Genomic DNA, 57,671 nt, shown 5'->3' on the forward strand with positions numbered 1-57,671 from the left:
AAATCCGACAGGTGCTGATTGAATTGTCGACTGAAGTTGACGGCGTTTTGCGAAGAACGTCGATAAGCTGAGTCCGTGCTGTTCACAGAAAGCACGTTGAGTGATGTTGCTGTGCTCATAGCTTTCTAGAAGAGTTTCCCATTCTTGGTTTGTGCGTCGAATTGCCATTGCAAGTCTCCTTGTGGTTGAAGACCTGATCTTATTACTCGTGCAAAACGATTAGAATGCGGGGTTTATGACGCGCTTACAATACAAGGCTCGGTAGATAAAATACAAAAAGCCCCTGTAAGAGTGCTTACAGGGGCTTTAATTTAAACGTTTATCTCAGAACTTAAGTCGAAACTTAAGAAACTTCGATTGGACCGCCGAATGAAGTTACTGGAGGCAGTTTGCCTTGGAACTTCTCGAAGTCTACCAAACATGTGTTTGCTGACGTCGCTTGAGCTAGCTCAGAAGTACCGATGTCTTGAGTTAGTGTATTTGGATCGCCGTATGTATCTAGCGCGCCCACTTTCTCGTTGATCGGACCGTACCAAGCACCTTCTTCGATACGTACAACACCAGGAGCGTAGCTATCCATTAGAACAGCACCTGCTAGTAGTTGACCACGGTCGTTGAACACACGTACTACGTCACCGTCTTTGATGCCTTTCTTCTTAGCATCTGTTGGGTTGATGTAGATTGGCTCACGGCCTTGTACCGCGTAAGTCGCACGCCACTCTTCAGATTCACACATCTGAGAATGAAGACGCTTGTCTGGGTGACAAGATTGTAGCCAGTACGGGTGTTTATCAGAGCCTGGACCACCGTGTGAACGTTCAGATTTCTCGAACCACATTGGGTGTTCCTGACAGTGCTCGTAACCCATGTTGCCAACAGTACGGCTTGTGATTTCGATGAAACCAGAAGGTGTACCTAGAGCATTGATCTCTGGATCTTCACGGAATGAAGCGTGACGAGTCCATGGCTTACCTTTACCGAAGTCTAGGAAACCTTTTTCCCAGAACTCAGCGAACTCAGGCATTTCGAAGCTGCCTTCGTTTGCTGCGCGACACTCGTCATACAGAGATTTAACCCACTGCATTTCGTCCATACCACGCGTGTAATCGTCGTAACGACCCCAACGCTTAGTCAGGCTAGACATGATCTCGAAGTCAGTCTTAGACTGGAACAGAGGATCCACTAGTTTGTGCATCGCGATCAAACCACGGCCAGAGTATGCGCCGTAACCATCGATATCGTTACGTTCCCACTGAGTACATGCTGGAAGCACGATGTCAGAGTGACGACAAGTTGCAGTCCAAGCGAAATCAACAGCAACCACAGTTTGTAGGCTCTTGAATGCTTTACGCATCTTGTTGCGATCTTGGTGGTGGTGCCACGGGTTGTTGCCACTGAATACCATCATCTTGATATCAGGCAGTGTTACCGTTGCGCCATTCGCTTTGATCTTCTTACCAGGCTCTAGCAAGCTATCAACCCAACGAGCAACTGGGATTACGCGGCTGTAACCGTTGTAATCTGTGTTTGTGTACTTAGGCTTCTGACCTTGGTCGATGTTCAGCGGGAAAGAACCCGGAGCAGCGAAACCAGTTGAAGATACCCCGATACCAGAGTAGTGGTGACCGTAAGAGATACCACCGCCTGGAAGACCAATTTGGCCAACCATTGCTGCGATAACTGCACACATCCAGTAAGGCTGTTCACCGTGCTCTTGACGCTGGATACTCCAACCAACAAGAATCTGTGTACGACCGTTAACCAACATCTTAGCGAATTCACGGATTGAGTCAGCGCTTGCACCACAGATTTCTGCAGCCCATTCTGGTGTCTTCTCAACTTTATCTTTCGTTTCACCTTGAACGTACTTGATGAAGTCTTCAAAACCTAGACAGTAAGTTTCAATGAACTTCTTGTCGTATAGGTCTTCGTTGTAAAGAACGTGAGCAACACCCAACATGAACGCCACATCAGTTTGTGGGTTAATGTACATTTGCTCGTTTTCTAGGTAACGACCTGTTTTGTTCTTAACAGGGTCAACAGAAACAACGTTGATCTCTTTCTTAGCAACTTTGTCTTTCAGCTGTTCTAGGTATGCGAACGACTCGTGAGTCTCACATGTCCAACCTACTTGAAGGTTTTTCACTGGATCGTTACCCCAAAGAACAATGTTGTCACTGTTTTCTAGGATAAGTTCCCAAGATGTACCTTGTGCGTAAACTTCAGTAGAACCTAGCACGTAAGGCATGATCGTTTGACCAGCACCTGTTGAGTAGTCACCGATTTTCTTCACAGAGTAACCATGAAGTGCCATTGCACGTTGCATGTGGTTAGTACAGCTGTGGAACTGACCTGTTTGTCTCCAACCAGTTTGACCTGTGTGAAGCGCCCATGGACCGTAATCTTTCTGTACGCGCTCTAGTTCTCGGTAAACAAGGTCTAGTGCCTCATCCCAAGTCACACGAATGAAGCGGTTGTTACCACGCGTGTCTGCGCTGTATTTGTGTTTCTTCAACCAATCTAGGCGAACCATTGGGTAACGCACACGTGATGGGCTGTAGATAATACCTTTGATACCTTTCAGCATTTCTGTTGGGTGCTGATCGATTTCTAAAGGTTTAATTTCTTGTACTTTACCCGCGTAAACACGAGCTCGGAAGGCACCCCAGTGAGAACCTGATACTTTCCAAGTTCCCTCTGTTTCTGCTGCTGAAGCCGACGCTGACGCCAATAAGCTTGGGCCAATAACAGATGCCGCACTTGTGGTAGCGACACCTTTCAGAAAACTTCTTCTTGTAATTGCCATTGTGTTACTCCAATTGACGTCTTATTAGTGATGGCCTTCAGAAAAATCTGATGAGTGCTTCTGTAGATACTTAAGAACAAGTGCTTCTGTATCTGTGTCGAAGTTAACGAATGCGATCATACCATCTAGCATGCCTACCCAACCGTTCGCGCTGAAGTGAGCTTCATCTGGCTGTGAGTGACACGTTGAACAGTTAGATTGGTAAGCTTGACCAGCTGCATCCCAAATCGGTGCGTAGTCACCAACCATAGACTCTTTCTTCATCCAAAGAGTTAGGTCAACTTCTTCCCAAGGAAGGCCAGTTAACTCATCTTCTTTCTTCTCACCAATAGTAATGCCGTTGCTTTGAGACACTTCTTTAGTCAGGATTGCAGTAGAGATGTTCATACCGAAGCCTTCTTGGATTACACGTCCGAAGCCTTTCGCTTTACGCCAACCGTCGATCTTAACTTCGATCATGTCGCCTTTCTCGCCAACGATAGCCACTTTACTTGCAGGGCTTAGTAGGCCAGCTTCAACTTCTGCAGTTTCGTCTGTGTATAGAGGAAGGTGACGAATAGAAATCACATCACTACCTTCAGAGTAAGACGTGCTACTCGCAACGTTTTCTAGCTCACCAACGATACCACTTGCCGAGTCCATATCTAATGGAAGGTTATGTGCGATACCTTTGTGACAGTCAACACAGCTTTGGTCACGCTCTGCCGCGTTCTTCATTTGGATACGCGCTGTTGGGCGCATGTTTTCGAAATCCATTGAATCGTAGTTGTGGCAGTTTTTACATTCTAGAGATTTGTTCGAAGAGAAACGATCCCATTCATGCTTAGCCAATTCGATACGACGTGCTTCGAATTTCTCAGGTGTATCTAGGTCACCAAATACCTGAGCGAATACTTCTTTAGATGCTTGCATCTTACGAGCAATTTTTGCTGTCCATTCATGTGGAACGTGACAGTCAGGACAAGTCGCGCGTACACCAGATGTGTTTTTCCAGTGAACCGTTTCTTGAAGTTCTACGTATACATTGTCACGCATGGTGTGACAGCTTACACAGAACTCTTCTGTATTTGTGTGCTCTAGAGCGGTGTTGAAACCACCCCAGAAAATAACACCGGCGATAAAGCCACCCATAGTTAGTACACCAAGACTAATGTGTACCGCAGGGCGAGTCATTGTGCGCCATAATTTAACTAAAAATGATTTCATGTTTAGCTCTCTTAAATATTGATTTAAAAAATGTTGTTACTAGAGGGCATTACATGCCGCCGTGAGCACCAGGAGGTCCGAATACGAATACTTGTAGTGCCCAAACTATGAAGCCGTAACCGCCTACAAAAGCCACACTTAATATTGGAAAGAGAACCACCGCAATGAAGAGGAATGACTTCCACTCCAACGAGCGTTTTTCGCCAGTTTCAATTTTTTTAACATCACTCATACATTTTGCCTATTTTGTATTTAGTAATTTCGAGTAACCCATTCTATGGGGCTAAAGTTCTTGAGTATCTAACAACAAATTTTAGACCATACTCAAAGTAGGGTTCAATCAAATCTCCCCTTATAACCCTTGCTAATCAATACTTTTTTGAGCTCATCCAAACTTGTTTTTAGTTAAACAAAGTTATTAAAAAGTATTAACAAATATGAAGAATTAAGTATATTTCACAAATGTTAAAAACCAACAATTGTGCAATTTTATTGTAACTAATATTAACGTTTTACCTACTAAGTAGTAGCCAAGAAAGCCTCAAACAACCAATATTTTGTACTTTGGTTGTTAAATAATTGGGCACTTTTTGAATCAACGGGTTTGAAGCTGAAATGCATCATTTGGCACTTTCAGATATGATGGAGGCCTACTTAAAAGGAAGCACTATGCAAGACGTTATTGATATATCTTGGTGGCAGTTGTTGTTCTTCAGTTCACTTCTCTTGCTGCCCATTGCCATCAACCACAAGCTGAAACTCGGCCTTGGAAAAGAAGCCTCTATCAGCATCATTCGCATGGTTATTCAGCTGTTTCTTGTGGGTCTTTACCTAGAGTATTTGTTTACTTTGAATAGTTTGTGGGTCAATTTGTTGTGGCTGTTTGCCATGATAATTGTCGGTGCGAGCTCGATTGTTGAGAAGTCTAGGCTACCAAGACAGCTATTATTAGCGCCTGTTGCCGTTAGCCTTGCCGTAACCTGTGTACCTATCGTCTTGTTTATCTGCTTTTTCATCATTAAACCGACACCGGTTTTCAACGCGCAGTACCTTATCCCCATTGCAGGTATGTTATTGGGTAATAGCTTAAGCAGTAATATAGTGGCATTGCAGAACTTGTTTGGTGCTTTTGAAACGCAGAAATCAGAATATGAAGCGGCAATCGCGCTAGGTGCTTCTCCAACCTACGCTGCTACACCTTTTGTGCGTAACGCGATACAGAAAGCGATGTCTCCAATTATGGCCTCTATGGCGACCACAGGCTTAGTGACACTACCAGGAATGATGACTGGTCAGATTTTAGGAGGCGCTTCACCGATGATCGCCATTAAATATCAACTGATGATCATGTTGGCTATTTTCGTAATGATGAGCTGCTCTTTGGCGCTGGCTCTTCACCTCTCATTGAAGACTTCTCTGACAAAAGAAGGTCGAGTTCTCGCTCAAATAAAACCGGCAAAATAACCCCTCCACTCCCCTTAGATCTGGTTACTCACTGAATTTGAGACAGGTTATCCACAGAAACTGTGGATAACCAAATCAATATAGATCCTTTTTTGTCCATTTCGACTATTAGAAAGATCATTACTATTGATCCTTGGTTAATTTCAAAGACATATGCACACATGTTGATCAACGCTGCTGTGTCTTCAGATGACAAAAGGAGCAACAAAAGAAATGGTTTTCCACAAATAAAAAACGGCCTGCAATGCAGACCGTCTTGTATGTGTCATATATCAGTTCGATTGTTTCGCTGAGCTTCAACTACTCTCGTCGACTGAACTTGTCACCAATCTTTGTTGATCGCGTACTCTTTATTAGTCACGTAGGTAGATTAACCAGTACCACATACCAACAAAGATACCGCCACCAATGATGTTACCTATAGTAACGGGCAACAAGTTGTTCATCAGAAAGTCCATCATGTTCAGGTCAACGTAATCCGCAGGATTAGCGCCCGTCATTGTCCAGAACTCAGCAGGAGCAAATGTTTTAATGCCGATTGCTAATGGTACTTGGAACATATTCGCAATACAGTGCTCAAAACCTGCTGATACAAACATCGCAACAGGCAGAATCATTACCGCGATTTTATCAGTCAATGTGCGTCCACTGAATGTCATCCATACTGCGATACAAACCAATACATTACACATGATACCTAGTGCGATAGCTTGGATGAAATCATGGTGCATCTTATGTTGGGAAATCGCCATCGCGTTTAAGCCCACTTGGCCATGGTCAAACATGTATTGTTTGGTCAGAAGCATACAGGCCACCAGCAACAAAGCGCCGATCAAGTTGCCCACATAAACTGTCGCCCAGTTCTTAACGAGTGTACGCCAAGTGATCTTGCCACTTGCTCGTGCTACCAAAGTTAACACCGAACTTGTAAACAGCTCACCGCCAGTCACAACAACGAGGATCAAGCCTAAGCTAAATGCCAAGCCACCTAATAAACGTGTAATGCCCCATGGCAAATCACCAGCACCGGTGGTAACGATGGTGTAGAACACAAACGCAATACCGATATGGATACCAGCTGAAATCGCTAGGAGAAAAGATTTGATTGGATCTTTGGTTGCTTTACCTACGCCAATATCTGCAGCGCGCTCAGCCATTTGTGGCGGTAATAATGAGTCAAATTGGTTTAGATTCATGATGATTTACATTTTGAAACATGTCGTCGGGAGCGCGATAATCCTCTCTTTCATTTCTTAATTCAAGAGCTATTTTATGCTCGAATTTCCTTCAACAACCAAGAAAACGCCAAACCTCCAATGATATTTAAATTTCTTACGACTTTAGTAGTAAAAAGAAAAGTTTGATGAATGAAAACTTACCAACGATAAAAACAACACATCTATAAATATCAACAAGTTACGTTAAAACCATAAGAATGATGTACACTATATGCGTATTTTTAGGGCTTTTATTTTCAGATTTTGACATAGATCAACAGAACATAAAAAAGCGCCCTGAGGCGCTTTTAAGTCAGTCACAAATAAAGACATTGGTTATGCTAAACCGAAGGTTCAATCACTTCTTCTGATGGTTGATCTAAAGCCGCATCTTCGAGGTTAGATTCAACGTTAGTTGGCGTAAGGTCTGAATCACTTTCATTCGCTACCTTACCACCTAAGCTTTTCAAGCTATCCACCAACTCTTCCAAGCTTTTTATATGAGCATCACTCTTAGTCACCTGCTCATCCAATAGCTGATTATGTTTGGTCGCTTCAGACAATTGCTGTGCTTGTTGCTGGTTTTCGCTTTCAAGTTTAGCTAATTGCTCTGTCAACGTTTCAATCTCTGACTTTAATAGCGAGGTCATGTCTGAGCTTTTTAACGCTTTGACACTCTCTACAATCTTTTGAGACTGAAGACGCAGTACAACGTCACGATAGTCTTGATCATTCACCACTTGGGAAATGCTCAGCAACTGGTTCTCAGCGTTCAATACCGACTGCTCAAACTTGTCCCCTTTCACGCTCGCCAACACTTTCACTTCATGAGCGACACTGCGCACGTGGTTCAATTCAAACTCAGCCGCTTGAACCGCATCTTGAATGATCGACTTTTCACGTGGGCTCGCTTTCACTTGGTTTTCTGCCAACGTGATTTGAGCAGTGGCCTTAGCAAACGTCAAAGGAACAACGTCATCAAAGTCTTCATCTTCTAAAAACTCTAATTCATCCTTCAAAGGCTCGATGTATTTCTTGTGAGCCACTTTCACTTCTAGCAAGCGAGCATTATTGAGGAATTCAACTTGAGCTTCTTGAGCATCTTCAAGCTCGTCGACTAGAACGTACTCGAACAGCTCGCTGTATTCTGAATACAACCTTTTATAGCTCGACGTAAACATAGTGTCTGCGCCAAGAAACTTAAGGTAATCCATTTGTACAATCGAATCGGCTAATACTCGGTCTGCCTTTTTCTTGAGCGCTAAGATCGAATCATAGTTTGATTTGATCAACGCGATTTTTTCATCAAAAGCTTCAGCGTAGGTTAGGCTGGAAAAAATCGAGTAGCTCTTCGTCAGGCGAGATTCGTCTTTCAGTAAGTCCGCATAAATACTTTCAGCATCGTCCCATGCGTCTAGCAGTTCATTGTAATTCTCTGGTGCATAGAGAGACAATTGAGCATGGTCTTCAAGCTTTACTTCCCATTCCGAGTAAACGCTTTGGACAGACTGGAAAGAACGGACCTCTACGGTTGATTCATTGTTGTTCGTGTTTTGGTTCGCGTCTGTCTGCTCTGAGGGTGTGCTTTGACAACCTGAGATAGCAAATAGCATACTAATAACTAATGCTACTTTGTTCGCTCTCACTGATGCATTTCCTTTTTTATTCAATATTAGCTGAATGCAATATATTTCTAGTCCCACAATATATTACAACCACTTAGCAATAAACATCATTCGCAATTTAAGTGGGCACAAATCACCCAATCTAACCAAAATAAACCCATCATACGTCGATTAATCATTCAATTTGGTATCACTTATCAATTCTATTTATTTGCTATTGCCTGAGTTGTGAATGCGCACTAAGGTGAAGGAAGAGAACGTTATGAATATATAGGTTAATTATGAAGTACAACGCTGAACATATTGCTGATTTAAACCTCCTTCTTCAATTTGATGTAAGTAGCGCTGCTACGGGCATTAAAGTTCATCAAGAGGCTGCTCAAGAAACTCAAGACGCTGTTAAGCGCCTATTCGAAAAGAACCTTTGTACTCAGCCAGACGGCGGTTACCTAACAGATGAAGGTATCGAGATGGCAGAACGCGCAGACAAACTACTTCGCGTACTTAAATAAAGCTGCATTGTTCTAGTAAAAACTCCACTCGCTTCGGCCGTGGAGTTTTTTCATTTTTGGCCAAAGGTTTGTTAGGCTTATTGTAAATCCATCATTTTCAGTTGCGAGGGACAGATGGCTTCAATATTTATTGTCGGTGCAGGATGGGTAGGTGCCCCTTTATCTGAGCATCTTGAGAGACATGGTAACCGAGTGGTCGTCACCAAGACGACTCAAGCGGGTGCAAACACCATCGGTAATGAGCGTATTCCCTGTGAGGTTTTCAGCTTTAACGCATCACAGGCTGACCAAACTATCGGACAACTCTATTCGCTGTTGCTCGAAAACAATGCCGAGATTGTGATAGGCAGTTTCCCTCCTGGTTTTAGAAAAGGTGCAGGTCAAGAGTATGCCGATTACTGGCAGCAGCTAACCAGTGCTTGTCAGAAGGCGAACGTTAAGAAGCTCATTATGGTTAGCTCAACCACAGTTTACCCGACTAAACCCGGTGTATTAAATGAGCAAGATGCCTCACTTTTCCTCTCCACCTCAGATAAAGAGTACGCATCTTCCTTTTCCGATAACGCGCGTGTCATGCTGCAAGCTGAACAGTTGGTGATAGATTCAGGTATCGATTACACCATTCTTCGCTTTAGTGGCTTAATTGGTCCAAGTCGTCACCCATCAAGATTTGTAAGTAAACTGAAGCAAGTGAGCACTCAAGCTCCGGCCAACATGCTTCATCTTGATGATGCCATTGGCGCCGTCGACTTCGCTATCAACCAGCTTCACAATGAAGTCGTTAATGTGACCACACCAAATACCGTGTGTAAGGCGGAATTTTATGCCGCGGCACTGAAAAGCGCGAATAGCAGCGAGCCTCTGCCACCAGTTGTTGGTACACCAGACAAGCTGATCTCTTCGAAAAAGATACTCGACTTAGGTTATTCGTTTAAATTCGAATCCACATTGGACGCACTGCATGACTGAACAATTTGTAGCTAAGAAAGAGCCCAATATTAAGCTGCACCGCGCGATCGACATCCTTTGGAACTTCATGTCTATGGGTCACAAGGTTGCGCCGTCAGACTGTATTTTTGTGTTGTGCAGCAACGATACTCGTGTTGCTGAATACGCAGCAGATCTCTACCATCAAAAGATTGCGCCATACATCGTTTTTTCTGGTGGTGTCGGACGCTTTACCGAAGGCAGCTTTGAACGCTCAGAAGCAGAAACCTTCGCTGCTATTGCCCGCGACTGTGGCGTGCCAGATTCAGACATTATCATAGAGAAACACGCGACTAATACTGGGGAGAATGTCCGCTTCACTCATGAGTTACTTACTGAGCGGGGGTTATCTCCGAAAAGACTGACCTTGGTACAGAAGCCTTTTATGGAGAAACGTACTTACGCGACCTTTAATAAGCAGTGGCCTGAAGCAGCAACAGAAATCACCGTGACATCAAAGTGGCAAGATTGGGTCGATTACTTTAATGAAGAGTTGCCATTGGATATGGTTTTAGGTGCGTTAGTGGCCGATTTTGAACGCATTAAGTCCTACCCTGCTCAAGGCTTCCAGATCGAAATGCCGATTCCCGAAGAAGTTGATCACGCCTATTTAACGGTTAAGAAACTCGGCTTTGAATAAATAGCGATGACCAATCAGAAAACAAAAACGGTGGCACTTGGCCACCGTTTCTTACTTCTATTGCTTCGCTTTGTCATCCATTGCCAAGGCAAATAAGAAACGTCTATTTACCTAACGCTTCTTTATAGTGTGAGCGACAAACAGACACATATTTGTCGTTACCCCCAATGGCAACTTGGTCACCTTCAGCAATCGCAACACCGTGCTCGTCGGTACGGATCACCATGTTCGCTTTGCGGCCACAGTGGCAGATGGTTTTCAGTTCCACCAGCTTATCAGCCCAAGACAACAAATAACGGCTGCCTTCAAACAGTTCACCCAAGAAGTCAGTACGTAAACCGTAACACAGTACAGGGATATGCAGTTTATCCACCACTTCTGTTAGTTGGTATACCTGCTCTTTCGACAAGAACTGACACTCATCGATCAAAATACAATGACGTTTCTCTTCATCGTTTAGCTTTTTGATCGCATCAAACATGTTGGTGTCGTTTTTGAAAAGTTGCGCTTCAGATTGCAGACCAATTCGAGAACTAACTTTACCGCTACCATAGCGATCATCCAATGCTGCCGTGAAGATCACTGGCGTCATGCCGCGCTCTTGGTAGTTGAATGAAGATTGAAGAAGCGTTGTTGATTTACCCGCATTCATTGCCGAGTAGTAAAAATACATCTGAGCCACAGAAATATTCCTGTTAAATAAAATTGAATATGAAAAGGTGAAGTTAGAGAATTTTTGCTAGAAAAAAGGGCTGAAAATCAGCCCTTTTTATAAGATTTACTTACGACGCCAAGTCGTGCCTTCAGGGCCATCTTCTAAAACGATACCCAACTCATTGAGCTTGTCACGTGCAAGGTCGGCATTTGCCCAATCCTTTGAAGCACGAGAGTCGTTACGCAATTTGATCAACGCTTCGATTTCAGCCACTTCGTCATCGTTACCAGCCGCATCACCTTGTAGGAAGGCTTCTGGTTCTTGGTGAAGAATACCGATGATGTCTGCTAACTCACGCATCAATGCACCAAGTCCGCTTGCTTTCTCGATGCTTTCAGGCTTGATACGGTTGATTTCACGCGCCATTTCAAACAGTACAGAGTAAGCTTCAGGCGTATTGAAGTCATCGTTCATCGCAGTAGAGAAGCGAGTTACGTACTCTTCGCCACCAGCAGGAGCTGCGGTAAGGTCTAGGCCACGAAGTGACGTGTATAGACGCTCTAGCGATGCGCGAGCTTGGTTTAGGTTGTCTTCGCTGTAGTTCAGTTGGCTACGGTAATGACCAGACATTAGGAAGTAACGCACTGTTTCAGCATCGTAGTGTGCGAGCACATCACGGATAGTGAAGAAGTTACCTAGTGACTTAGACATTTTTTCTCTGTCTACCATCACCATGCCACTGTGCATCCATGTGTTTACATAGTCAGTACCATGTGCACAGCAAGATTGCGCGATTTCGTTCTCGTGGTGTGGGAATTGTAGATCTGAGCCGCCACCGTGGATATCGAAGTGGTTACCTAGAATAGATGAGTTCATTGCTGAACATTCAATGTGCCAGCCTGGACGACCTGGGCCCCATGGTGATTCCCATGTTGGTTCACCTGGCTTAGACATCTTCCAAACAACGAAATCTAGTGGGCTACGTTTTGCAGAGTCTACGTCAACACGAGCGCCAGCTTGAAGCTGATCAAGGTCTTGCTTAGAAAGCTTACCGTACTCTTCGAACTTCTTAACTTCGAACATTACGTCGCCGTTACTTGCAACATATGCGTAGCCGCGTTCAATCAGCTTTTCAACAAGTTCGATGATTTCAGTGATGAACTCTGTTGCACGAGGTTCAACGTCTGGACGCTTCATGTTCAATGCATCGAAATCAGCGTGCATTTCACCAATTAGACGCTCAGTCAGAGAGTCACAAGACTCGCCGTTTTCGTTAGCGCGCTTGATGATTTTGTCATCGATATCTGTAATGTTACGAACGAAGTTCAAATCGTAACCAAGGTAACGAAGGTAGCGAGTTACTACGTCGAAAGAAACGAACGTACGACCATGACCAATATGACAGAGATCGTATATGGTTACCCCACAGACATACATGCCGACTTTGCCAGCTGTAATTGGTTTGAATTCCTCTTTCTGTCTTGTGAGCGTGTTATATATCTTCAGCATGATCTCTATCTATTTTATGGATTAATCAAAAATAAGATCGCAGTATAACAAGTCATACCTTAATAGGTAATCCCCAAAAGCAGTAATTACCTCAACAACCGAGTTAAGTGAATAATTTGATGATTTGAAAGTCCGCCAACATGCGCTAGAATTCGAACTTCATATTAAAAAGACAGTAAGGTAACAATCATGATCATCCTTCACACAAATTTTGGTGACATCAAAGTTCAACTAAACGAAGAAAAAGCACCAGAAACAAGCGCAAACTTCCTACAGTATTGCCGTGATGGTTTCTACGACAACACACTATTCCACCGTGTTATCGATGGTTTCATGATTCAAGGCGGCGGCATGACTTCTGGCCTTAAAGAAAAGGCAACTCGTGCAACTATCAAGAACGAAGCAAACAACGGTCTAGCGAACAAAGTTGGTACGCTAGCAATGGCTCGTACTATGGAACCGCATTCAGCGAGCTCTCAGTTCTTCATCAACGTTAACGACAACTCTTTCCTAAACTTCCGTAGCGAAAGCCTAGACGGTTGGGGCTACTGTGTATTCGCAGAAGTTGTTGAAGGCATGGACGTCGTAAACAAGATCAAAGGTGTTAGCACTGGTTCTATGGGTATGCACCAAGATGTACCTCTAGAAGAAGTGATCATCACTGGTACAACAATCGAAGCTTAATTACTTGCTTTCGATTAGTATTAATAATTGATGAGCCGATAAAATCAGGATACAGGGAGCGAATTGCTCCCTTTTTTAGACCTATGAAAACATATTTTATATCAGATCTTCACCTTGCTCCGGCACGACAAGACATCACTGACTGCTTCCTAACCTTTATGAAGAATGAAGCGGTAGAGGCGGATGCACTTTATGTGTTAGGCGACCTTTTCGAATTCTGGATTGGTGACGACGATAAGAGTGAGTTCGCAACTTCTATCCGTCAAGCGTTTATCGATTTGGTAAAAACTGGCGTACCTTGCTACTTCACTCAAGGTAACCGTGATTTCCTTGTCGGCAAAAAATTTGCCAAGCAAACTGGCGTGAAACTGCTAGACGAAGTATCGACAATCGATATCTACGGCCAAAAAGCGGTTGTGTTGCATGGTGATACCCTATGTACCGAAGATGTAAAGTATCTCGCCTTCAGAGAAAAAGTACATCAACCATGGCTTCAATGGGTCTTCAATAGAATTCCATTTTTCATCAAGAAGAAGATCGTCTCGAAGGTTCAATCTGATATCAAAGATGACAAGCAGACTAAGTCTCTCGACATCATGGATGTGACACAGCAAGAGGTCGAGAACGTGATGGCGAAAAACAGTGTCGACCTTATGATCCACGGTCATACGCATCGGCCGAACGTCCATACGTTTGATGCTAATAATTGCACTAAAACGCGTATCGTACTTGGTGATTGGTATACGCAAGGCTCAGTGTTGGTGTTCACTCCGCAAAGTTTTGAACTACAGAATCGAGCGTTTAGCAATAGCTTTCAACATCAATCTTAAACTTTCACTTTGATTATGATTGTCGGTCAGACTTTCTTAGATTGTGTATGGTAATTTTCACTGAATTAGCTATGATCTTTGTATCAAAAGTAAACCGAACACAATACCAGATTGAAATATTCATACGTAGCGCGTCAACCAATACTCGATACAGATAAGAAAACCATAGGTTACGAGTTGCTATTCAGGGATGGTCCTAAGAACACTTTCCCTGAAGTAGAGCCGGATCTCGCTACTAGCCGCTTGCTTTCCGACCACTTCTTATCGACCCACTATAATACGTTGGGTGATAAACTCGGGTTCGTGAACTTTCCTTATGTAAGCCTGATTAACTTGGTCCCTACCCTCTTTCCAAAAGAAAGCCTCGTTGTTGAGGTTCTTGAAGACTGCGAACCAACAGACGAACTACTGGAAGCCATTAAATCCATCTACGATGCGGGCTATACCATCGCATTGGATGACTTTGTGCCTAGTAAAGCGTGGAAGCGTTTCTTACCTTACGTCTCGATCATCAAATTTGATATTCGTTTAATCCCAATTGCAAAAGCTTCGATGTTCATGAACTCTCTCAAAGGGTTAAATATCAAGTTCCTTGCAGAAAAGGTTGAGACTTACGATGAGTACCAAGAAGCAAGCCAAGCTGGATTCTCCTATTTCCAAGGCTATTTCTTCAGTAAGCCGGAAATGATTCAAACTCGCGCGCTCAACCCTGCATTTTTGACCATTGTCCAGCTGTTGAAAGAGATCGCTAACGATCCTATCGACTTTAGTGAAGTAGAGCGCCTGATCACTCTGGATGTAACGTTGTCTTATAAGTTACTTGCTTACGTGAACTCTGCAGGCGGTTCAGCAACGACCATTCGTTCATTCCGCCAAGCACTTATTTTTCTAGGCGAGCAAAAGCTACGTAAGTTCGTTTCACTTGTAGCGATAGCTTCGGCAAAAGAAGATAAGCCAGATTCACTCTACGGTTTAGCGGTATTACGCGCACGTCAATGTGAGCTCTTAGTTGAGAAGATGAATGTGAAGGTTGAGCCCGGACAAGCCTTTTTGACCGGTATGTTCTCGCTACTGGATTCACTGTTTGATCAACCGTTGAAGCAAGTGCTGGACTCAGTGCCGATTGATGACGCGATTAAACAGGCTCTTATCCAACGCAAGGGCGTGTTAGGTGCCATTTTGGCTATGATTATTGCTTATGAACAAGCTCGATGGGATGAAGCAACCCGCATTCGTAAACTTCTCAAGCTCAGCGAGGCTCAATTAGGTCAAGCTTACGATGAAGCAACGACTTGGGCTCAAGAGCTGCTGTCACCCGCATTGAGGTAATTCACTTCACATAATCGCTTCAATAGAAACTAAGCTTTGGTGAGCGCTCGTTTCTTGGTAAACTCCAACGCATTCATTTATGGCCTCTTAATAGAGGCCATTTATACAGGATTTGACTATGTCTTTATGCCCATGCGGTAGCAAAAATACTTACCAACAATGCTGCGAATCAGCGCACCTTAATCACAGTTCAGTGGAAACACCTGAGCAATTGATGCGCTCACGTTATTCAGCGCACGTGTTGGGGTTAGTTGATTATGTTATTGCGACTTACCACCCTAGCTGTAATGCAGAGGCTCAAAGAGAAGGTATTGCAAAATCTATCGATAGTGATTGGGCAGGCTTAGAAGTCATTGATACCGCTGCTGGCTCACACGAGAACGAAGGTTTTGTCGAGTTTAAAGCCTACTTCAATGAAGACGGCGCGCAATACTGCATGCAAGAGCGCTCGCGTTTCGTTCGTGAAGATGGCCTTTGGTTCTATATCGATGGTGAGTTCCCAGAGCAAGAAAATGAACATGAAGAGCTAACAGATCCAGAGATTGACCCTCGGTTAAATCAAACCGTTGAGAGCTTTAAGATCGGTCGTAACGACCCATGTATTTGTGGCAGTGGTAAGAAATATAAAAAGTGCTGCGGGTAACTCGTACATCTAGGAAGTCAGATTAAGAGAAGAGACTCCTGATGTCGCTTGGGCTCCTCGCAATGACGAGGCCTAAAGATGAAGCAATACGCGCAAGAACGCTAAAAAAGCCCCGTAAACATGGTTGTTTACGGGGCTTTTATCTATCTTTTGCGTGATTCGATAAATCTAAAGAGGCTTACTTATGGCGCTCTTTAAGTTTATTCACTACGTCGTTCATCGATAGGCCTTGGTCTTGAAGAAGAACCATTAGGTGGTAAATCAAATCGGCTGATTCACACACTAATTCCGCCTTATCGCCCGACGTCGCCGCAAGCGCGACTTCAACGCCTTCTTCGCCCACTTTTTGCGAAATACGCTTGGTGCCACGGGCATATAGACTGGCAGTATAAGAAGACTCAGGATCTGCGTCCTTGCGGGCAGCCAGTAGCTGCTCAAGTTGATGAAGCCACATCATCTGGGTCTCTTCTTGCGGATCAACATCCCAACATGTGGTGTTACCCAAGTGGCACGTTGGACCAATTGGATTCACTTTTACCAACAAGGTGTCATTGTCGCAATCAAGTGACATGTTCACCAGTTGCAGAACATTACCCGAGGTCTCACCTTTCGTCCACAAACGCTCTTTAGTGCGTGAGAAAAAGGTTACTTGACCCGTTTCACCCGTTTTCTCAAGTGCTGCTGGGTTCATGTATCCCATCATCAACACTTGGCTCGATTGGTAATCTTGAACAATAGCTGGCACTAAGCCATCTACTTTTTCCCAGTTAATACGCTCTGATAATGCGCCTACTGCTGCTTTTGATAAGCTTGCGGTTTCAAAACTCATAGTCGCACCTCTACATCTTGTTGTTTTAAGTACTGTTTAAGTTCACCAATATTGATGACTTGCTTGTGGAATACCGAAGCCGCTAATGCTCCGTCCACGTTGGTCTTTTTGTAGGCTTCAGCAAAGTGCTCCATCGCACCTGCGCCACCAGAGGCAATCAAAGGCACGTTACACACTTCGCGAACCATGTTGAGTTGCTCGATGTCGTAACCGTTACGAACGCCATCTTGGTTCATCATGTTTAATACAATCTCACCGGCGCCACGCTTCTGTACTTCCTGCACCCAATCTTTGGTTTCCCATTTGGTCGCTTTAGTACGCGCTTCATCACCAGTAAATTGGTAAACCTGATACTTGCCTGTTTCTTTGTCGAAGTATGAGTCGATACCAACAACGATACACTGAACGCCGAATTTATCAGCAAGGTCAGTGATCAGTTGAGGGTTAGCCAATGCAGGCGAGTTGATCGATACTTTATCCGCACCAAACTCAAGAATGCGCGCTGCATCTTCTGCTGATTTAATGCCACCAGCGACACAGAAAGGAATATCAATCACTTCTGCGACACGCTTGACCCAGCTCTTGTCGACGACACGGCCATCGCTCGATGCCGTGATATCGTAAAATACCAATTCATCAGCGCCCTCTTCCGCGTAGCGCTGTGCTAACGGAACGATGTCGCCAATGATTTCGTGGTTACGGAACTGAACGCCCTTGACCACTTGTCCGTCACGGACATCCAAACAAGGGATTATTCGCTTTGCCAACATGCAAATGCCTCCTCTGCGGTAAACTTGCCATCAAGTAACGCTCGACCCACAATCACACCAGCAACACCGCTGCCTTTTAGAGCTTCGATGTCTGCTAGGCTGCCGATACCACCCGATGATTGGAATTGAACCTGTGGGTACTGTTTACAAAGGTCAACGTAAAGCTCTACGTTTGATCCTTCTAGCGTGCCATCACGTGAAATGTCGGTACACAGAACGTGTTTAAGACCCACAGTTAGGTAGTCTTCAATCAGCGCTTCAATCGTCACGCCTGAATCTTCTTGCCAACCTGAAATCGCCACTTTACGTGTGCCGCTTTCGTCGATATTGATATCCAGTGCCAGTACAATTTTCTCAGCGCCGTATTTTTCCATCCAACCTTTCACAAGCTCAGGCTGCTTAACTGCCGTTGAGCCTACAACTACGCGCTGCGCGCCAGCTTCAAGTAGGTCGACCACATCTTGCTCATTACGAACACCACCACCAATTTGGATATTGGCAGGCGTACTAGCAAGTAGCTTTGCGATTAGGTCAAGTTGACGAGCGGTTGTGTCTTTTGCACCCGTTAAGTCAACGAGGTGAAGCCAACCTGCGCCAGCTTGGTGATACAGGTTAAACTGCTCTGCAGGGTCTACTTTGTATTCTGTTACTTGCCCGTAATCACCTTGGAATAAGCGAACTACTTGGCCTTCAATTAAATCTAATGCGGGAATAATCATTTACATTCCTTATATGGCAACGTTGGCCGCTGCCTAATCCTTATTACAATTCCAAGAAGTTCTGAATCAGCTTAGAGCCGGCTTTTGAAGAACGCTCTGGGTGGAACTGAACACCATAATAGTTGCCACTTTGCACCGCCGCTGTGAACGGGTTACCGTAATCACATTGTGCGATTGTGTAGTCACCCACTGGCATTGCGAAGCTGTGAACGAAGTAGAAGTACTCGCCTTCTTCAATGTCTTTAAACAAAGGGTGGTTAGGTGTCGAAGTTACTGTGTTCCAACCCATGTGTGGTAGTGGTAAATCACCTGTTTCAAGTAAACGCACTTCACCATCACACAAGCCTAAACATTCAACTAACTCGTCAGCCTTTTGGCCTTTCTCTTGAGACAGTTTGCCTAACAGCTGCATACCTAAACAGATTCCCAGTAGAGGCTTCTCTACTTGCTTCACAAGGCTAACAAGGTCACGCTCTTGCAGGTTCTTCATAGCCTCACTTGCTGTACCTACACCGGGTAGGAATAGCTTGTCGGCAGCAAGAACAACTTCTGGTTCTTTTGAAATTTCAACTGCGTAGCCCAGACGTTCAATCGCAAACTTCACCGATGAAACATTGGCACAACCAGTATCAATAATAACTACTTTCTGCTTTTTCATACCGATCCCTTACAGAACGCCTTTGCTGCTTGGTAACTCATTACCTTCAACTTTGATTGCTTGGCGAAGAGTACGGCCAAACGCTTTAAACAGGCTCTCAATGATGTGGTGATCATTATTGCCATCAGAAGAAAGGTGTAGCGTACAAGCCAGTGTGTCGGTTAGAGAGCGGAAGAAGTGAACCACCATCTCAGTTGAAAGATCACCCACTTGTTCACGGCTGAATTTCGCATCGAACTTCAGGTATGGGCGACCAGAAAGGTCTAACGCACACTGAGCCAAACACTCATCCATTGGCAGGCTAAAACCAAAACGGCCAATACCACGTTTGTCGCCTAGCGCATCTTTCAGAGCTTGGCCTAACGCAAGTGCTGTGTCTTCAACTGTGTGGTGGTCATCAATGTGTAAGTCGCCTTTCACAGTTAGGTTCATTTGGAAACCACCGTGTGTCGCGATTTGATCAAGCATGTGGTCGAAGAAACCCATACCTGTATCAATCTTATTACCACCGGTTTCATCAAGGTTTACGGCTACCTTAATATCGGTTTCTTTTGTCGTACGAACCACTTCAGCAACGCGAGCGTTAACCGTCAGATCTTTAACGATCTGTGGCCAGTTAAGCGTGCCTTCCGTTTCTGCGTCCGGGCCATATTGAATACCGCGGATTGCCATGTTCTCAGCAAGTTGCAGGTCAGTTAATCGATCGCCAATCACAACAGAGTGTTGGAAGTCGACTTTACCGCCCTGTAGGTATTCTTTAACCATACCCAACTTAGGCTTACGGCAAGAGCAATTGTCTTCGTCAAAGTGAGGACAAATAAGCACGTCATCAAACTTAACGCCTTGAGATTCGAAGAATTCCATCATCATGTTGTGTGGCGCGTCGAAATCTTCTTGAGGATAGCTATCGGTACCTAGGCCGTCTTGGTTAGTTACCATTACTAGACGGTAGCCAGCATCTTGCAGTGCAAGCAAGCTAGGAATAACTAGCGGTTCAAATTTTAGCTTGTCTAAACGGTCTACTTGAAAGTCGACTGGCGGCTCAACAATTAAGGTGCCATCGCGGTCTATAAAAAGTATTTTCTGTTGTTTACTCACTTGAACTTCCTTTTAATTTTAAATCTGGTGGCCTAGCTAAAATCAAACGCTAACCCAAAATATTGGTTTCATTTGTCAGTCGACGTTTAATCAACTCAAGACTGACAAATGTTATTACTGGTAAGCCTTTCGTTACTGAAAAAAGTTACGAATGAATCCAAGTGTCTTTTCGCACTCTTCGCGGTTACCAATACTAATGCGAACACAGTCTTCGATTGGCGAGTTACGTAAAATAATGCCACTGTCCCATGCTGCTTTAAATAGTTCGTCACCGTTAGGGAATTTAACCAATAGGTAGTTACCCCAACCATCAAAAACCGTCACTTGAGGCAAGCCCAATAAACCGGCTTGTAGATAAGCGCGGTTCGCACTTAAATCCAGAACTTGAAACTTCGCTCTCGCAAGGCCTTGTTCTGAAAGCGCTTGAACGGCGATATCAGCCACAGGGATTGGCACTGGGTATGGCGCAATCACTTTCAACAATACATCGATAAGCTCTTGGTTCGCCAACGTAAAGCCACAGCGTAGTCCAGCCAATGCAAAAGCTTTAGACAAGGTACGCAGAATCGCTAGGTTCGGGTATTGTGCAAGCAGATCAACAGTTGATGCTTCAGGACAGAAATCAATATACGCTTCGTCCATCACTACAATCGCTTTGTCTTGAGTCATTTCAAGTAGCTTGATGATGTCTTTACGATTAACCAAATTACCAGTTGGGTTATTTGGGCTACAAACAAACACCACTTTCACATTGTCTAGTTGCGCTTCAATCGCAGGAAGGTCGAGTTGCCATTCCGCAGTTAGAGGCACGACTTTACGCTCAACACCGATCGTCTCTGCACTGATTGCGTACATACCATAAGTGGGTGGGCAGTAAAGAATAGCGTCTTCGTTCGGCTCACAGAAAGCACGAATCAATAACTCAATACCTTCATCAGCACCGCGAGTCGTCAGTGTTTGCTCTGGTTTCACACCTGCATATTGTGCGTAAGCGTCAATCAACTCTTTAGGCTGACATTCGCTGTAGCGATTAAGACGAGACAGGTTTAGGTTGTACTCGTTATCAAACGGAGATTCGTTGGCGTTTAGCCATACATCACCCGTGCCGCCAATGCGTCTTGCAGACAAGTAAGGTGTTAGAGCCTGAACTTGTTTTCTTGCTAACTTTTCCATGCCCTACCCTTATTTCGCTTTATTTAACTTTTCAACTCGGATAGTCACAGCGCGTTTGTGTGCATCCAAGCCTTCGGCTTCCGCCATTGTTACTACAGTTGGCGCTAGGCCTTTCAAACCATCGGCTGTTAGCTCTTGTACCGTCATGCGCTTAGAGAAGTCAGCCAAACCTAGGCTTGAATACGTCTTAGTGTAACCGTAAGTCGGTAATACGTGGTTTGTACCAGACGCATAGTCGCCTGCAGATTCTGGAGACCAGTCACCAAGGAAGATTGAGCCTGCATTGTCTAACAATGGCAGCAGTTCACGTGGGTTCTTGGTTTGAACAATCAAGTGCTCAGGACCGTAGAAGTTCGAAATCGCAATCGCTTGAGTGATCGATTCAGCAATGATAATTAAGCTTGAAGCCAATGCTTGCTGAGCGATGTTCGCACGAGACAACTCTTTCAGTTGTTTCTGAACCGCCTCTGTTACTTGGTCAGCAATCACTGGAGATGGCGTTACTAAGACCACTTGAGAGTCAGGGCCGTGTTCAGCTTGGCTCAACAAGTCCGCTGCAATGAAGTCGGCATCAGCCGTTTCATCAGCAATCACTAACACTTCAGATGGGCCGGCTGGCATATCAATCGCCGCACCGCGGAAGTCATTACTCACTTGGCGCTTCGCTTCCGTTACGTAGGCATTACCTGGGCCGAAGATCTTATCGACTTTAGCAACGCTTTCCGTACCGTAAGCCATCGCAGCAACCGCTTGACCACCACCAACGTTGTAAACTTCATCGATCTTACAAAGCTTCGCGACATACAAGATTTCGTCAGCGATTGGTGGAGGCGAACAAAGCACAACCTTACGACAACCTGCGATTTGAGCGGGAACACCTAACATAAGAACCGTTGACGGAAGCGGCGCACTGCCACCCGGGATGTACAGACCAACCGTGTTAATTGCACGTGTCACTTGCTCACACACAACACCTGGTTGCGTCTCAACCTTAATTGGCTGGGGTTTCTGAGCTTCATGGAACTTAGCAATATTGCTGTAAGCTTGTTCTAATGCCTGTTTCATTTCTGGAGTTAAACGAGCGCTCGCTTCTTCAATCTCATCCGAGCTCACTCGAATTGATTTTGGAGTCACGCGGTCAAACTTCTCAGTCAGTTCTTTAAGCGCGGCATCGCCCTCATTTCGTACTTTTGCAATAACATCAGAAACTGTCGCTGTGATGTTTGCACCTTCAGTAATAGCGGGACGCTCTAATACCGAGTCTTGCTGTGATTCACTTAAAGATTGCCAAACAACGGTTCTCATCGTCATTACCCCATCATTTTTTCGATTGGTAGTACTAGAATCGAGCTTGCGCCTAACTCTTTCAGCTGTTCCATCGTTTCCCAGAACAAATTCTCTGTACTTACTAGGTGAACAGCAACTTTATCTTTGTCCGTCGATAGTGGAAGAACCGTTGGATCTTCAGCACCAGGCAGTAGTGCTTTGATTTGCTCCAGCTGAGAAGTTGGCGCGTGTAGCATGATGTACTTCGACTCTTTCGCTTGTTGAACACCCTGCATACGAGTCAGTAGCTTTTCAATCAATGCTGTTTTGTCTGCGTCGAATTCACCAGTACGTTGAATCAAGGTCGCTTTAGATTGGAAAATCACTTCCGCTTCTTTTAGGCCGTTTGCCTCTAGTGTCGCACCAGTAGAAACCAAGTCCGCGATTGCATCTGCAAGGCCAGCGCGAGGAGCTACTTCAACCGAGCCTGTTAGCATACAAGTGCTGAAATCAACACCCTGCTCGTCCATGTAGGCTTTAAGTAGTTGTGGGTAGGTTGTCGCAATACGTTTGCCCGCTAAGTCTTGTGGGCCGTTGTATTCTTCGTCTTTATTAATAGCGATTGAAAGGCGGCAACCACCGAAGTCTAAACGACGTAGTGTGCGGAACTCTGAAGGCTCTTTAAGAGCAACACGATCTAGACGAACTTCTTCTAGTTCATTTTCACCGATGAAACCAAGGTCAACTACCCCATCCATGATAAGACCTGGGATGTCGTCATCACGAACGAGTAACAAGTCGATTGGCATATTTAGTGAGTGAACCACTAGGCGCTCACCCATGATGTTAAATTTAACACCACATTTTTTAAGTAGGTCTTGGCACTCTTTACTTAAGCGACCTTTCTTTTGAATTGCGATTCTTAGGCGTTGTGTCTGCATTGCTGTATCCCTGTGCAAATATTTGAATTTATTGATTATTTAAAAGCGCTAAAACTAAAAAACCCTCGGGGACTTTGTCATCCCGAGGGTTTAAATCTAAATTCTTTTGACTTAACCTCCGGGAGTAATCTTGCTCCCGGGTATACGCAAATCTCCCCGAAAGACTAGATAGGGTGATGATGGTGATGAATGTTCATTACTAATTTACGCATACTTATCAGCTCTTAGGTTGTTTGCTGTCTTGTCTCCACACTAACTAAGCTGACATCCTTTTTCAACCATTTATTCGAACTTTTTTCACGAAACTTAAAATTAAATTAACAGGCACAAAAAAGGGAGGCAAACGCCTCCCTGATAGTTTACTGATTAACTTTCAGTTTTAGCTGTTGCACGTCGCCATTTTGCAGCGAGAGAAGTAAGCCAATGCAAAACATACAGCAACAAACGTTAGAGACGCTGCGCCAAATGCGATGCCAATTGAAGATGTCATACCTAGAGTGATGAAACCAATGCACGATACAAACGCTACAGACAACGCGTATGGAAGCTGAGTCGATACGTGGTCGATGTGGTTACAACGAGCACCAGTAGAAGACAGAATCGTCGTATCTGAGATTGGAGAACAGTGGTCGCCAAATACTGCACCCGCTAGAACCGCACTTAGCATAGGAAGAATCAGTGCGATATCCGATGCTGCTGCCATGTCACCCGCGATTGGTAGCATGATGCCGAATGTACCCCAAGATGTACCTGTAGAGAACGCCATAACGCCCGCTAGAAGGAACAACATAACCGGTAGCCAGTGGTAATCAATGCTGCCTGTTACTAGAGACGATAGGTAAGAACCCGTTTTCATATCGCCGATTACAGAACCGATAGTCCATGCGAACACAAGAATCAGAATCGCGCCAAACATAGAGCTAGCACCGATCCACATTGTTCTTGCGATATCAGCCATAGACAGCTTTTGCTTGAATACTGTCGCTAGTGCTACTAGTAAACCGATAACACCACCGTAAACAAGAGACTTACCTACATCAGTATTTTCGAATGCACCTAGAAGGTTGAATGCTTGACCATCAGCAGCCAGCGCTTGGCCGCCAGTGTAAAGCATCGCTGCAACCGTCGCGACGATCAATGAAACGATCGGCATGATTAGGTCAGAAACAGAACCGTTCTCGCTCTCTTCGATATCTAGCTCTTCATTTAGATCGTGAGCTTGTTGGCTGTCATTGTCACCTTCAAAGCCACGACCTTGAGATGCTTCGATTTCATGCTCACGCATCTTACCAACATCTAGACCGAACCACGCCACTGCGAACACCATAAGAAGTGCAAATACCGCATAGAAGTTCATTGGAATTAGACGAACGTAAGCGCCGAGAGCTGAATACTCAGTCACACCGTGTGTTACTAGGATGCCACCGATAATAGTAATGATGTAAGCACCCCAACTAGAAGCAGGCATGATCACACACATTGGCGCTGCAGTAGAATCAAGAATATAAGCTAGCTTAGCGCGAGATACGTAGAAACGGTCTGTAACAGGACGAGAGATTGCACCTACCGCCAAGCTGTTGAAGTAATCATCCACAAAGATGAATACGCCTAAGAAAGCTGCAAGCAGTTTAGAACCACGTTTGCTTTTAACGCGAGACTGAGCCCATTCAGCGAATGCGCGAGTACCACCAGATAGTGTTAATAGCGCCGTTGTCATTCCCAAGATAATTAGGAAAGCAATGATACTCATGTTCCAAGTGTTGATACCGCCATCTTCAATGAAAACACCAGATGCTTTAGTAAATACGTAGCTAGCGGCATTACTCACTGAGTAATCAGCAAGTAAGATGGCACCCATAACAATACCGACACCCAGAGAAACCAATACACGGCGGGTAACGATAGCAAGGCTCAAAGCCACAAGTGGCGGAAGCAAAGATAAAGGAGATGTTGCAAAATCTATTAAATTCATGATCTTCAAAAACCAGTTTTTTATTTGGCTAGAGATCTACTGCAGACAAACTTGATACAGATGACCAAGTTCATGTTGAACTAAGCGAAAGGGAAGTGAACACTTCACCCAACCCTACAGTAGCGCTCCATAGTTTAAAATTAAGACTATGGCAGTGTTGTACCTATTGAGCACAACCCCAGCAAATTGCTTAGATATACAATTTACTTCGGCAATTACACCTTTCATCTTCGTTCATTGGCATCACCCCAACGAAAACTACTTTTTATAATTGCACCTCTACGTGCGACAACATTATTAACCACTTAAACAATAGTTTAACAAATGATTAACTAAAACATCGCATCAGGTAGCCGCAATTGTACCCATCAAGAGCAACAATGCAACATATCATTCCAAGAAAAGTAGCTTTTTATTTATGAACTAATCAACAAAAGAATAGTCAACATAGTGGAATTACTCCACCAGTCACATATCAGATTTTAAGATAGTCTTAATATCTATTATAAATGCAATAGAAAGGAGCATGGGAATTTTCAACTATTCATCTCACTTTTATATTTAAATATGTAATAAAAGAAATACTGTTTGTTTTATTCCCAAGCTCTGTTTATTATTAGGTGGATTATTTAGTTTACCTTGATGGAAAATATCATGTCTGAATTAACAAAAACTCTATTAAATATCCGTAGCCTTCGCGCATTCTCACGTGAATTAACTCTTGAGCAACTAGAAGAAGCGCTAGACAAGCTAACTATTGTTGTACAAGAGCGTCAAGAGTCTGAAGCTGAAGAACGTGCTGCTAAAGCAGAACAAGAAGCTAAGCTTTCTGCTATCGCTGAACAAATTGCAAAAGACGGAATTGATGTTGCAGATCTTATTGCAGCTCTTTCTGGCGAAGCAAAATCTAAAACAACTAAAGCTAAACGCGCTCCTCGCCCAGCGAAATACAAATACGTAGACGCAAACGGCAACGAGAAAACTTGGACAGGTCAAGGCCGTACGCCTTCAGCTATCCAAGAACAGCTAGATGCTGGTAAATCTCTAGAAGAGTTTGCTATCTAAGTTAAGCGTTCAGTTTGCTGAGTGGGTAATCAATTACACTCTTAGCAATAGAATTAATATTTAAGTCGACCAAAGTATTATTTACGGCTTCAATATATTCAGAAACAAAAAGGCTCCTTTCGGAGCCTTTTTTATATTTTGTTACCCTTTAATGTTCTTTATAAACACAGATGCGCATTTGATAAACACATACGCATTGGATAAACAAAGTCTCTTATCTTTCCCAGTACGCTTCTTCTAGGCTATCTTCTCTTTCAGGAAGACCACGAGATAAACGTGGAGAGTGTTGAACCAACACTTCATAGCTAGCACGGTTTGAATATTTACAAACTTGTGAGAAAGAAGAATAGGTCAAAAATGAATGTTGGTGCTTACTTGAGTTTGGCACGTTTTCTTTGTGGTACTTATTCGCAGCCATATCATGTAATAAAGCTGATAAAGCTGCATCACCTGCACCATTCGTATTTTTGATTTTTTCCGGACCACCCATGTATGGCGCAATATGCGAATACACTTTAGTTGGGTTTTCACATAACTCTTTATGTGCAGGACGGCTAAATTCAAAACGGTTAAATTCAGCAATTGAACCTGGAAGTAGAGGCAGCGATGTTTCACGCTTCGCTGCGTCTTCCGTGTAACCCGCCATGAATAGGCCAACAGGGCCAGCAGTACATAGAACTAAGTCCACCCACTCTAGCGCTTTATCTGATGCAGCCAGCGGATCGCTTTCACCGGTTAGGGCTTCTGCTTCGTCTTCGTTCATTGCAACAACCGTTACGTGCTGCTCTAAGAAGTCTTTCCAGAATTCAGGGTCGTCTTGAATAACGAACTTAGTACCTAGTGTTAAAACAACAGGCACATCATATTTCTTCGCGTATTCGATCGCTTTCATTGTTGCTTCAGGCATAGGATCGCCAGGCTTACAACGAACTAAATAAGCGGTTAATACTAAAGCAGAAGCACTTTTGAAGATCTTTTCAGGAATGCTTTCTGGTTTTAGTTGGTTCATTTGTCCTTCGCTAATTGCGAAAGTACGTTCACCATCTTCTGTAATTAATGCAAAGCAGCGACCAATTGCGCCATCTACCCCTTGTAAATGGTTCAGATCCATTCTGCTTGATGTATTACATAAATAACGGTAACCATAGCTACCAATCTTAATATCTTGGCTCATTACACCTAATAGTGTTGAACGGTCGTCCGCCAATACTGAATAGTTGTGTAGTGTATTACCAATTGTGCCACCAGCGTATTCATTGGTAATCAGGCACTGTTCTTTTAATTCTTGATATAAAGATTCAGCGGCTTCGTCACCAATAACTAGTGAATGTCCCTTACTTAAACCGTACTTCTCAATAAGTTCAGAACTCACTTTTGCTTCAATATCCACCAAAGTTTGGTCAATACCGATAATATGAGTGCGTGACATTCTTTTACTGCTTTGAGCTTGGCTCACTAGAGGATCACGAGCGTGAACCGGAAAGTAGTGCTTTGATTTACGTTGTCCAGGGAATTTCATAGGGCTAGTCTAAGTCAAGGGGAAATAGGTGGCGGATTCTACCGCGCTATATTTAACGCGGCAATCTTTCAAACTATAGCAAACGTTTGCTAGAGTATTTTTTTATTCGCCTTCCATAAAGCTTAAATCAGGCAGCATGCCCAAATGCTCGGCGTAACGCTTTTGATTAAACTCAGCGCCGTTTTTCATAACATCAAATACTTCGATAGCCAATGCACATGCCATTGCAGCAATCGCCTCTTCACGAGGAGTGCCTGTCATCATTAAGCGCATTAGCGTCTCTTTTACTTTTACAGGTTCGCCATCTTCAAGCTGATTTTCAATAATCTCGATCAGCTCTTCTTCTTGCATAAATTCATTTTGTTCAGACATTTTTTTATCTCAGGTCTTGGATTTCGAGCGACTATGCCACATATACTTCTGACATCCTAGCGACTCACCTCGCTCTCATGCGATTCTCTAACAAAGTCAGCGCACTATTTGTGCAAATGAAACTGTGATTCCGGTCTCGGATCTGTCACGGCGTTTCTCTTTCTGTTAGAATCTGCGACCAAGTAATAGTAACGGTGTTTAGACATGTCAGATATCAGCTCTGGAAACAGCGAAAAGAAAGTAATTGTCGGTATGTCCGGCGGTGTAGATTCGTCAGTATCGGCGTATCTTCTTCAGCAACAAGGCTATCAGGTAGAAGGCCTTTTCATGAAAAACTGGGAAGAAGACGATAACGAAGAATACTGCACGGCAGCTGAAGATCTTGCTGATGCTCAAGCGGTATGTGACAAACTAGGTATCCACCTTCACACCATTAACTTTGCTGCAGAATACTGGGACAACGTCTTTGAATACTTCCTTGAAGAATACAAAGCAGGTCGTACGCCTAACCCAGATATCCTTTGTAACAAAGAAATCAAATTCAAAGCATTCTTAGAGTTTGCTGATGAAGTACTAGACGCAGACTACATCGCGATGGGTCACTACGTTCGTCGTACTTTCCCAACTCAAGAAGAACTTGATGCTGGCGTAAAACCAGAAATGCTACGTGGCCTAGACAGCAACAAAGACCAGAGCTATTTCCTATACACGCTAAGCTCAGATCAAGTAGCACGCAGCCTATTCCCTGTCGGTGAACTAGAGAAGCCTGAAGTTCGACGCATTGCTGAAGAGCAAGACTTGATCACCGCGAAGAAAAAAGACTCTACAGGTATCTGCTTTATTGGTGAGCGTAAATTCACTGAATTCCTAGGCAAATACCTACCAGCACAACCGGGTAACATCGAAACGCCAGAAGGCCAAGTGATTGGTCAACACCAAGGCTTGATGTACCACACACTAGGTCAACGTAAAGGCCTACATATCGGCGGCACAAAAGGCGGCGGCGGTAATGAAGAACCATGGTTTGTTGGTGAAAAAGACCTTAAGCGTAATGTACTTATCGCAGTACAAGGTAAAGACCACCCTCTTCTGAAATCAGAAGGTTTGATCGCATCTCAACTTCATTGGGTAAATCGCACACCAATTACTGAAGTTATGACATGCACGGTAAAAACACGTTACCGTCAAACAGATATTCCTTGTACAATCATCCCAATTGATGATGAGAACATTAAGGTTATTTTTGATGACCCACAAATCGCTGTGACCCCAGGTCAATCTGCAGTGTTCTACCAAGGCGAAGTATGTCTTGGTGGTGGTATCATCGAAAAGCGCATCTAATCAATCAAACGACAAACGATAGAAGACAACTAGGAGTTACTACGTGGCTAATACACTTTATGACCGTACTATTGCTTTCGCCGGAATTTGCCAAGCTGTGGCTTTGGTTCAACAAGTAGCGAAAGACGGCCATTGTGATAAAGATGCCTTCGAAGCTTCACTCAGTGCCATTTTAAATACCAACCCAGCGAATACCGTGGGCGTATTTGGACGTGAAGCGAACCTAAAGCTTGGCCTTGAGTGCTTAGTAAAAGGTATCGATAGTACTCCAGCAGGTAGCGATATCACGCGTTACATAATCAGCTTGATGGCGCTTGAGCGTAAGCTGTCTTCTCGCAACGACTCTATGTCTCAGCTTAGCGACCGCATTCAAACTGCAGAACGCCAAACTGAACACTTTGATCTGTTTGACGAGCAAATGATCAGCAACCTTGCAAGTATCTACCTTGATGTTGTCAGCCCTATCGGCCCACGCATTCAGGTTTCTGGTACACCGTCTGTACTTCAACAGACATCGAGCCAACATAAGGTTCGCGCACTGCTTCTATCAGGGATTCGAAGCGCTGTGTTATGGCGTCAAGTTGGCGGCAAACGTCGCCACCTTATCTTCGGTCGCAAGAAGATGATCGAGCAGGCTCAAATCCTACTAGCTCGAATGTGATTTATTAGCTCGCGCCTCGTCGCGAGCTTGTTTTTTGTATCAACACAACTCTCACGCAAACGATTGCGCAATGTGCGTGACAATTGAGATTGTTACTGGTATAAACCTCTCAAAATTTAGAAAACTCAATTCAGGAGAACACCATGGAACTGTCAGCATTGACTGCTGTTTCACCAGTAGACGGCCGTTACGGAAGTAAGACTATTGCATTACGCAGCATCTTTAGTGAGTTTGGACTACTAAAGTACCGCTCTATCGTTGAAATTCGTTGGTTACAAAAGCTTGCAGCTACTGATGCAATCAAAGAAGTACCAGCGTTCAGTGCAGAAGCTAACCAGTTTCTTGATGAACTAGCCGCTAACTTCAGCGAAGAAGACGCTCTACGTATCAAAGAGATCGAGCGCACAACAAACCACGACGTAAAAGCGGTTGAGTACTTCTTGAAAGAGAAAGTTGCGGGCGTTCCTGAGCTTCACGCAGTTAACGAATTCATTCACTTTGCATGTACTTCTGAAGACATCAACAACACATCTCACGCGCTTATGCTTAAAGAAGCTCGTGACACAGTGATTCTTCCAGAAATTCGTAACGTAATCGATGCTATCAAAGCACTTGCGAACGAGTACCGTGATATTCCTCTACTGTCTCGTACACACGGCCAGCCAGCTTCTCCTTCTACTATGGGTAAAGAGATGGCTAACGTTGCGTACCGTATGGAACGTCAATACAAGCAAATCGAAAGCGTTGAGATCCTAGCGAAAATCAACGGCGCGGTAGGCAACTACAACGCACACCTTTCTGCATACCCAGAAGTTGAATGGCACCAGTTCTCTGAAGAGTTCATCACTGAATCTCTTGGCGTAACTTGGAACCCTTACACAACTCAAATCGAACCTCACGATTACATCGCAGAGCTATTCGACGCAGTTGCTCGTTTCAACACGATTCTTCTAGACTTCGACCGTGACGTTTGGGGCTACATCGCTCTTGGTCACTTCAAGCAGAAGACTATCGCTGGCGAAATCGGTTCTTCTACAATGCCGCATAAAGTTAACCCAATTGACTTCGAAAACTCTGAAGGCAACCTTGGTCTAGCTAACGCTGTATTTGGTCACCTAGCACAGAAACTTCCAGTTTCTCGCTGGCAACGTGACCTAACTGACTCTACGGTTCTTCGTAACCTAGGTGTTGGTGTTGGCTACGCAATCATTGCATACACTTCAACGCTGAAAGGTATTAGCAAGCTAGAAGTTAACCGTGAAGCACTACTTGCTGAACTGGACAAGAACTGGGAAGTTCTTGCTGAACCAGTACAGACAGTAATGCGTCGTTACGGCATCGAGAAGCCATACGAGAAGCTTAAAGAGCTAACTCGTGGTAAGCGTGTAGACGGCGAAGGCATGCGTGCATTCATCGATGGTCTAGAAATCCCTGCAGACGAGAAAGTTCGTCTGAAAGAGATGACTCCAGCGAACTACATCGGTCAAGCAATCGAGCTAACTGACAAGCTGTAAGATTCGATTTTCGAATTGCAGAATAGACTAAGGCTTCCCATGTGGAAGCCTTTTTATTGCGCGAAACTAAATCTATCGACACAAGAGTCGTAAGCATAAAAACACCAAGTCTTCTCCAACTGACCTACTCGCCCCCTACTGATTCAATGTAATCACCTAGCGACAGCTGCACCTCATATCTCATCTCTCATCTCTCATCTCTCATATCTCATGTATCAACACTTGTTATCTTAAACGCCAAGATCAAAAAAGGCCTCCCGATGGAAGCCTTTAGATTATTCTTATCGACTAGCGATGACTAATCGTATTAGACATTACATGTTACGTAGAGACGCAATACGCTTATCTAGTGGTGGGTGGCTCATTAGTAGTTCAGTAAGAGATTTCTTACCGTTGATGCCAAACGCCATCATAGAACCTTCTAGCTGTGGCTCGTGGCTCACTTTTAGACGCTCTAGCGCTGCAATCATCTTCTCTTTGCCTACCAAGTGCGCAGCACCTGCATCGGCATGGAATTCACGATGACGGCTGTACCACATCGTAATGAAGCTTGCCAAGAAACCAAATACCAATTCCAGCACCATAGATACACCGAAGTACACCATCATGTTGCTGCCACCCTCTTCTTCGTTGTCATTCGACGCAACAATGTTCGCGATGAAACGAGAAAGGAAGATAACGAACGTGTTCACAACGCCTTGCATTAGCGTCATTGTCACCATGTCGCCGTTTGCGATGTGGCTAACTTCATGCGCTAATACCGCTTCAGCTTCGTCACGTGTCATGTTGTGTAGCAGGCCTGTTGATACCGCTACCAATGAATCATCACGCTTAGCGCCGGTTGCGAATGCGTTGATGTCTGGTGAATCGTAGATCGCCACTGTTGGCATACCAATACCAACTTGTTGAGCTTGACGGCTTACCGTCTCCATCAACCAATGTTCTGTTTCATTACGTGGGCTTTCAATGACTATGCCGCCAACTGAGCGCAGCGCCATTTTCTTTGACATCATTAATGAAATGAATGAGCCGCCAAAACCAAATACCGCAGCCATTAACAGCAAGCCTGAGAGGCTTCCTGGTTGCATACCTGTCACTGCGTATACAATATTAAGAACAACACTTAGAACCAATACAACCGCAAGGTTGGTTGCAAGGAACAACATTACTCGCTTCATTACTTATCTCCGCATGAAAGCTGTTTTTATCAAACTTATTGTTATAGGCAAGGCAGACAGCAATTTATTCCAACCTTGAGACTTATACTTACTTATACATATAGTCTTAGATTAAGAAAACAAGGTTAAGCATTAAATTGCAACATTTGATTACGGGAGTGGTTCATTTCTCAATCGTCCATTAGACCTAAGTAGTATGGTTAACCACCAGCGATCCGTTTAGAGTGTCAGTCAATTACTGTATTGGCTAGTTCATGGAACAAAAGGAAAGGATCATGGTTGAAGGTACTAACACTCAAATGGCTATCGATTTACTGTGCTGTCACCTAGGGATTACTGAAGAAGAAGCAAAGAAACAGATCGGTATTCTTACGCCACAAGCAGCGCAAACCAATATAACAGAGACACAACAAGCACTAATGGGACTTACAAAAGAACATTGATCCCAAGCTTAACTCTACACAGGCTTAAAATAGCAAAAGGGCTGCAATCGCAGCCCTTTTCTTATTTCTCGTATAACTTGAGAATTAAAGCTCAAGCAATGGCTGTACATTAATGTACTTACCAATATTTTTAGACTTCGCTTTTGGTACGTAAGGGATCTCACCTAACTTTGGCGCACCTAGCTTATCTTCAAGCATCGCAATAATATCAGCGTAGTGCTCAGTGCCTGGATTAATACGGTTTGCTACCCAACCAACTAAGTTTAATCCGTCAGCACGAATCGCTTCAGCAGTTAGCAGAGCATGGCTCAAACAACCCAGCTTAATACCAACGGTCAATACAACTGGAAGTTGCTCTTTCTTGACCCAGCTAGACAAGTATTCGTCATCTGAAACAGGCACACGCCAGCCACCTGCACCTTCAACTAGAACGATGTCCGAGTGTTGCTTATGCTCGTCTAATTTCGCCGATAATACCGCTTCATCAATCACGACACCGTCATGCTTAGCTGCGATGTGAGGTGATGATGGTAGTAGCAACGCGTACGGGTTCACGTCTTCGTAAGCAATATCTTGCGTCGCCGCTTCTTGAAGATGAAGCGCATCACTGTTACGTAACCCTTCAGGGTATTGTTCACACCCTGCAGCAACTGGCTTGTAGCCAATTGTTGATAAATCTTGTGCGGCCAAAGCTTGAAGAATCGCTTTTGAAACCACAGTTTTTCCCACTTCGGTATCCGTACCTGCAATGAATAATGCATCAATCATAATTGAATAACCCCTAAACAAACTTGATATGTTGCTGGTAAGAAACCTTGATGGTTTTTAAACTCTCGATATTCCCGTTCAACAAGCTGCATCATACGGCGACTTGTTAAACCTTGTGAGCGACCACTTACGTGATTAGCGCCAATGCCTTTAAGGTCGCGCATCAGTTCAAACGCAGTATCGTACCAAACGGTGATGGTGGGCAAGTCTAGTTGATGAGCAGTACAGCTAGATTGCGCTAACGCAATTTTTACCTGATTGATTGTAATAAAATGGTTAACGTGTTGATGTGCGTCAATTTTTGACCATGACTTTTCCAGCTCAAACAGTGACCCATCAAGCAAAGTTGAGAAAATTACACGTCCACCAGTCGCTGTAACACGCTTCATCTCTTTCAAAGGCGACGATAAATCATCACACCATTGCAACGCTAAGCTTGAAAAAACGATGTCGAAACATCCATCTTCAAACGGCAATTGTTCAGCGTCAGCTTGTTGATATAAAGCGACCAATGAGCCGCAGCGTTGTTCTGCCGCTTTTAACATTCCAATAGATAGGTCAGCACACACTACCTCAGCACCACGCTTCGCTATCTGTTCGGAGAAATAACCCGTACCACAACCTAAATCGAGCACCTTTAAACCTGAGAGGTCGGTTGGTAACTTATCCAGTAATCGGTGGCCGACATCGCGCTGAAACTCAGCGTGTTTGTCATAGGTTGTTGCTGCTTTACCGAAAGCTTCGGCAATCGCATTCTTATCTTGGCCTACGTAATTATGCACGACTGCTTCTTGTGACATTTACTTAGCCTCATTATTTATTTCGGTGTTAGTTTCACTATTCGATTCAAAGCTTGATTCAAGATTTGTTTCTACTGCATGACGTAACGAACGGGTTAACTGAAGGATCTGCTTTTGAGCGTGACTGGCGGTTAACGTAATACGCAGACGCGCTGTCCCAGTCGGAACCGTGGGTGGCCTAATTGCAGTAACCCAAACTTGGTTACGCTTTAATTCTTCAGCAACGGAGAGCGCAGCCTGAGCTTCACCGATCACAAACGGCTTAATCGGAGTCTGAGTATCAACAAAACCTTGTACGCCATTCATCTGCGCTGCATAGAGAGCCCCTAACTCGGTTAGCTTCTCACGACGCCACTCTTGCGTTTGAATCATCTGACACGCATGAGACAAAGCCACCGCTTGTGCAGGTGGCATTGCCGTCGAATACACATGATGACGAGCAAATTGAGTTAAGTAGTCACCCACTTCTGATGAACACAAAATCGCAGCACCAGATAGGCCAAATGCTTTACCAAAGGTCACCACCAAGATATCAGGCGTTATTTGCGAAGCGTTGCAGCTCCCCGCCCCTTTATCACCCAATACGCCAATACCGTGTGCATCATCAACCGCGAGCCAACTGTCGTATTGATGAGTCAGGTTAGATATCTGGCAGAGAGGCGCTTGATCGCCGTCCATGCTGAACACACCTTCCGTCACAACCAAGGATTGTGGAGAACGGCTCAGTAACGACTCCAGATGTTGCGTGTCGTTATGCTTAAAACGTTTCATTGTTGCAGGAGAAAGCATCCCCGCTTCCATCAAAGAAGCGTGGTTAAGTTTGTCTTGCAGTAATGAGTCGTCTTTTTCGAGCAGAGAAAACAACAAGGCTTGATTGGCACTGAAACCAGAGCTAAACAGAATGGCACGTTCGAAGCCAAGCCATTCACACAGCAGAGCCTCTAAGTTTCGATGAGCTGGACTAAAGCCTGTAACCAATGGCGATGCCGCACTTCCAGCACCATATTGGGAAAGACCTGTTTGCCATGCATCGACCAGTTCAGGATCGTTCGCCAGACCTAAATAATCATTACTCGAAAAATTGATGAAACTAGAACCTTCGCTATTGAGCAAAGGACTATTGCTGTTTTCTAGCACCTTGAGTTGACGAGTCAACCCTTGCTCATGGCGATGAACAAGGGCTTCTTTAATGCGAGCTTTAAACAGTGGCATCGTAGAACATGTCATCTTTAGTTGGACGAGCCGCAACGCGCTCCACCACTTGATCTAACAGTTCGTTTTCTTGAATTTCGTCTGGCTTTTGAGCCACTTCTTGGCTGTTGATACCCAACTTCTTAAACAACTGCATATCCGTGTCTTCATCAGGGTTTGGCGTCGTCAGTAGCTTACAACCGTAGAAGATAGAGTTCGCACCTGCCATGAAACACATCGCCTGCATCTGTTCGTTCATGTTCTCACGGCCTGCAGATAAACGAACAGCAGACATTGGCATCATAATACGAGCAATCGCAATCAGCTTGATGAAGTCGAAAGACTCAACATCATCGACGTTTTCCATCGGTGTGCCTTTCACTTTTACAAGCATGTTAATTGGCACACTTTCTGGGTGTACTGGAAGGTTCGCAAGCTCTACCAGAAGGCCTGCGCGGTCATTGGTGCTTTCGCCCATACCGATGATGCCACCAGAACAAATCTTCATTCCGGCATCACGCACGTGAGACAACGTGTCTAAACGATCTTGGTAAGTACGAGTGGTAATAATGCTACCGTAGAACTCTGGAGACGTATCAAGGTTATGGTTGTAGTAATCCAAACCAGCGTCTGCGAGCTCACCTGCTTGATCAGGCGTTAACATGCCCAATGTCATACAGGTTTCTAGGCCCATGCCTTTCACACCTTTGATCATGTCAGTTAGGTGAGGCATATCGCGTTCTTTCGGGTTTTTCCATGCCGCGCCCATACAGAAGCGAGTTGAGCCCGCATTCTTGGCTTTTTGCGCCGCATCCAAAACACGTTCAACTTCCATTAAGCGTTCTTTGTCGACATCCGTTCGGTAGTGAGCACTTTGAGGACAGTACTTACAATCTTCAGGACAAGCACCTGTCTTTATCGATAAAAGCGTACTCACTTGCACGTGGTTGTGCTCTTGGTACTGTCTATGAACGACTTGAGCTTCAAACATTAAATCCATAAACGGTTTTTCAAGCAGCGCTGTTACTTCAGCAACTGTCCAGTCATGACGAACTTCCACGTGTCGATCCTTTTTTATTTTTTTGATGTTACAACTCTGTGTCTAGAGTTTGCATTTATGCTTGGCTAGTCTACCGACAAGCTTTAGACTGTCAACACATTGATAATATCAAAAGTTTACATCTGGTTATTTTTTAATCACACCAAGAATGGAAGTTACTATGGATCTCGCCTTTGATCGCCAGCATATCTGGCATCCCTACACATCAACGTTAACACCTCTGACCTGCTACCCAGTTACCAATGCTGACGGTGTTTACTTAGAATTAGAAGGCGGAAAACGAATTATTGATGGCATGTCGTCTTGGTGGTCAACCATTCACGGCTACAATCATCCAGATCTGAATGCCGCTGCTCATAGCCAAATAGATAAGGTTTCACACGTTATGTTTGGTGGTATCACCCACCAGCCTGCCATCGATTTATGTAAGAAGCTGCTGAAGCTCGCACCAAGTAATCTTGAACATGTGTTCTTGGCCGATTCAGGCTCAGTAGCCGTAGAAGTGAGTCTTAAAATGGCGCTTCAATACTGGCATGCCAAAGGACAACCTCGTTCGAAGTTCCTCACACTCAGAGATGGCTATCACGGTGATACCTTTGCAGCGATGTCAGTGACCGACCCTGACAACTCGATGCACAGCCTCTACAAAGGCTTTTTGCCTGAACACATTTTTGCCGATTCACCGAAAACAGGTTTTTGGGAACAATGGGACGCTAACGACATAAACAGCTTCCGTGAAAAGCTCGCAACACATCATCAAGAAGTCGCTGCCGTGATCTTAGAGCCGATCGTTCAAGGCGCTGGCGGCATGCGTATCTACCACCCGGAATTCTTGAAACAAGTGCGCTTGCTGTGTGATGAATTCAACGTATTGTTGATTTTGGATGAGATTGCGACCGGATTTGGCCGTACTGGGAAACTGTTCGCATGTGAACATGCCGACATTCAACCGGACATTCTATGCTTAGGCAAAGCGCTGACTGGTGGCTACATGACCCTTTCAGCAACACTAGCGAGCAAAGAAGTCGCAGACACCGTATGTGGCGGTGAAGCAGGCTGCTTTATGCACGGTCCAACCTTTATGGGTAACCCATTAGCTTGCGCGGTCGGCGCGGCAAGTTTATCCATCATAGAGCAAAGCCATTGGCAGAGTCAGACTCAGCAGATTGAACAGCTTTTCTCTGAATTGCTGCCACCTTTACGAGAGCATGCACTGGTTAAAGACGTTCGCTGGTTGGGCGCGATTGGTGTAGTTGAAACCCTTTCACCTGTCGATATGGAAACCATTCAAGCTCACTTTGTTGAACAAGGCGTTTGGATACGCCCATTTGGCAAGTTGATCTATATGATGCCTCCTTTCATTAGCAAACCTGAACATATTGAGCAGCTCGTTTCAGCCATTGATAAGGCACTTAGTCGTCCTGATTGTTTCAAAGAGACCTAATTGTTTTAAATAGATCTTAATGTATTCAATATAAAAATTACCGATTCAGCCTGTAAAAAACAGGCTGAATTATTAAAATTAAGCCTCTGTTTAAGAAGGGATTTATTAAGAAGATAATCACAATTCTTATTTACCCTCTCGACAAAAATAAATTCAAAAATTGTATTAGCGGCTGAATAAAATGTCGTCATAGAATGCGGGACTTTTCATCGCTCGCTAACTTTATGAAGACCCTGTTTCTCCTATTAATCGCTCTAACTGCACTCTCTTTTTCCAGTACAGCCGAAGAAACCACATTAAGTGCAGCCCAGCATAGCTATATCCAAAATAAACAGAAGCTAATCATTGCGAAACCTATGTACCTGTTTAATCAAGTTTGGGAAGACTTTGTCGTCAAATCGCAATCAAGACACGTGCGATAGCGTCCAAGGTATGCTTAGGAATTACTTAAATGTAGAAGTGGAAGTAAAAGAGTACTTCTCTTCAAGAGCCTTGTTATCTGCGATTGCTAGCGGTGAAGCTGACTTAACCATTGGCTTTGCGGAAACACACAGAAGAGCTGAACAATTTGAGTTTTCAGACAGCTTATATGACATTCAAAATGTGTATTGGTACAGAGACGATGTCGCTAAGAATACGCCGCACGACCAATTAAAATGGGTATGCATTAAAAGTTCACTGTTCTGCCAACTGCTCAATCTGCAAGGGGTGTCTGACCAACAGATCGCTCGTGCGTTTCAACCTTTCGCACAAGGCGACCGCAGCATTAGTCGACGCTAAGGTGGCACAGGACTGGGAATTACGGTGGTCCAACGCCTAGTCAACATGATGAACGGTGACCTAAAAATTGAAAGCAAGTTGGGGCTAGGCACTAAGGTTTCGGTGAGCTTACCAATTAAAGGAACAGCGAGCCCAATTAAAGTGGTTACACCGATGTACTCTGAAGACAGAGAGATCTTGGCGTGGCTTAAAGCTTGGAAAATCGATAATCAGATGAACGATTACAGTCAGGAAATTGAGCGCTCTACACAATGGCAGAACCTGTATCCAGATCTATTGCTGAGCGATATCACAGCTCAAGGCAAAAGCGTGACTCATACTCCGGCGTCAGAGTACCACTTTACCGGAACCGCGCTTATCGCCGATGACGACCCAATCAACCGCTTATTGTTTGCAAAACAGCTTAAGCGCTTTGGTTTAAAGACGGTCATAGTAAAAGACGGCCAAGAAGCGATGGAAGAATTAGAAAACAGCGAAACACTCGTCGATATCATCATCACCGATTGCCATATGCCGAACATGGATGGCTATCAATTGACAGAGAAGATTCGTTCACTCGACAAGCTGAAACACTTGCCAATTATTGGCTGTACAGCCGAAGACTCGAAGCTGGTTATTGAGAAGGCTGAACGTGTGGGTATGGATCAAGTGATCTACAAGCCTTATTCGTTTGAAGAGCTCGCATGTGCGATTGAAGAGTTAATGCCCTAACAAGCAGTAGAAACGATCCAAGCTGAACAATCTTGGGCACAGAATTACAGCCCAGAAGAACAGCTTCAAATCGCGACCGTTATTTTGGATTCGTTCGGCTCAGACAAAGCGATGTTGCTAGAGCCTAATCCAAACATTAAAGCGATACCGAAGCCGGTCGATGAAACGCATATCCAGCGTTTGTTGTCGTCGTATAAACGAATCCAAACCGCTAAGTCTATTCTGCCGACCGAAGTTAAGTTAGATGAACAGCAGACCATTGAAGCCTTTGAAAATGAATGGTTCACCGATGCTTATCAGACGCAACATGACGTTGAACAATCGACATTGGTGGGTGTTGAGGTACTTGCTCGCATCATGCATCCAGAATTAGGGTTGCTCACACCTTTCCATTTCATGGACACATTGCGTCAACTTGGACTGATGGATCGACTTTTCTTCACCGTGCTTGAGCTGGCTCTGAAAGATATCTCGTCGATGCGTAAGCCGATCCACTTTGCGATCAATATTGAACAATCAACATTGAAGCTTGAGATTGCCGACCAAGTCGCAAGCTTATGTGACAAATACAAAATTGATCCGTCACTGCTGACACTAGAAATTACAGAGCACGAAACGATCCTACTGGATCCGCATTGTTATAAGAACATCGCAAAACTCAGCATGTTGGGCGTTGGATTGTCAGTTGATGATTTCGGGACGGGTTATGCGTCTTTGTCTCAGTTGTCTAGTTTACTGTTTACTGTTTACTGAGCTAAAAGTAGATCGCAGTTTTGTAAACAACATTAGCGAAAACAAAAAGAATCAGATTCTAACGAAAGCTTGCATCAATTTGGCAGAAAACCTTGGCCTTTCTTGTATTGTCGAAGGTGTAGAACAGCAGTAAGACCTTGAATACTTAAAAACAATTGGCATGACCAAATATCAAGGTTTTATTACTTCAAAGCCTGCAAGCTTTTCGGAATTCACGTTAGTAAATAATTTAAAATAAACATGAAATTAACTCAATTAAATGCACTTATCGTTGATGACTCAGCGATAGTGCTATCAACTATTCGCAATATGTTGGTTCATATTGGCTTCTCAGAGCGTTTGATTTCAATTGCTAAGTCACCTCGTATAGCAATAGCTCTCACAAGCGACACAACCTTTGATGTGATCATTTGCGATTATAACTTTGGCAACACCATCAACGGCAAACAGCTATTTGAAGAGTTGAAGCAATCCAAAAGATTAAAAGACGACGGGATATTTATTCTTGTGACCGGCGAAAACTCGGCTTTATCGATCCGCCCTATCTTAGAGCTTCGACCAGATAACTACCTATTAAAGCCGTTCAACCGCGAAACGTTGAAGCAACGTATTACCAGTTCTCTAAAAAAGAAGCTGGTGTTGCAGAATATCTATAAGGCTGAAAGTGAAAACAACTACCAAGCGGGCTTAGAGTTCTGCGAAGAGTTAATCGCATCCCATCCAGAATATTTCACGACGATTCAACAGTTTCGTCGAAGTTTTCTATCGAAACTTGAGCTCTACGACGAAGCTCAGCGTGTTTATGAAAAAGCGCTTGATGAAGGCCGTTTCGATTGGCCTCAAGTCGGACTGGCGAACAGTCTAGCGAACTTAGGTCAGCTTAATAAAGCACAACGCATGATCGAAAGCTTGATTGATTCAGCGCCCACCAGCACCTTGTATCGAGATCAAGGAGGCCACTTAGCTCAGGTCAACTTGATCAGCAATAAAATTCCTGCAGCGATTACACACTTTAAGTTGGCAAGCGAACTGACCCCTGGAAATTCAGAGCGAGAGTTGGCAATCGCTAATCTATGCTTGTCGGTGAATGACTCGAGAACTGCGCTGCTTCACTATCAAAACTACGTGCAGATCAACAGAGACACCTTCCGTGACAACTTGTACATGAAGTTGAATCATATTCGTTTCTTGCTCTATTGCGCGTCTGATGACATTGATAAACAAACGAATTTGGATCAGGTCAATTACCTGATTTCTAAGATCCCGACCGAGGCAAGAGCTAGGCTTCAAACGGACTTAGCGCTTATCGCGGCTCACATTGCAATGGAATCCAAGCAATATCAAAAGGCGGTGACTATTTTGACCGCACTGCACGACAAGAATGACTTCAATGCATTCCCAGTGATTTATCACCACGCATGGTTGTTGGACAGAATGAATTGTGAGAACGAATTTAAAGTCGCAGAGAATCGCTGCGGCAGGTTGATCATCAAAACAGCAAACGAAACCGTTCTTTCGAGTCAGATGACGATGTATGCTGAGATGAAAAATCGCAACACAGAAAAAATGACATGGCTTAAAGGGAAGAACATCAGTATTAAGCAAGGCCAATCAGACTATAAATTGGTGCTCTTGGCTTACTTAGACATTCATAAGCGCTGCCCGATGATCAAAAATGTCTGTATGAACATCGTAAAACTGCTTTCTGTGATTTGGCCAGATTCTATGGGTGCTAAGCAAGGGCTCACTATCATCAAGCAATGTGATGAAGTGATCACCCAGCTTTATACCATTGATGAGCTGACAAAAAACAACTATCAAAGCTATTACCGAAAAGCGCTATTAGCCTGTAAACAAGCCGATCTAGTATGTAAGCAAGCAGATACTGCTGCTAAAGCCAGCTTCTCTTTTATGTAGAGGTTCTTTGAATTTACTTCCCTATCGGGCTACCGCATACAAAAAATAACTGCCACATACAAAAAAGGCTTTGCCATTACAGCAAAGCCTTTTAAATCATCTATTTCACGCGAGGCGCTAAATAATTAGATTAACCGATGTGCGTTACGCCGCCCATGTATGGCTGAAGTACTGCTGGGATAGCAATACGGCCATCAGCTTCTTGGTTGTTCTCAAGAATAGCAACCATAGTACGACCTACAGCAAGACCAGAACCGTTTAGTGTGTGTACAAGTTCAGGTTTCTTTTCGCCTTTACGACGGAAACGAGCTTGCATACGACGCGCTTGGAAATCCCACATGTTTGAACAAGAAGAGATTTCACGGTAAGTCTCTTGTGCTGGAACCCATACTTCTAAGTCGTAAGTTTTCGCAGAACCGAAGCCCATGTCGCCCGTACATAGAATCACTTTACGGTAAGGAAGCTCTAGAAGTTGAAGTACTTTCTCAGCGTGACCGGTTAGCTCTTCAAGAGCTGCCATAGAGTCTTCTGGTTTAGTGATTTGTACTAGTTCAACTTTGTCGAATTGGTGCATACGGATAAGACCACGAGTGTCACGACCGTAAGAACCTGCTTCAGAACGGAAACATGGTGTGTGAGCTGTCATCTTAAGTGGCAGTTCAGCTTCATCAGTAATCGTGTCACGAACCATGTTCGTTACCGGTACTTCTGCAGTTGGGATAAGCGATAGAGTCTTAAGAGGTACGTCACTTACTTGCTCAGTTAGCGGGCTTGTGTGGAACAAGTCTTCGCCGAACTTAGGAAGTTGACCAGTACCGTATAGGCTATCGTGGTTCACTAGGTACGGTACGTACATTTCTGTGTAGCCGTGCTCATCAGTGTGAAGATCCAGCATGAACTGAGCAATAGCACGGTGTAGACGTGCAAATTTGCCTTTCATCACGATGAAACGAGAACCAGAGATTTTAACTGCGCTAGCAAAATCAAGACCGCCAGACATTTCGCCTAGGTCAACGTGATCTTTTACTTCGAAGTCGTAAGTCTTAGGTTGGCCCCAACGAGAAACTTCTACGTTATCGTCTTCATCTTTACCATCTGGTACTTCTGCGTCAGGAAGGTTAGGAATAGACATTGTGATCGTTTCTAGCTCAGATTGAAGGTCAGCCAATGCTACTTTAGCTTGGTCTAGTTCTGCGCCTAAGTTGCCTACTTCTGCAAGGATACGCTCAGCTTCTTCATGGTCGCCTTTTGCTTTCGCTTGACCAATGGACTTCGATCGAGAGTTACGTAACGCTTGCAGCTCTTCAGTTTTCATCTGAAGGGACTTACGTTTTTCTTCAAGTTCACGAATTGTCTCTACATCAAGGGTGAAGCCTCGACGTGCTAATTTTGCCGCTGTTTCATCCAGCTCAGCTCGAAGTAATTTAGAATCCAGCATTGCTAATCCTATGCTTTAGTTATTTGAATATTCAGTAGTTTGCTACTGAATCACTGCTAAACCCCTAAAACTGGTGCTATTTCGACCAACTTTTAACGATTTAATATAAATTTTATGACTAGGTAACGATATCCAAAAAAGACTACTTTTCATAGCGTTTTTGTGGGCTTTTTGCGTCCAAATCCGCCAGATAATCTAGCTTCTCGCCAATTTTGGTCTCTAAGCCTCGTTTTGTTGGGAAATAGTATTGTTTCTCTCCCATTTCAGGAGGCAGATACTTTTCGCCAGCCGCGTAGGCACCCGGTTCGTCATGAGCATAACGGTATTCTTGTCCGTAGCCCATGTCCTTCATCAAAGTTGTCGGCGCATTTCGTAAATGATGAGGCACTTCATACTCAGGAAGATTATGTGCATCGGTTAACGCTTGCTTCCAAGCGGTGTAAACGGCATTACTCTTTGGTGCACACGCTAAATAAACAACCGCTTGAGCAATCGCGCGTTCCCCTTCAGCAGGGCCAATGCGAGTGAAGCAATCCCAAGCAGACATCGCGACCTGCATCGCCCTTGGGTCGGCGTTACCAATATCTTCAGAAGCGATCGCCAGTAAACGCCTTACGATATACAGAGGGTCACAACCCGCGGCAATCATTCGCGCCGACCAATACAGCGCCGCATCAGGGTTCGAACCACGAATCGACTTATGAACCGCAGAGATTAGGTCGTACCAAATATCGCCCTTATTATCGAAACGAGCGACCTTCTCACCTGCCACTTCAGCGAGCAACTGCAGCGTTATCGCTTTCTCACCTTTATCGTTATCTTCTGCCATGTCGTACAGCAGCTCAAGGTAATTGAGCGACATGCGTGCATCACCGTTTACCAACTCAGCGAGACGGTCTAAGACGTTATCAGCGAAGTCGGCAGACACATCACCCAATCCACGCTGTTTATCTTCAATCGCTTGGCGAATAACAAGGGAGATATCGTCAGTATTGAGAGAAGTCAGTTTGTAGACACGCGCACGTGACAACAAAGCGTTGTTCAATTCAAAAGAAGGGTTTTCTGTAGTCGCGCCGATAAAGGTGACCGTGCCATCTTCAATATGAGGAAGAAAGGCATCTTGCTGGCTCTTATTGAAGCGATGGACTTCGTCCACAAACAGAATCGTTCTGCGTCCTGCTTGTTTGTTTTCTCGGGCTTTCTCAATGGCGATACGAATGTCTTTCACACCCGATGTTACCGCTGATACGCGCTCCACTTCTGCACTGGCGTAATTTGCAGCCACTTCCGCCAACGTGGTTTTACCGGTACCCGGAGGCCCCCATAAAATCATGGAGTGAATATGGCCCGCTTCCAACGCTCTGCGAAGTGGTTTACCTGGACCCAATATATGCTGCTGACCGATGTACTGTTCAATAGTTTCAGGTCTCATACGAGCAGCAAGGGGACGAAAATCTTCGTCCCCTGCAAAATCTAAGCTGTAATTACTCAATTGCAATCTCTTGATACGTTGATGGCATCATGCCTATCGACTTACGACCAAACGATCTGCCTGTTTGGATCAATTTCTTTGGTCGTCGACCTCGACACCTTCTGGCGCCACAAAAGTAAAGCGGTCTGCTGATGGTTTACCTAAATCAACATTACTGAAAGTAAACTCACCTTTCTGGCCATCTTGTTCAATCACGTTAAAGCCCTGAACAATACCCTTTTCAGTGATGTTAATCTGAAAATCACCTTGGTTAGAATCCACAGCAGTTGGTGTTAACGTAAATTGGTTACCGGTTTGTGCGACGTTGTAGTTATCCCAATCGCTTTCTTGGTTGCGAGTCAGCAGTACGAAAGGCGTTTGCGATGTCGCTTGTTCTTGCCAGTAAATACTCACTTGCTCAATGAACGGGCTGTAGTACCACAAGCTCTGACCATCAGATACCAATAGGTTTTCATCAGGGAAAGTGGTTTCCCAGCGGAATAAGCTAGGACGTGCAATCTCTACTGTGCCCTCACCTTCCATTACTACATCACCATCAGGGCTGGTTACGACTTGTTTAAAGTCAGCACTAAAACCTGCGTTCAATGCCAAACGGCTACTCAGCTCTTCTTTCGGAGAAGCAAACACTGAGAAGCTCATAAATAAAAGTGCGAATACTTTTTTCATCAATAATCCTGTTAAAACATAAGTCGGTCATATTCTCGATTTGACCGACTTAATGGGCATGAGTTCCTAGTAGAACTAATCTTTTGGTGGCGCTGGTGCTAAGACTTCTCGGTTACCGTTATGACCCGGCGCACTTACGATACCTTGAGCTTCAAGTTGCTCAACAATACGTGCAGCACGGTTGTAACCGATCTTGAATCGACGCTGTACGCCAGAAACCGAACCACGACGCGAGTGAACAACGTGTTCTACTACTTGATCAAACAGAGGATCGACCTCTTCATCGCCTTCCATCTTCTCGCCCGGAAGCAAGGTTTCAGGCGTTTGTTCACCGTTAGTGATTTCATCAATATAGTTTGGCTTACCACGTGCCTTCCAGTTGTTCACTACCGCGTGTACATCATCATCCGATGCAAAGGCACCGTGAACACGGATGGTATGGCTAGAACCCGGCGGTAGATAAAGCATATCACCCATACCAAGTAACGACTCCGCGCCACCTTGGTCAAGAATGGTTCGTGAGTCGGTTTTGGTTGATACGGTAAAGGCAACACGCGTTGGGATGTTGGCTTTAATCAAACCCGTAATCACATCTACCGATGGACGTTGAGTCGCAAGAATCAAGTGAACACCCGCTGCACGTGCTTTTTGTGCCAAACGTGCAATCAACTCTTCAACCTTCTTACCTACTACCATGATTAGGTCGGCAAATTCATCGACGATAACCACAATGTAAGGCAGCTTCTCTAGCAATGGCGCTTCTGGGTCCATGCTATCGCCCGGTTTCCATAATGGATCATGGATTGGGTGACCCGCATCAGCGGCCATCTTAAGTTTATCGTTGTAGCCTTTAATGTTACGAACACCTAACGCCGACATGAGCTTATAACGACGTTCCATTTCGCCTACACACCAGCGAAGGGCGTTTGACGCATCTTTCATGTCAGTAACGACTTCAGATAGCAGGTGAGGGATACCCTCATAAACTGATAGCTCAAGCATTTTCGGGTCAATCATGATGAAGCGAACATCTTCTGGAGATGCTTTATATAGCATACTCAAGATCATCACGTTCACACCTACCGATTTACCAGAACCAGTCGTACCTGCAACAAGAACGTGAGGCATTTTCGATAGGTCAGCAATCACGGCTTCACCAGCGATGTCTTGTCCTAGAACCACTGTCGTTGGCGATTTCGCTTCTTGGAACTGAGTGCTACCTACCACATCAGAGAAGAATACCGTTTGGCGACTCATGTTCGGCAATTCTAAGCCCACATAAGGTTTACCTGGAATAACCTCAACGACACGTACTGCTAATGCAGACAGAGAACGCGCCAAGTCCATAGAAAGGCCCGAAATACGGCTTACTTTCACACCTGGAGCCAAATCCAACTCAAATCGAGTGATCACTGGACCTGGGAAAATGTCGACGACGTCGGCTTTTATCTTGTAATCCGCAAGTTTCGATTCAACCAAACGCGCAATCGCTTCTAGTGCATCACGGTCAATGAAGGTTTCACGCTTTTCAGGGTGGAACAACAACTCAAGCGTTGGTAGAGGCTCTGCAGGCTTCGGCAAGTTAACATCTTGCTGAACCAAGAACGGGTTCTGCGCCGCCGCCATATTCGCTTGCGCTTCAGAGACAATGCTTTGGAACGCTTCTATGTCTTTATCTTGGTTTAGAGGTTCGTCTTCTGTCACTTCTTCCCAAGGAAGATCAACCGCTGGCTCAAAGCTTTGTTCTGTTGGCTGTGATGGCTCTGAATGTTCTTCTTGGTAAGAGAAAGGTTCAAATGGCTCATCGGTCAATTCTGAATCAGCTTGCTCGATTTCAGTCTGTGGAACTGCAGAAGCGAAAGTCTGTTCGTCATTCTGCTCTTCCGTTACATCAAACGGTGAAGCTTGTGCGGAGAAATCTTCTTGTAGCGTATCCTCTGGCTCACCCATTGGTGAAGCATATAGAGATTCAGGCTGAACATCTTCAGCATCGTATCCACTCGTTACTTCTGGCGAGCTATTGATTTCTGGTTCTGCACTTTCAAGATCCGTATCTGTAGGAGTAACATCTTGTTGCTCATTCTGCATGTATTGCTGATACGCGACCTGAGATTCATGCGCGTCAACCTGCTCTTGCTCAGCAAGGTCATCTTCATACATAGCGGCGCTTTCTAGCTGCTCGATAGTGGCATTGAGCTGCTTAGAACGTTCAACACCTTCTTCTAAAGGCTCTTCTGGCGCTTGGTAAACCGGCGCTACAGGGATCGGCTCAGGTTCAACTTCAGGTTGACGCTGAATCTGAGGTTCTGCTTGAGCTGAAACTTCTTGCTTGGTAGGTGCCTCAACGGGCATGTGAATATTGTAATGACGCTTCGGTGTCGCAGCACTCTCTAGCGCACTTGCAGCCGCATCTGACGAATCATTGGTCGCAGAGAAGCTCAGTGCTGGATCAAGCTGATCTTGCTCTGTTGATTGTTTGTTGTCTTCTATAGCAGGAACGTCGCGGTAAGTAGGCTCTTGGTGACGCTCTTCAATTAAATCACGGTCTGCTGACTCTCTTAACTGAGGCTCAAGCAACTCTTGGTCTTGGCCGCGCGCCTTGTTTACAACAGACGTGAACAGCTTGATCGCACGTTCACCCAACCATTCAACAATGCTTAACCAAGAAATACCCGTTAGCAGAGTAAAACCAGCGCCCCATAAGAAAAGAAGAACGAGTGTGCTACCAAGAACATTTAGAGTTGGAAGTGCAAGGCTAGTTAATACATCACCTACAACACCACCTGATGAGAAGTACCAGATGTCATCAAAATTGATATCCGCCAAACCACAGCTAGTAAGGATAAGGACCGTAAGACCAAGTAAGCGAGTGCCCCAAAGCATAAAGTCTATCTGTTCGTCTTCATTACGTTTGCGGAACAATACCCACGCGGCAACCGTGACTAAGATAGGCAGAGGGTAAGCAAGAGAACCAAATACAAAGAACAGCGTATCCGCTAACCATGCACCTAGGTAACCACCGGCATTTTGAATGTCACCACCCCACGCCGTTTGCGACCATGATGGGTCTGCAGGACTAAAGGTTAATAACGCAACGGCAAGTAGAATAGAGAAGAGAACACCCAGAATCAGGCTGCACTCTTTAAGACGTTGAGAACCATTCAAACGAGGAGACTGAGGCTCTTCACTCGTTTTAATGATTGTTTCTACTTTATTACTGCTCTGCTTGAACATAAACCAACTTAATAATTAAACGGGATAAAAACATAGCGAGCGGCACACGCCGCTCGTTTCAATGAAACTACTGTTGATTTAACCATATCAAACCGAAAAACCCAATTCCAGAAAGCAAGAAAGCGGAACAAAAGTCCGCTTTCTTTCATTTCACCAATTGTGATTAACGAGTTTTAATCACAAGTTGATTAGTTTGTTTCACTTCTTCCATTACAACGTAGGTACGAGTGTCATTTACGCCTGGTAGACGCAATAACGTATCACCCAGTAACTTACGGTAAGCACCCATATCCGATACACGTGTTTTTAGAAGATAGTCAAAATCACCCGACACTAAATGACACTCTTGGATGTCATCAAGTTTCTGAACAGCGGTGTTGAATTGTTCGAACACATCTGGCGCACCACGGTTCAAAGTAATTTCAACAAACACTAAAAGTGAAGCATCAAGGTACTGTGGGTTCAGCAACGCTGTGTACCCAGTAATGTAACCTTGACGTTCTAAACGACGAACACGCTCAAGACATGGAGTTGGAGAAAGTCCTACTCGTTTTGAGAGTTCAACGTTTGAGATACGACCGTCTTTTTGCAACTCATTAAGAATGTTGCGGTCAATACGATCTAGTTCCTTGGACGGCTTCTTATAATTGTCTGCCATTTTTTATTCCACCTTATTACTTCCTTGCAAAAAAATATACTACAACTTTTTAATATTCAGTATCAAATTTTATCTGAACATATCTATACTAGATATTAATTCGACAGAATTACCCTACACATAGATAAAACAACCAAAATAAAATGAGGAGTCAGGATGATCATTGGCGTACCTAAGGAAATCAAAAACCACGAATACCGCGTTGGTATGACCCCAGCTAGCGTGAGAGAACTTATCTCACACAGCCACCAAGTTTTTGTAGAAACCAATGCCGGTACTGGTATCGGTTTTTCAGACGATGATTACATCGCTGTAGGCGCATCCATTCTTCCTACTGCTGCTGACGTTTTCGCGAAAGCAGAGATGATTGTAAAGGTTAAAGAACCTCAAGCTGTCGAGCGAGCTATGCTTCGCGAAGGGCAAATATTATTTACCTATTTACACCTTGCACCAGATTTTCCACAAACTGAAGAGCTGATCAAGAGCAAAGCTGTCTGCGTAGCCTATGAGACTGTAACAGATAATATGGGTCGCTTGCCACTATTAGCACCAATGTCTGAAGTCGCTGGTCGTATGTCTATTCAAGCAGGTGCACAAACATTAGAGAAATCTAACGGTGGTTGTGGTCTTCTTCTTGGTGGCGTTCCTGGTGTTGAACCAGCAAAAGTTGTTGTCGTTGGCGGCGGTGTTGTAGGTGCTAACGCAGCACGTATGGCTGTTGGTCTTCGCGCAGATGTGACAATTCTTGACCGTAACGTAGATACGCTTCGTCGCCTTGATGAAGAATTCCAAGGTCGCGCAAAAGTGGTTTATTCTACTGAAGACGCTATCGAGAAGCATGTTCTAGAAGCAGACCTAGTGATTGGTGCAGTACTAATCCCAGGTGCAGCGGCTCCTAAACTTGTTACAAAAGATCACATCGCGAAGATGAAGCCAGGTTCAGCGGTTGTTGACGTTGCAATCGACCAAGGTGGTTGTTTCGAAACTTCACACGCTACAACTCACGCAGACCCAACTTACATCGTTGACGATGTAGTTCACTACTGTGTTGCTAACATGCCAGGTGCCGTTGCTCGTACTTCAACTTACGCACTAAACAATGCAACACTTCCTTACATTGTTAAGCTAGCGAACAAAGGCTACCGCGAAGCACTTCTATCTGATAAAGGCTTCCTAGAAGGTCTAAACGTAATCCACGGTAAAGTGACTTGTAAAGAAGTAGCAGAGAGCTTTGACCTAGAATACGTAGACCCAGCAGAAGCTATCGCAATGTTTAACTAATGATGTAGTGACTAACTGAGCGTAAAATTTTCTCGTTGAAGCGTTCAGTTACAACACACATTAAAAAAGCCAGTCCGACATTTGTCGAACTGGCTTTTTTTGTATCTGTAGCACTATTTTTCAACAGCGATGTTCAGCGCTCTTTCTTGTATTCGTAAGGTTTATCGGTCGCTCTTTACACCATGAATCAACAGATTTCGAGGCGTGACACTGCGTTCACAAAACTCTTCGATGCTTGCCTCATAGCCTTGCTCTTGCAGGTAAAGAGCGCGATCCAAAGCTAACCATATCTCTAATGGTCGCCTGAAAACTTGCTGAACCAGACTCAGCTTCTCCATTTCCCAGAAAAGTTTCTCGCCTTGAGCAAAATAGGATTCAAAATCGATATCCGAACCAAGTGTTATCTCTTTTACTTCAGAAGCCCACTGACAAAACGATTCAAAGCCTTCAGATAACTCTGATTTTTTGATGCTTGGTACTGGAATGTATTCATCGATGTTTAGCTCAGCCTTAAGCAGTTGGCTAAAACCCAAACGATAGCTCATCTCTAACTGACGATGTCGCTTTACTCTTTCACCACCAGTAACGGTTTCTTGAAGTGGGATTCGTAAATCACTCTTGCTCAATGTTAAATCCGAAGCCTTTGTCACTGATGACATAGCTTGGTAGTTTTCGTCACGAATAAGGTGATAACAACAAGGGGATATAGTGACTGCTGGTAACCCATGTGACACAGATTTTTTAACCAACTCAACATGAAGGTCGCCACAGGCATGCAGTGCGACAGCGTGTTGATTGGGATTAAATACCTCATCTGCACCTTCGGAAAACGCATCACCTTGAACAAACGTCATTTCTAGACGCTGTGCATCTGCAATCTTTTGGCCGCTTTCGCACAGCGACTGTTGCCATTCGAAGCTGGTCACTTTTTGGTTAGATTGTTGAGATAAAATTCGGCCGAGAAAACCCTTTCCAGAACACCACTCCAACCACTCTTTGCCATGATGATGTTCAAGCGAAGCCTCGCCCATCGAAACAATCTGCTGTAGCTTTCTTCCTGGAATACCCTCTTCAGTACCTCGTGGAAGCTTTAACCCTTTAAGTGCAGTAGTCGTGAACTGAATGCTGTGATTCGCTTCCTCTAACTCGGGAATAAAACGAATAAGCTGTTCGACCAACACTTGAGGCTGCTCTTTTAGAATCTGAATATTCTCAATACTCAAGCTATCCAACCAATCGACAAGTGGGCGATTCACATCAACCCAAGGTTGTTGCTGGGTTTGACATAGGTGAAAAGGCTCTGAACGCCAGTAAACCTGGTGCTTAAGCAGAAATGAATCGAGTGTTTTAAATCGTGAATGCATGCTTCCCCCTATGGTGCGAGGATTGTAGGGGTAACAAACGGAAATGGAAAGGCTCGATATAAAAGAGAGCAGTAAAGAGAGTTCGAAATCAGAAAGAAAAACGGCCTGTAGATACAGACCGAATAAGAATCTAGATTTGCACGATGGGATTAACGAACAGGTAGTTCGATATCTTTAAACATCTCTTCAATCTCTTCATTCGATTTCAAAGAAATAGCCTGCTCGACAACAGGGCGAGTTAAGTGCGGTGCAAAGCGCTCCATGAAATCAAACATGTAAGAACGCAGGAAGGTGCCCTTTCTAAAGCCGATGCTTGTCGTACTCGCACCAAATAGGTGGCTTGCATCAATGGCAACCAAATCAGTATCTTGTTCATGGTCAATCGCCATACTCGCGATAACACCAACACCAATGCCCATACGAACATAAGTTTTGATTACATCCGCATCTGTTGCGGTAAACACAACGCGCGGTGTTAGACCAACTTTGTTGAACGCAGTATCAAGCTCAGAACGGCCAGTAAAACCAAATACGTAAGTTACTAGAGAATAAGCCGCTAGATCTTCAATCGTAATATTCTGCTTTTGAGCGAGAGGGTGATCTTTGGTTACTACGATTGAGCGATTCCAGTGGTAACAAGGCAGCATGATCGCGTCTTGATAAAGGTGAAGTGCTTCAGTCGCAATCGCAAAGTTTGCAGTCCCTTTAGCAACGGCCTCAGACATTTGGCTCGGTGTACCTTGGTGCATGTGAAGCGAAACTTTAGGATAACGGGCAGTAAAGCCTTTAATCACATCAGGAAGAGCGTAACGTGCTTGGGTATGAGTCGTTGAAATGTTCAATGTACCCATCTCTGGATGAGTATGCTCACCCGCTACCGCCTTAATACTTTCAACACGAGCTAGAATTTCTTGAGAGATACGAATGATATCCTCGCCAGCTTGAGTCACCTGCGTTAAGTGCTTGCCGCTTCGCTCAAAGATCTGAATGCCCAGCTCATCTTCCAGCAATCTAACCTGTTTACTGATGCCTGGCTGAGATGTGTATAAACTCTCTGCGGTCGCAGAAACATTTAGGTTATGGTTTACAACCTCAACAATGTACTTCAGTTGCTGTAACTTCATATCTAACCTCGTAATCCTTTACTCATTTCTGTGCTAACTTATTTGCAAAGAGAGCGTTATAGTCTCGTGTAATATAATTAATAGTTATAACGCTTCAAGCACAAAAATGACAGAAAAATTGAGCTTTTATAGCTTAACAAACAAAAACATCACTAACGCTTTGCAACCCACTCCTCATTCTCATACATTAGTTGGTAAATTTTGATTGCCGATTGCGCTCAACAAGAGATAATCAGAAATTGCAATTTACGAGTGCCGATACATAATGGAATCGTGTATCCTCTCCAGTTAGCTATAGAAAACAACAAGCAGACACAAATATATGAATATTGGTTTAATAATCGCCTTAGTAGCCGTTCTTTTGGTGTTGGTTTTAGGCTACAACATCATGCTTCAATACAAAGTTAAGGTAGAAACAGCGAAGAAACAGGAAGCTTCTCGTTATCTAACCATTATTGACGGAACTGAAGAGCTGATTGGTAATGCTCACCACATGCCGTTTAGCCAAGATCTTCTTGTATGCTTAAATAATCGAATTCTTGATGCATTAGAAAACATGTATCAGCTCGACCCTAAGAATAAGCAACTCGCTCAACGTATCGAAAGCGTGAAGCAGCAAATTACTCAGCTAAAAGAAAACTACCAAGGTGGCGAGAGCACCGCTTTCCGTGTTCCAAGCAGTGATAAGCAAGCGATCATGATGCTTAAGCTAGTCAAACGTCTTCGCGATACGGTGCGTAATGAACACAACAAAGGTCGTTTTGAAACCCAAGCTTATGTGGTTGAGAACGCTCGTCTTGAGACAATCCAAATTCGCATTAACATCGAGAACGTTATTAAGCGTGCAAACGACTCAATATCTCGTGGCCAACCAGGCACAGCGATTCAGTTACTGCGTAAAGGCATTGATGCGTTAGCAACCAAAAACGACTCATACTCTAATCAAGCAAAAGAGAAGCTTCAGCAGATGCTTAACGACCTTGATCAGAAACGCCAAGATAAAAACGCGCAAGATTTGCAACAGATGGAATCTAAAGAGCGTGACGACGATATGGATGCTCTATTCGGTCAGAAAAAGAAATGGTAATCGTCTAACCCAAACAAGAAAAGGCCGCCTTATTTACTTAAATAGGCGGCCTTTTTTGTACCTAGTTAATTTCCTTTCTCTGTATAGGGAGATCTAGTGAGCTGTGATAAAATCCCGCATTATCAACAAACTTGCCCCGACCATGTATCAAGAACTATTAGCTCCAATTCACTCCTTTCTTAAAGCCGAAACGCCAGATTCATGGATCGATGAAGCCAAAAAGCCAGAAAACCTTCACATAATTCTTCGTGATCACATGCTTTGTGAGCTAAAAGCAGCTCAAAGCGCTCTGTTTCTTATCCGTAAGTACGCGGTTGATAAAGAGAGTGCCAAGCAACTGAATGAGTGGATCTTGCCATACGAGCAGTTTGCTTATCGTCGTATCGGAGATCTAGAGTCACTTCGTGGTAAGAGCAACGTATCAAAGCAAATCACAGCGAAAGAAGGCTGTAATTACGGTGCTGACCTTATCGACAAAATGGTTCTACTGATTAAAGAAGAACTGCATCATTTCTATCAAGTGATGGAGTTGATGGAAAAGAAAGGCGTGACTTACCAACCGATTGAAGCGGGTCGTTACGCGAAAGGTTTGATCAAGCAAGTTAAAACTTACGAACCAGATGCTCTGGTTGATAAGCTGATCATCGGTGCGTTTATTGAAGCTCGTTCTTGTGAACGCTTCGCTAAACTGGCTCCTTTCTTAGAAGAAGACATGGAGAAGTTTTACGTGTCTCTGCTTCGCTCAGAAGCGCGTCACTATCAAGATTACCTTGAACTAGCAGAGCAGATCGCAGGGAAAGATATCTCTGAACGTATTGCTCACTTTGCTCAAGTAGAAGCTGACCTGATCACTTCAGACGACAGTGACTTTAAATTCCATAGTGGTGCGCCGGTTTAAGTTAAGCCAACCGAGCCCAAACAAGCTCTGTTTCTCGAAAACATACAAAAAGGCCAGCAATCTGCTGGCCTTCTTTATTCGTATCGCGCTAGCTATAAGAGAAACTTAAGCCAGAGTGCCGTTAATCTCAGCAAGAACCGCTGCAGGGTCTATAGCTTGAGTAATTGGGCGACCGATAACTAGGTAGTCAGAACCTGATTCAATGGCTTTAGAAGGCATCATAATACGCTTCTGGTCACCAACATCTGCACCTACAGGGCGAATACCCGGAGTCACTAGTTTGAACTCCTGACCAAGTGCACCTTTCAACAATGAAGCTTCTTGCGCTGAACATACCACACCGTCTAGACCAGAGTTTTTAGTAAGAGAAGCCAAGCGCATTACTTGCTGCTGTGGCTCTAGGTCTAAACCGATACCCGCTAGATCAGACTGTTCCATACTGGTTAGTACCGTCACACCAATAAGCAGCGGACGATCTTTACCATACGGTTCTAAGATTTCGCGAGAAGCCGTCATCATGCGCTCACCGCCACTTGCGTGTACGTTCACCATCCATACGCCAAGTTCAGCAGCAGCGCGCACTGCTTTTGAACATGTGTTAGGAATGTCGTGGAATTTAAGGTCTAAGAATACTGAGAAACCACGCTTGTGTAATTCACGAACAAACTCAGGGCCAAACAAGGTAAACATCTCTTTGCCGACTTTTAAGCGGCAAGATGCTGGGTCAATACGATCAACAAAGGCTAACGCATCCGCTTGGTTGTCATAATCCAAGGCTACAATGATTTTTTGGTCGTTCATTTCATCTCCTAACGCAGTTAACTTTCTACAAAATATTTACTCACCTACGCATAGCGGGTGATAAACAACAGTCATAAAAATGCAGCCCGAAAGCTGCAATTAAAAATTTGGTCTTAAAATGACCACAAATCTATTCACCATCAAGCCCACGAATAGGCTTGATCGTCCCCCACCCTTTACATGAAGGGCAGTGCCAATACATTGAGTGTGTTGAGAAACCACACTGGCGGCAACGGTAATGAGGCTTAACCTTAAGCTGCTCACCAACCATGGATTGAAGCGTGGTTAAGCTATCTTTCGCTCGACCTTCTTCTGCTTCTGCGAGGTGATAATCGATTAATCGATAGAAGCCTTTCATGGTTGGGTTTTTAACAAGTTGCTTAGTCAGTAGCTCTTGAGCAGAGCCAACATCTTCATGGTGGGCAACTAACTGAGCAAGCATCAGTTCCGCAGATACGCCGGCTTTCTTCTGAATACACGCTTTAAGGAATTCGACCAGTTGAGCTTCTTGTCCAAGCTTGTGGTAACACTCAGCAAGGGTTGGCAACACCTCACTAATGAAGTCGATATCTTGCTCG

At 44.3% G+C, this 57,671-nt stretch carries 54 protein-coding genes, 1 pseudogene, 1 riboswitch and 1 other annotated feature (1 of these 57 running past the window's edge); of the genes and pseudogenes, 22 read left to right on the plus strand and 33 right to left on the minus strand.

Features of this window, described 5'->3' with window-relative positions; translation table 11 throughout:
- The 4 genes and pseudogenes from L1D22_RS20140 to torE all read right to left on the minus strand — a co-directional run.
- Window positions 1–168: pseudogene (locus L1D22_RS20140) on the minus strand (IS66 family insertion sequence element accessory protein TnpB); the annotation flags it as partial.
- 175 nt (window positions 169–343) lie between these two features.
- Window positions 344–2,806, minus strand: coding sequence for a trimethylamine-N-oxide reductase TorA (gene torA, locus L1D22_RS20145; protein ID WP_239831014.1), 2,463 nt, complete (start codon window positions 2,804–2,806; stop codon window positions 344–346).
- Between the two features lie 24 nt (window positions 2,807–2,830).
- Window positions 2,831–4,012 (minus strand): pentaheme c-type cytochrome TorC, encoded by a 1,182-nt coding sequence (gene torC, locus L1D22_RS20150; RefSeq protein WP_239831015.1) that lies wholly within the window; start codon window positions 4,010–4,012, stop codon window positions 2,831–2,833.
- Between the two features lie 49 nt (window positions 4,013–4,061).
- Window positions 4,062–4,244 carry a trimethylamine N-oxide reductase system protein TorE gene (torE, locus tag L1D22_RS20155; protein ID WP_010440051.1) on the minus strand — a complete coding sequence of 61 codons (183 nt, stop codon included), beginning with the start codon at window positions 4,242–4,244 and terminating at the stop codon, window positions 4,062–4,064.
- Window positions 4,245–4,681: 437 nt separating this feature from the next.
- On the opposite strand from torE, the gene L1D22_RS20160 reads away from it, so the two are divergent.
- On the plus strand, window positions 4,682–5,476 hold the full coding sequence (locus L1D22_RS20160; RefSeq protein WP_176681621.1) for an ABC transporter permease: 795 nt from the start codon (window positions 4,682–4,684) through the stop codon (window positions 5,474–5,476).
- A gap of 353 nt (window positions 5,477–5,829) precedes the next feature.
- Here L1D22_RS20160 and focA read toward each other — a convergent pair whose 3' ends face one another.
- On the minus strand, window positions 5,830–6,672 hold the full coding sequence (gene focA, locus L1D22_RS20165; protein WP_048614492.1) for a formate transporter FocA: 843 nt from the start codon (window positions 6,670–6,672) through the stop codon (window positions 5,830–5,832).
- 362 nt (window positions 6,673–7,034) lie between these two features.
- Complete coding sequence (locus L1D22_RS20170) at window positions 7,035–8,339, minus strand: ATPase (protein ID WP_239831016.1); 1,305 nt, start codon at window positions 8,337–8,339, stop codon at window positions 7,035–7,037.
- A 260-nt stretch (window positions 8,340–8,599) separates the two neighbouring features.
- Between L1D22_RS20170 and L1D22_RS20175 the strand changes: the two genes are divergently transcribed.
- The 3 genes from L1D22_RS20175 (at window position 8,600) to L1D22_RS20185 (ending at window position 10,457) form a co-directional block, all read left to right on the plus strand.
- Complete coding sequence (locus L1D22_RS20175; RefSeq protein ID WP_017630468.1) at window positions 8,600–8,830, plus strand: TIGR02647 family protein; 231 nt, start codon at window positions 8,600–8,602, stop codon at window positions 8,828–8,830.
- 114 nt (window positions 8,831–8,944) lie between these two features.
- On the plus strand, window positions 8,945–9,799 hold the full coding sequence (locus L1D22_RS20180; protein ID WP_239831017.1) for an NAD(P)H-binding protein: 855 nt from the start codon (window positions 8,945–8,947) through the stop codon (window positions 9,797–9,799).
- Window positions 9,792–10,457: a YdcF family protein gene (locus L1D22_RS20185; RefSeq protein ID WP_239831018.1), complete on the plus strand. Its 666-nt coding sequence runs from the start codon at window positions 9,792–9,794 to the stop codon at window positions 10,455–10,457. Before L1D22_RS20180 ends, L1D22_RS20185 begins: the two co-directional genes overlap by 8 nt.
- A 103-nt stretch (window positions 10,458–10,560) precedes the next feature.
- Here the strand turns inward: L1D22_RS20185 and L1D22_RS20190 are convergent, their stop codons facing one another.
- Entirely contained in the window at window positions 10,561–11,139 is a 579-nt protein-coding gene (locus L1D22_RS20190) for a thymidine kinase (RefSeq protein ID WP_239831019.1), read from the minus strand.
- 96 nt (window positions 11,140–11,235) lie between these two features.
- Window positions 11,236–12,621: a cysteine--tRNA ligase gene (cysS, locus tag L1D22_RS20195; protein WP_123283052.1), complete on the minus strand. Its 1,386-nt coding sequence runs from the start codon at window positions 12,619–12,621 to the stop codon at window positions 11,236–11,238.
- Window positions 12,622–12,810: 189 nt separating this feature from the next.
- Here cysS and L1D22_RS20200 point away from each other — a divergent pair, with 189 nt between their 5' ends.
- From L1D22_RS20200 to L1D22_RS20215, 4 genes are all read left to right on the plus strand, one after another.
- Window positions 12,811–13,305 (plus strand): peptidylprolyl isomerase, encoded by a 495-nt coding sequence (locus L1D22_RS20200; RefSeq protein ID WP_004742032.1) that lies wholly within the window; start codon window positions 12,811–12,813, stop codon window positions 13,303–13,305.
- Between the two features lie 83 nt (window positions 13,306–13,388).
- On the plus strand, window positions 13,389–14,135 hold the full coding sequence (gene lpxH, locus L1D22_RS20205; protein WP_239831020.1) for a UDP-2,3-diacylglucosamine diphosphatase: 747 nt from the start codon (window positions 13,389–13,391) through the stop codon (window positions 14,133–14,135).
- Window positions 14,136–14,246: 111 nt separating this feature from the next.
- Window positions 14,247–15,464: an EAL domain-containing protein gene (locus L1D22_RS20210; RefSeq protein ID WP_239831021.1), complete on the plus strand. Its 1,218-nt coding sequence runs from the start codon at window positions 14,247–14,249 to the stop codon at window positions 15,462–15,464.
- A 118-nt stretch (window positions 15,465–15,582) separates the two neighbouring features.
- Window positions 15,583–16,107, plus strand: coding sequence for a YchJ family protein (locus tag L1D22_RS20215; protein WP_239831023.1), 525 nt, complete (start codon window positions 15,583–15,585; stop codon window positions 16,105–16,107).
- A gap of 178 nt (window positions 16,108–16,285) precedes the next feature.
- On the opposite strand, the gene hisIE is transcribed toward L1D22_RS20215, so the two are convergent.
- The 9 genes from hisIE to L1D22_RS20260 all read right to left on the minus strand — a co-directional run bounded on the left by hisIE (window position 16,286) and on the right by L1D22_RS20260 (window position 25,533).
- Window positions 16,286–16,936 carry a bifunctional phosphoribosyl-AMP cyclohydrolase/phosphoribosyl-ATP diphosphatase HisIE gene (gene hisIE, locus L1D22_RS20220; protein WP_239831024.1) on the minus strand — a complete coding sequence of 217 codons (651 nt, stop codon included), beginning with the start codon at window positions 16,934–16,936 and terminating at the stop codon, window positions 16,286–16,288.
- The gene (gene hisF, locus L1D22_RS20225; protein WP_017630683.1) at window positions 16,933–17,706 is read right to left on the minus strand and encodes an imidazole glycerol phosphate synthase subunit HisF; all 774 of its coding nucleotides are present in this window, start codon (window positions 17,704–17,706) and stop codon (window positions 16,933–16,935) included. Before hisF ends, hisIE begins: the two co-directional genes overlap by 4 nt.
- Window positions 17,688–18,425 carry a 1-(5-phosphoribosyl)-5-[(5-phosphoribosylamino)methylideneamino]imidazole-4-carboxamide isomerase gene (gene hisA / locus L1D22_RS20230; protein WP_012604374.1) on the minus strand — a complete coding sequence of 246 codons (738 nt, stop codon included), beginning with the start codon at window positions 18,423–18,425 and terminating at the stop codon, window positions 17,688–17,690. The genes hisF and hisA overlap by 19 nt, the downstream gene beginning before the upstream one ends.
- A gap of 43 nt (window positions 18,426–18,468) precedes the next feature.
- Window positions 18,469–19,083 carry an imidazole glycerol phosphate synthase subunit HisH gene (gene hisH, locus L1D22_RS20235; protein WP_239831025.1) on the minus strand — a complete coding sequence of 205 codons (615 nt, stop codon included), beginning with the start codon at window positions 19,081–19,083 and terminating at the stop codon, window positions 18,469–18,471.
- 9 nt (window positions 19,084–19,092) lie between these two features.
- A complete protein-coding gene (hisB, locus tag L1D22_RS20240) occupies window positions 19,093–20,181 on the minus strand; it encodes a bifunctional histidinol-phosphatase/imidazoleglycerol-phosphate dehydratase HisB (protein WP_239831026.1) in 1,089 nt (362 codons plus the stop codon).
- A gap of 132 nt (window positions 20,182–20,313) precedes the next feature.
- Window positions 20,314–21,354, minus strand: a complete 1,041-nt coding sequence (hisC, locus tag L1D22_RS20245) for a histidinol-phosphate transaminase (RefSeq protein ID WP_017630679.1) — start codon at window positions 21,352–21,354, stop codon at window positions 20,314–20,316.
- A 9-nt stretch (window positions 21,355–21,363) separates the two neighbouring features.
- On the minus strand, window positions 21,364–22,665 hold the full coding sequence (hisD, locus tag L1D22_RS20250; RefSeq protein WP_239831027.1) for a histidinol dehydrogenase: 1,302 nt from the start codon (window positions 22,663–22,665) through the stop codon (window positions 21,364–21,366).
- Window positions 22,665–23,561, minus strand: a complete 897-nt coding sequence (gene hisG / locus L1D22_RS20255) for an ATP phosphoribosyltransferase (RefSeq protein WP_239831028.1) — start codon at window positions 23,559–23,561, stop codon at window positions 22,665–22,667. Before hisG ends, hisD begins: the two co-directional genes overlap by 1 nt.
- A 53-nt stretch (window positions 23,562–23,614) precedes the next feature.
- Window positions 23,615–23,750 (minus strand) — a sequence feature (His leader region).
- A gap of 190 nt (window positions 23,751–23,940) precedes the next feature.
- Window positions 23,941–25,533 carry a Na+/H+ antiporter NhaC family protein gene (locus L1D22_RS20260; RefSeq protein ID WP_239831029.1) on the minus strand — a complete coding sequence of 531 codons (1,593 nt, stop codon included), beginning with the start codon at window positions 25,531–25,533 and terminating at the stop codon, window positions 23,941–23,943.
- Window positions 25,534–25,645: 112 nt separating this feature from the next.
- Window positions 25,646–25,823, minus strand: a riboswitch (Lysine riboswitch).
- A 364-nt stretch (window positions 25,824–26,187) separates the two neighbouring features.
- Between L1D22_RS20260 and L1D22_RS20265 the strand changes: the two genes are divergently transcribed.
- A complete protein-coding gene (locus tag L1D22_RS20265) occupies window positions 26,188–26,598 on the plus strand; it encodes an H-NS family nucleoid-associated regulatory protein (protein WP_017057063.1) in 411 nt (136 codons plus the stop codon).
- Between the two features lie 214 nt (window positions 26,599–26,812).
- Here the strand turns inward: L1D22_RS20265 and L1D22_RS20270 are convergent, their stop codons facing one another.
- Together L1D22_RS20270 and L1D22_RS20275 are read right to left on the minus strand one after the other, a co-directional pair.
- On the minus strand, window positions 26,813–28,117 hold the full coding sequence (locus L1D22_RS20270; RefSeq protein ID WP_017631378.1) for an inosine/guanosine kinase: 1,305 nt from the start codon (window positions 28,115–28,117) through the stop codon (window positions 26,813–26,815).
- Between the two features lie 102 nt (window positions 28,118–28,219).
- A complete protein-coding gene (locus tag L1D22_RS20275) occupies window positions 28,220–28,489 on the minus strand; it encodes a hypothetical protein (protein WP_010439986.1) in 270 nt (89 codons plus the stop codon).
- A 204-nt stretch (window positions 28,490–28,693) separates the two neighbouring features.
- Between L1D22_RS20275 and mnmA the strand changes: the two genes are divergently transcribed.
- The 3 genes from mnmA (at window position 28,694) to purB (ending at window position 32,005) form a co-directional block, all read left to right on the plus strand.
- Window positions 28,694–29,830 (plus strand): tRNA 2-thiouridine(34) synthase MnmA, encoded by a 1,137-nt coding sequence (mnmA, locus tag L1D22_RS20280; protein ID WP_017631376.1) that lies wholly within the window; start codon window positions 28,694–28,696, stop codon window positions 29,828–29,830.
- Between the two features lie 43 nt (window positions 29,831–29,873).
- The gene (gene hflD / locus L1D22_RS20285; protein ID WP_239831030.1) at window positions 29,874–30,491 is read left to right on the plus strand and encodes a high frequency lysogenization protein HflD; all 618 of its coding nucleotides are present in this window, start codon (window positions 29,874–29,876) and stop codon (window positions 30,489–30,491) included.
- A gap of 143 nt (window positions 30,492–30,634) precedes the next feature.
- Complete coding sequence (gene purB / locus L1D22_RS20290) at window positions 30,635–32,005, plus strand: adenylosuccinate lyase (protein ID WP_176681636.1); 1,371 nt, start codon at window positions 30,635–30,637, stop codon at window positions 32,003–32,005.
- Window positions 32,006–32,319: 314 nt separating this feature from the next.
- Here purB and htpX read toward each other — a convergent pair whose 3' ends face one another.
- Window positions 32,320–33,183, minus strand: a complete 864-nt coding sequence (gene htpX / locus L1D22_RS20295; RefSeq protein ID WP_239831031.1) for a protease HtpX — start codon at window positions 33,181–33,183, stop codon at window positions 32,320–32,322.
- 275 nt (window positions 33,184–33,458) lie between these two features.
- On the opposite strand from htpX, the gene L1D22_RS20300 reads away from it, so the two are divergent.
- Entirely contained in the window at window positions 33,459–33,626 is a 168-nt protein-coding gene (locus L1D22_RS20300) for a hypothetical protein (RefSeq protein ID WP_017057057.1), read from the plus strand.
- 84 nt (window positions 33,627–33,710) lie between these two features.
- Here the strand turns inward: L1D22_RS20300 and bioD are convergent, their stop codons facing one another.
- The 4 genes from bioD to bioB are packed head-to-tail and all read right to left on the minus strand — an operon-like array spanning window position 33,711 to window position 37,445.
- Window positions 33,711–34,394, minus strand: a complete 684-nt coding sequence (gene bioD, locus L1D22_RS20305) for a dethiobiotin synthase (RefSeq protein WP_239831032.1) — start codon at window positions 34,392–34,394, stop codon at window positions 33,711–33,713.
- Entirely contained in the window at window positions 34,391–35,194 is an 804-nt protein-coding gene (gene bioC / locus L1D22_RS20310) for a malonyl-ACP O-methyltransferase BioC (RefSeq protein ID WP_239831033.1), read from the minus strand. The genes bioD and bioC overlap by 4 nt, the downstream gene beginning before the upstream one ends.
- Window positions 35,195–36,406 (minus strand): 8-amino-7-oxononanoate synthase, encoded by a 1,212-nt coding sequence (gene bioF, locus L1D22_RS20315; RefSeq protein ID WP_239831034.1) that lies wholly within the window; start codon window positions 36,404–36,406, stop codon window positions 35,195–35,197.
- Window positions 36,393–37,445, minus strand: a complete 1,053-nt coding sequence (gene bioB, locus L1D22_RS20320) for a biotin synthase BioB (RefSeq protein WP_048609384.1) — start codon at window positions 37,443–37,445, stop codon at window positions 36,393–36,395. The genes bioF and bioB overlap by 14 nt, the downstream gene beginning before the upstream one ends.
- Before the next feature lie 160 nt (window positions 37,446–37,605).
- Here bioB and bioA point away from each other — a divergent pair, with 160 nt between their 5' ends.
- The 6 genes from bioA to L1D22_RS20345 all read left to right on the plus strand — a co-directional run bounded on the left by bioA (window position 37,606) and on the right by L1D22_RS20345 (window position 43,050).
- Complete coding sequence (gene bioA, locus L1D22_RS20325) at window positions 37,606–38,889, plus strand: adenosylmethionine--8-amino-7-oxononanoate transaminase (protein ID WP_239831035.1); 1,284 nt, start codon at window positions 37,606–37,608, stop codon at window positions 38,887–38,889.
- 387 nt (window positions 38,890–39,276) lie between these two features.
- Window positions 39,277–39,669, plus strand: a complete 393-nt coding sequence (locus tag L1D22_RS20330) for a transporter substrate-binding domain-containing protein (RefSeq protein WP_239831036.1) — start codon at window positions 39,277–39,279, stop codon at window positions 39,667–39,669.
- A 24-nt stretch (window positions 39,670–39,693) separates the two neighbouring features.
- On the plus strand, window positions 39,694–40,380 hold the full coding sequence (locus L1D22_RS20335) for a response regulator (protein WP_239831037.1): 687 nt from the start codon (window positions 39,694–39,696) through the stop codon (window positions 40,378–40,380).
- An 84-nt stretch (window positions 40,381–40,464) separates the two neighbouring features.
- A complete protein-coding gene (locus L1D22_RS20340; RefSeq protein WP_275665151.1) occupies window positions 40,465–41,133 on the plus strand; it encodes an EAL domain-containing protein in 669 nt (222 codons plus the stop codon).
- Window positions 41,087–41,266: an EAL domain-containing protein gene (locus L1D22_RS22350; protein ID WP_275665152.1), complete on the plus strand. Its 180-nt coding sequence runs from the start codon at window positions 41,087–41,089 to the stop codon at window positions 41,264–41,266. Before L1D22_RS20340 ends, L1D22_RS22350 begins: the two co-directional genes overlap by 47 nt.
- 107 nt (window positions 41,267–41,373) lie before the next feature.
- Window positions 41,374–43,050, plus strand: coding sequence for a response regulator (locus L1D22_RS20345; protein WP_239831038.1), 1,677 nt, complete (start codon window positions 41,374–41,376; stop codon window positions 43,048–43,050).
- Between the two features lie 130 nt (window positions 43,051–43,180).
- Here L1D22_RS20345 and serS read toward each other — a convergent pair whose 3' ends face one another.
- The 5 genes from serS to lrp form a co-directional block, all read right to left on the minus strand.
- Window positions 43,181–44,488 carry a serine--tRNA ligase gene (gene serS, locus L1D22_RS20350; RefSeq protein ID WP_010439959.1) on the minus strand — a complete coding sequence of 436 codons (1,308 nt, stop codon included), beginning with the start codon at window positions 44,486–44,488 and terminating at the stop codon, window positions 43,181–43,183.
- Window positions 44,489–44,630: 142 nt separating this feature from the next.
- Complete coding sequence (locus L1D22_RS20355; RefSeq protein ID WP_239831039.1) at window positions 44,631–45,986, minus strand: replication-associated recombination protein A; 1,356 nt, start codon at window positions 45,984–45,986, stop codon at window positions 44,631–44,633.
- A 63-nt stretch (window positions 45,987–46,049) separates the two neighbouring features.
- The gene (gene lolA / locus L1D22_RS20360) at window positions 46,050–46,646 is read right to left on the minus strand and encodes an outer membrane lipoprotein chaperone LolA (protein WP_017630264.1); all 597 of its coding nucleotides are present in this window, start codon (window positions 46,644–46,646) and stop codon (window positions 46,050–46,052) included.
- A 75-nt stretch (window positions 46,647–46,721) separates the two neighbouring features.
- Window positions 46,722–49,880, minus strand: coding sequence for a DNA translocase FtsK 4TM domain-containing protein (locus tag L1D22_RS20365; RefSeq protein WP_239831040.1), 3,159 nt, complete (start codon window positions 49,878–49,880; stop codon window positions 46,722–46,724).
- A 163-nt stretch (window positions 49,881–50,043) separates the two neighbouring features.
- Complete coding sequence (lrp, locus tag L1D22_RS20370; protein WP_004734558.1) at window positions 50,044–50,538, minus strand: leucine-responsive transcriptional regulator Lrp; 495 nt, start codon at window positions 50,536–50,538, stop codon at window positions 50,044–50,046.
- A gap of 156 nt (window positions 50,539–50,694) precedes the next feature.
- Between lrp and ald the strand changes: the two genes are divergently transcribed.
- On the plus strand, window positions 50,695–51,819 hold the full coding sequence (gene ald / locus L1D22_RS20375) for an alanine dehydrogenase (RefSeq protein ID WP_239831041.1): 1,125 nt from the start codon (window positions 50,695–50,697) through the stop codon (window positions 51,817–51,819).
- 161 nt (window positions 51,820–51,980) lie between these two features.
- On the opposite strand, the gene L1D22_RS20380 is transcribed toward ald, so the two are convergent.
- Window positions 51,981–53,183 (minus strand): methyltransferase, encoded by a 1,203-nt coding sequence (locus L1D22_RS20380; RefSeq protein ID WP_239831042.1) that lies wholly within the window; start codon window positions 53,181–53,183, stop codon window positions 51,981–51,983.
- Window positions 53,184–53,332: 149 nt separating this feature from the next.
- Window positions 53,333–54,307: an HTH-type transcriptional regulator CysB gene (cysB, locus tag L1D22_RS20385; protein WP_004741986.1), complete on the minus strand. Its 975-nt coding sequence runs from the start codon at window positions 54,305–54,307 to the stop codon at window positions 53,333–53,335.
- 322 nt (window positions 54,308–54,629) lie between these two features.
- On the opposite strand from cysB, the gene L1D22_RS20390 reads away from it, so the two are divergent.
- Both L1D22_RS20390 and miaE read left to right on the plus strand, forming a co-directional pair.
- The gene (locus tag L1D22_RS20390; RefSeq protein WP_017629879.1) at window positions 54,630–55,394 is read left to right on the plus strand and encodes a hypothetical protein; all 765 of its coding nucleotides are present in this window, start codon (window positions 54,630–54,632) and stop codon (window positions 55,392–55,394) included.
- Window positions 55,395–55,497: 103 nt separating this feature from the next.
- Complete coding sequence (gene miaE / locus L1D22_RS20395; protein ID WP_299131663.1) at window positions 55,498–56,292, plus strand: tRNA isopentenyl-2-thiomethyl-A-37 hydroxylase MiaE; 795 nt, start codon at window positions 55,498–55,500, stop codon at window positions 56,290–56,292.
- 105 nt (window positions 56,293–56,397) lie between these two features.
- Here the strand turns inward: miaE and pyrF are convergent, their stop codons facing one another.
- Window positions 56,398–57,093, minus strand: a complete 696-nt coding sequence (pyrF, locus tag L1D22_RS20400) for an orotidine-5'-phosphate decarboxylase (RefSeq protein ID WP_239831043.1) — start codon at window positions 57,091–57,093, stop codon at window positions 56,398–56,400.
- Between the two features lie 130 nt (window positions 57,094–57,223).
- Window positions 57,224–57,671: the end of a lipopolysaccharide assembly protein LapB gene (lapB, locus tag L1D22_RS20405; RefSeq protein ID WP_016769333.1), read on the minus strand. 728 nt of this gene lie beyond the right edge of the window; the window shows 448 of its 1,176 coding nt (coding positions 729–1,176); its start codon lies off the right edge, out of view; the stop codon is at window positions 57,224–57,226.

Origin of the sequence: Vibrio sp. Isolate34 (assembly GCF_022397915.1) — a bacterium.
GTDB lineage: Bacteria > Pseudomonadota > Gammaproteobacteria > Enterobacterales > Vibrionaceae > Vibrio.

What these genes read in the sequence shown, in the direction of transcription:
- torA (WP_239831014.1), bottom strand. Translation starts at nt 2,806, where the DNA reads ATGGCAATTACAAGAAGAAGTTTTCTGAAAGGTGTCGCTACCACAAGT.
- torC (WP_239831015.1), bottom strand. Translation starts at nt 4,012, where the DNA reads ATGAAATCATTTTTAGTTAAATTATGGCGCACAATGACTCGCCCTGCG.
- torE (WP_010440051.1), bottom strand. Translation starts at nt 4,244, where the DNA reads ATGAGTGATGTTAAAAAAATTGAAACTGGCGAAAAACGCTCGTTGGAG.
- L1D22_RS20160 (WP_176681621.1), top strand. Translation starts at nt 4,682, where the DNA reads ATGCAAGACGTTATTGATATATCTTGGTGGCAGTTGTTGTTCTTCAGT.
- focA (WP_048614492.1), bottom strand. Translation starts at nt 6,672, where the DNA reads ATGAATCTAAACCAATTTGACTCATTATTACCGCCACAAATGGCTGAG.
- L1D22_RS20175 (WP_017630468.1), top strand. Translation starts at nt 8,600, where the DNA reads ATGAAGTACAACGCTGAACATATTGCTGATTTAAACCTCCTTCTTCAA.
- L1D22_RS20180 (WP_239831017.1), top strand. Translation starts at nt 8,945, where the DNA reads ATGGCTTCAATATTTATTGTCGGTGCAGGATGGGTAGGTGCCCCTTTA.
- L1D22_RS20185 (WP_239831018.1), top strand. Translation starts at nt 9,792, where the DNA reads ATGACTGAACAATTTGTAGCTAAGAAAGAGCCCAATATTAAGCTGCAC.
- cysS (WP_123283052.1), bottom strand. Translation starts at nt 12,621, where the DNA reads ATGCTGAAGATATATAACACGCTCACAAGACAGAAAGAGGAATTCAAA.
- L1D22_RS20200 (WP_004742032.1), top strand. Translation starts at nt 12,811, where the DNA reads ATGATCATCCTTCACACAAATTTTGGTGACATCAAAGTTCAACTAAAC.
- lpxH (WP_239831020.1), top strand. Translation starts at nt 13,389, where the DNA reads ATGAAAACATATTTTATATCAGATCTTCACCTTGCTCCGGCACGACAA.
- L1D22_RS20215 (WP_239831023.1), top strand. Translation starts at nt 15,583, where the DNA reads ATGTCTTTATGCCCATGCGGTAGCAAAAATACTTACCAACAATGCTGC.
- hisIE (WP_239831024.1), bottom strand. Translation starts at nt 16,936, where the DNA reads ATGAGTTTTGAAACCGCAAGCTTATCAAAAGCAGCAGTAGGCGCATTA.
- hisF (WP_017630683.1), bottom strand. Translation starts at nt 17,706, where the DNA reads ATGTTGGCAAAGCGAATAATCCCTTGTTTGGATGTCCGTGACGGACAA.
- hisA (WP_012604374.1), bottom strand. Translation starts at nt 18,425, where the DNA reads ATGATTATTCCCGCATTAGATTTAATTGAAGGCCAAGTAGTTCGCTTA.
- hisH (WP_239831025.1), bottom strand. Translation starts at nt 19,083, where the DNA reads ATGAAAAAGCAGAAAGTAGTTATTATTGATACTGGTTGTGCCAATGTT.
- hisC (WP_017630679.1), bottom strand. Translation starts at nt 21,354, where the DNA reads ATGGAAAAGTTAGCAAGAAAACAAGTTCAGGCTCTAACACCTTACTTG.
- hisD (WP_239831027.1), bottom strand. Translation starts at nt 22,665, where the DNA reads ATGACGATGAGAACCGTTGTTTGGCAATCTTTAAGTGAATCACAGCAA.
- hisG (WP_239831028.1), bottom strand. Translation starts at nt 23,561, where the DNA reads ATGCAGACACAACGCCTAAGAATCGCAATTCAAAAGAAAGGTCGCTTA.
- L1D22_RS20260 (WP_239831029.1), bottom strand. Translation starts at nt 25,533, where the DNA reads ATGAATTTAATAGATTTTGCAACATCTCCTTTATCTTTGCTTCCGCCA.
- L1D22_RS20265 (WP_017057063.1), top strand. Translation starts at nt 26,188, where the DNA reads ATGTCTGAATTAACAAAAACTCTATTAAATATCCGTAGCCTTCGCGCA.
- L1D22_RS20270 (WP_017631378.1), bottom strand. Translation starts at nt 28,117, where the DNA reads ATGAAATTCCCTGGACAACGTAAATCAAAGCACTACTTTCCGGTTCAC.
- L1D22_RS20275 (WP_010439986.1), bottom strand. Translation starts at nt 28,489, where the DNA reads ATGTCTGAACAAAATGAATTTATGCAAGAAGAAGAGCTGATCGAGATT.
- mnmA (WP_017631376.1), top strand. Translation starts at nt 28,694, where the DNA reads ATGTCAGATATCAGCTCTGGAAACAGCGAAAAGAAAGTAATTGTCGGT.
- purB (WP_176681636.1), top strand. Translation starts at nt 30,635, where the DNA reads ATGGAACTGTCAGCATTGACTGCTGTTTCACCAGTAGACGGCCGTTAC.
- htpX (WP_239831031.1), bottom strand. Translation starts at nt 33,183, where the DNA reads ATGAAGCGAGTAATGTTGTTCCTTGCAACCAACCTTGCGGTTGTATTG.
- L1D22_RS20300 (WP_017057057.1), top strand. Translation starts at nt 33,459, where the DNA reads ATGGTTGAAGGTACTAACACTCAAATGGCTATCGATTTACTGTGCTGT.
- bioD (WP_239831032.1), bottom strand. Translation starts at nt 34,394, where the DNA reads ATGATTGATGCATTATTCATTGCAGGTACGGATACCGAAGTGGGAAAA.
- bioC (WP_239831033.1), bottom strand. Translation starts at nt 35,194, where the DNA reads ATGTCACAAGAAGCAGTCGTGCATAATTACGTAGGCCAAGATAAGAAT.
- bioF (WP_239831034.1), bottom strand. Translation starts at nt 36,406, where the DNA reads ATGCCACTGTTTAAAGCTCGCATTAAAGAAGCCCTTGTTCATCGCCAT.
- bioA (WP_239831035.1), top strand. Translation starts at nt 37,606, where the DNA reads ATGGATCTCGCCTTTGATCGCCAGCATATCTGGCATCCCTACACATCA.
- L1D22_RS22350 (WP_275665152.1), top strand. Translation starts at nt 41,087, where the DNA reads ATGCGTCTTTGTCTCAGTTGTCTAGTTTACTGTTTACTGTTTACTGAG.
- L1D22_RS20345 (WP_239831038.1), top strand. Translation starts at nt 41,374, where the DNA reads ATGAAATTAACTCAATTAAATGCACTTATCGTTGATGACTCAGCGATA.
- serS (WP_010439959.1), bottom strand. Translation starts at nt 44,488, where the DNA reads ATGCTGGATTCTAAATTACTTCGAGCTGAGCTGGATGAAACAGCGGCA.
- lolA (WP_017630264.1), bottom strand. Translation starts at nt 46,646, where the DNA reads ATGAAAAAAGTATTCGCACTTTTATTTATGAGCTTCTCAGTGTTTGCT.
- L1D22_RS20365 (WP_239831040.1), bottom strand. Translation starts at nt 49,880, where the DNA reads ATGTTCAAGCAGAGCAGTAATAAAGTAGAAACAATCATTAAAACGAGT.
- lrp (WP_004734558.1), bottom strand. Translation starts at nt 50,538, where the DNA reads ATGGCAGACAATTATAAGAAGCCGTCCAAGGAACTAGATCGTATTGAC.
- ald (WP_239831041.1), top strand. Translation starts at nt 50,695, where the DNA reads ATGATCATTGGCGTACCTAAGGAAATCAAAAACCACGAATACCGCGTT.
- L1D22_RS20380 (WP_239831042.1), bottom strand. Translation starts at nt 53,183, where the DNA reads ATGCATTCACGATTTAAAACACTCGATTCATTTCTGCTTAAGCACCAG.
- cysB (WP_004741986.1), bottom strand. Translation starts at nt 54,307, where the DNA reads ATGAAGTTACAGCAACTGAAGTACATTGTTGAGGTTGTAAACCATAAC.
- L1D22_RS20390 (WP_017629879.1), top strand. Translation starts at nt 54,630, where the DNA reads ATGAATATTGGTTTAATAATCGCCTTAGTAGCCGTTCTTTTGGTGTTG.
- pyrF (WP_239831043.1), bottom strand. Translation starts at nt 57,093, where the DNA reads ATGAACGACCAAAAAATCATTGTAGCCTTGGATTATGACAACCAAGCG.